Raw genomic sequence first — 57,009 nt, 5'->3', positions numbered from 1 at the left:
TCTGCCATCGCCGCCATACCGGCACAGTACGAACGACCACCGACATTCCCGTCGCCCGTCGATGACCGACTCGCCGACGACCCGTCCTCACCGGCCCGAAGTCACCGAATCGTGGCGGATCTGCCGCGATCCGGGTCGCGAGCCTGACATGGAGTCAGCGGCGTGAGGTGGCGGCCGCCGCACGGCTCTGGCCGCGTGGGCGAGCGCGAGTTCTGTTCGCCGCGGGCGAATGTCAGTGGCCTTATCTAGACTTTTCGGGTGTCGATCTCGAAAGTGGAATCCCACTCAAAACTGAGCGTTCGCGGTGCCCGCGTGCACAATCTTCGCAACGTCGACGTCGAGATCCCTCGCGATTCGCTCGTCGTCTTCACCGGCCTCTCCGGATCCGGCAAATCGTCCCTCGCCTTCGACACGATCTTCGCCGAGGGGCAACGTCGTTACGTGGAATCCCTCTCGGCCTACGCGCGCCAGTTCCTCGGCCAGGTGGACCGTCCCGACGTGGACTTCATCGAGGGTCTCAGCCCGGCGGTCTCCATCGACCAGAAGTCCACGAACCGCAACCCGCGGTCCACGGTCGGCACGATCACCGAGATCTTCGACTACATGCGCCTGCTCTGGGCGCGCATCGGCGTTCCGCACTGTCCGGTCTGCGGCGAGCGAATCCAGCGGCAGACCGTGCAGCAGATCGCCGACCAGCTCATGGAGCTCGAGACCGGCACCAGGTATCTGGTGCTCAGCCCGGTGGTGAAGCAGAAGAAGGGCGAGTTCGTCGACCTCTTCGCCGAGCTGTCCGCATCCGGCTACTCGCGCGCCATGGTCGACGGTGAGCAGATCCAGCTGTCCAGCCCTCCGACCCTGAAGAAGCAGTACAAGCACGACATCTCGGTCGTCGTGGACCGCTTGGTCGCCGGCCCCGACATCCTCACCCGCCTCACCGACTCGCTCGAGACGGCACTGCGGCTGACCGACGGCCTCGTCACCGTCTCGTTCGTCGACGAGTCCGGACCGGATGCCACCCGCAACTTCAGCGAGAAGCTCGCGTGCCCGAACGGGCACCCCATCCAGCTCACCGAGATCGAACCGCGCACGTTCTCCTTCAACGCACCTTTCGGAGCATGTCCTGAGTGCTCGGGGCTCGGCACCCGCATGTCGGTGGACGACGAACTGCTCCTCGGCGACCAGACACTGAGCATCAGCGAGGGCGTCATCCTGCCGTGGAGCACGCAGGGCAAGGGCCTGTACCAGTACTACGACAAGCTGCTCGATGGTCTCGCCCGAGATCTCGACTTCGATCTCCAGACGCCGTGGGACGAGCTGCCGCGTACAGTGCGCGACGCGATCCTGCGCGGCAAAGACTTCAAGGTCAAGGTCAAGTGGCGCAACCGCTACGGCCGCGAGCTCAGCTACACGTCCGGCTTCGAGGGCGTCGTCCCGTACATCGAGCGTCAGTACCTGCAGGCCGACTCCGACACGCAGCGGCAGCGCTGGTCGGAGTACCTGCGCGAGGTGCCGTGCCCGGTGTGCCAGGGCAAGCGGCTCAAGCCCGAGGTGCTGGCAGTGCTCATCCACGGCCACAGCATCGCGGATGTCGCCGACCTGAGCCTCGCCGACGCCAGGGCGTTCATGAACAAGCTCGAGCTCACCGAACGAGAGCAGGTCATCGCGGCGCAGGTGCTGCGCGAGATCAAGGTGCGACTGGACTTTCTCATCCAGGTCGGCCTCAACTACCTCAGCATGGCGCGGGCGGCGGCGACCCTGTCCGGGGGAGAGGCGCAGCGCATCCGTCTCGCCACGCAGATCGGCTCCGGACTCACCGGCGTGCTGTATGTGCTCGACGAGCCGAGCATCGGCCTGCACCAGCGGGACAACCGCCGTCTCATCGAGACGCTCGTCGCGCTGCGCAATCTGGGCAACACGCTCATCGTCGTCGAGCACGACGAAGACACGATCCGCACGGCCGACTGGATCGTCGACATCGGACCGGGAGCCGGCGAGGGCGGCGGCCGCGTCGTCCACTCTGGCACGTACGACGACCTGCTCGACAACACGGAGTCGCTGACCGGCGACTACCTGGCGGGGCGTCGGGTCATCGAGACGCCGCGACACCGTCGCCCGGTCGATCCCGAGCGGATGCTCCGGGTCGTCGGCGCCAACGCCAACAACCTCCGCAACATCACCGTCGACTTCCCGCTCGGCGTGTTCGTCTCCGTCACGGGCGTCAGCGGATCGGGCAAGTCGTCGCTGGTGAACGACATCCTGTACCGCGTGCTCGCCAACCGGCTGAACGGGGCGCGCAAGGTGGCGGGCAAGCACACCCGGGTGCTCGGAACAGACCACCTCGACAAGGTGGTGCACGTCGACCAGGCGCCGATCGGGCGCACCCCGCGCTCGAACCCTGCGACGTACACGGGCGTCTTCGATCGCATCCGCACGCTCTTCGCCGAGACCGCGGAGGCGAAGGCCAGGGGGTACCTGCCTGGGCGCTTCAGCTTCAACGTCAAGGGCGGACGCTGCGAGGCGTGCTCCGGCGACGGCACCATCAAGATCGAGATGAACTTCCTGCCCGACGTGTACGTCGCGTGCGAGGTCTGCGGGGGCGCCCGGTACAACCGCGACACCCTGCAGGTGCACTACAAGGGCAAGAACATCGCCGAAGTGCTCGACATGCCCATCGAGGAGGCCGCCGAGTTCTTCCGACCGATCACCGCGATCCACCGCTACCTGCAGACACTCGTCGACGTCGGGCTCGGCTACGTGCGACTCGGTCAGAGCGCCACCACGCTGTCCGGGGGAGAGGCGCAGCGGGTCAAGCTCGCCACCGAGCTGCAGAAGCGCAGCAACGGTCGCAGCGTCTACGTGCTCGACGAGCCGACGACGGGTCTGCACTTCGAAGACGTGCGCAAGCTGCTCGAGGTGTTGAACAGCCTGGTCGACAAGGGCAACACGGTCATCGTCATCGAGCACAACCTCGACGTCGTGAAGTCCTCCGACTGGATCATCGATCTGGGGCCGGAGGGCGGATCCGGGGGAGGCAAGGTGATCGCGACCGGCACGCCCGAGAAGGTCGCCAGGGCGAAGGGCAGCCACACCGGCGTCTTCCTGCGCGAGATCCTGGATGCCGACACCCGCTCCGAGCAGAAGACCGCCTGAGCCGCGATGGCAGACACCGTCGCCTATCGTCCCAAGACGAACGAGATCCCGACGGGGCCGGGCGTGTACCGGTTCAGGGATGCCACGAAGCGGGTGCTCTACGTCGGCAAGGCGAAGAACCTCCGCGCCCGGCTGAGCAACTACTTCCAGCCGCTGCGCAATCTGCACGAGCGTACCCGTCGCATGGTCACGACCGCGGCGAGCGTCGAGTGGACGGTTGTCGCGAACGAGTTCGAGGCGTTGCAGCTCGAGTACACGTGGATCAAGGAGTTCAACCCTCCGTTCAACGTGCAGTTCCGCGACGACAAGACCTATCCGTATCTTGCCGTCACGCTCGCAGACGACGTTCCGCGAGCCATGGTGACGCGCAACCGCACGATCGCCGGCGCACGGTACTTCGGGCCGTACACGAAGGTCTGGGCCATCCGAGAGACCCTCGATCTCATGCTCAAGGCGTTCCCGATGCGCAGCTGCTCGGACGGCGTGTACCGTCGGGCCGAGATCACCGGACGCCCCTGTCTGCTCGGCGATATCGGCAAATGCGTCGCACCGTGCGTGGGGCGGGTAACGCAGGAGGAGCACCGCGAGGTCGCCGACGACTTCGTGTCGTTCATGGCCGGAAACGACACACGTTACGTCCGTGCTCTCGAGCAGCGGATGCGCGACTCGGCCGAGCAGCAGGAATACGAGGCGGCCGCGCGCTACCGGGACAGCATCCAGGCCATGCGCGCCGTCATGGAGAAGACCGCTGTGGTCTTCTCGGAGGATGTCGACGTCGACGTCTTCGGCATCGCCGACGACGAGCTCGCCGCTGCCGTCCAGCAGTTCATCGTCCGCGGAGGACGCATCCGCGGCACGCGCAGCTGGGTCGTCGACAAGGAGCTCGACGTCGACGTCTCCGAGCTGATCGAGACGGTGCTCGAGAACGCGTACGAAGGCGAGTTCGCGCCGCCGCGCGAGATCCTCGTCCCCGTGCTGCCCGAGGATGCCGCGGAGCTCGAGCAGTGGCTCGGCGCTCGACGGGCGGAAGACGCCGAATCCCGCCACAGCAGGGGGATCGCTCCATCGAAGGTGCGGCTGCACGTGGCGCAGCGCGGAGAGAAGGCGGCGCTTGCGCAGACCGCCGAGACCAACGCCAAGAACGCGCTCATGCTGTACAAGACACGGCGAAGCGCGGACTTCGTTGCCAGGTCGCAGGCTCTTGAAGACATTCGCGACGCTCTGGGCATGCCGGATGCGCCGCTGCGCATGGAGTGCTACGACGTCTCCCACCTGTCTGGCACGAACATCGTGGCCTCCATGGTGGTGTTCGAAGACGGGCTGCCCCGCAAGGACCAGTACCGCAGGTTCAGCATCCCGGCGTCCACCGACGACACCGAGTCCATCTACCAGGTGCTCACCCGACGCCTCGCGTATCTCCGTCCGGACGGCAGGGACGATCCCTTCGACGATTCGCTCGACACCGCTGCCGCGGTCGTTCCCGGACAGGACGCCGGGGAAGACCAGGATGTGACGGTGTCGGAATCGACTGAGCCCGAGCCCGCGGAGCCCGATGTCCCCGAGGTGGGACGCCGTCCGCGCAAGTTCTCCTACCCGCCGCAGCTCCTCCTCGTCGACGGCGGACAGCCGCAGGTCGCTGCCGCACGCCGCGCGCTCGAGGAATCCGGCGTGACGGGCATCCAGCTCGCCGGCATCGCCAAGCGGCTCGAGGAGCTGTGGCTTCCCGACTCGGACTTCCCTGTCATCCTGCCGCGAAACAGCGACGCTCTCTTCCTTGTGCAGCGCATTCGCGACGAGGCGCACCGCTTCGCGATCACCTACCAGCGCGCCAAGCGGCGGCGGGACATCTCGTCGACGCTCGCGGATATCCCCGGACTCGGCCCGGCACGCGTGCGGGAGCTGCTGAAGCATTTCGGCTCGGTCGCGCGCCTGCGGCAGGCGACGCCCGAGCTCATCGCCGAGGTGAAGGGCATCGGCCCGACGCTGGCCACGACGATCCACTCGACACTGCACACGGAGGCTGAGCCCAGCGCACCACAGCCGGTTTCGTCGGACGCAGAGGATGCATCCGACCAGTCCCGGGTCGCCGAGCGCGCGGCATCCGGCCCCGAATCGCCGGACACACCATAGGGTTGAGAGACAGTCGATTCTCGATCCGAGGCGGGGGATGAGCGAGGAGCAGACGGAAACAGAGGGCCAGCACCAGGAATTGCTGGTCGTCACCGGCATGTCCGGGGCGGGACGGTCCACCGTTGCGAACGCACTCGAGGACCTCGACTGGTACGTCGTCGACAACCTGCCGCCCCAGATGCTGCGACCTCTCATCGACCTCGTGGCGCGTGCCGGATCGACGCTTCCACGCATTGCGGCTGTCGTCGATGTGCGGGGGAGAGGCTTCTTCTCCGACCTGCAGGACATGCTCCAGTCGCTGCGCAGCGGCACCCAGGTGCGGCTGCTCTTCCTGGACGCAACGGATGCCGCGCTCGTGCGCCGCTTCGAGTCCGTGCGCCGTCCGCATCCGCTGCAAGCCTCCGGCACGATCCTCGACGGGATCATGGCCGAGCGGGCGCGGGTCCGCGAGCTTCGCGAGTCGGCGGACATCATCATCGACACGTCAGACCTGAACATCCACCAGCTCGCGGTCGAGATCAACCAGATCTTCGCCGCGGAGAACGCGGCCGACATCCAGCTCACGCTGCTCAGCTTCGGTTTCAAGTACGGACTGCCGCCCGACGCCGACATGGTGGCAGACGCCCGGTTCCTGCCGAATCCGTTCTGGCAGCCGGAGCTGCGGCCGCTGACCGGCCTCGACGCGCCGGTGCGCGACTACGTGTTCGACCAGCCAGGGGCCCTGGACTTCGTCGACGACTACTCGCGTGCCCTGCGTCCCGTGCTCGAGGGGTATCGGCGTGAGAACAAGCGGCACGCAACCATCGCGGTAGGCTGCACTGGGGGTAAGCATCGCTCCGTCTGCATTGCTGAAGCATTGGCTGCACGGTTGCGCGATGCTCCCGGCGTGGCGGTCTCGATCAAGCATCGCGACCTCGGCCGGGAATGACGGACACTGAGCGCCGCTCCTCTGCCGCACGCGGCGACCATGCACGAAACACAGAACGGACCCACGCGATTGGCACTGACCGCTGACGTCAAAGAAGAACTCCTCGGCGTTGAGGCGGGCAAGAACACGGTGCGGGCTGCGGAACTCGCGACCATCCTGCGCCTCGCCGGTGGACTTCACCTCATCTCCGGCCGCATCGCCGTCGAAGCCGAACTGGACTCTCCCGGCCTGGCCAGGCACGTGCGCAAGGCTCTCGCCGAACTGTACGGAGTGCGCAGCGAGGTGTCGGTGACGTCGGCGGGCGGCATCCGCAAGAACACGGTCTACACCGTTCGAGTGCTCGACGGCGGCGAGACGCTGGCCAGGCAGACCGGACTCCTCGATCAGCATCGCCGGCCGATCCGCGGCCTGCCGAACAGGCTCACCACCGGGTCGAAGGAGGATCTCGCCGCGGTCTGGCGCGGTGCCTTCCTCGCGCATGGCTCCCTGACGGATCCCGGCCGCTCCGCAGCACTGGAGATCACGTGCCCGGGCAACGAGTCCGCGATGGCGCTCGTCGGTGCCGCAGGCCGGCTCGGTGTTCCCGCGAAGGCTCGTGAGGTGCGCGGGGTGCATCGTGTCGTCATCCGGGACGGCGAAGCCATCGGCGCGATGCTCACGCGGATGGGTGCCGTCGGCACCGTTCGCACCTGGGAGGAGCTTCGACAGCGCCGTGAGGTGCGGGCGACAGCCAACCGCCTGGTCAACTTCGATGACGCGAACCTGCGCCGTTCCGCGCAGGCCGCTGTCGCAGCGTGTGCCCGCGTCGAGCGAGCGATGGAGATCCTCGGGCCTACCATGCCCGACCACCTGCGCTATGCGGGCGAGCTCCGTCTCGCCCACCGAGACGCCAGCCTCGACGAGCTGGGACACCACGCGGATCCGCCGATGACGAAGGATGCCGTCGCCGGACGCATCCGACGCCTGCTCGCCATGGCGGACAAGCGTGCCGTCGAGCTCGGCATCCCCGGCACCGACGCCAACCTCCCCGCCGACCTCGACCTGTAGACGACGGCGTCGATCTCGCCGTCTCCCCGCGTCATCCGTTCCGCCGCGCTCGGTGCCGTCTCACTAGAGTGGAAACGTTGCTCAGACCGCGGTGCGGCCCTCGCACCGCGCTCGAAGAACGAGGAGAGAGTGAATGGCTGACTACACGCTCGCTGATCTTCCCTATGACTACTCGGCGCTCGAGCCGAGCATCAGCGGGACCATCATGGAGCTCCACCACGACAAGCACCACAAGGCCTACGTCGACGGGGCGAACACCGCCATCGCGAAGCTCCAGGAAGCACGTGACGCCGACGACCTGACCTACGTGAACAAGCTGCAGAAGGACCTCGCGTTCAATCTCGCCGGTCACGTGAACCACACGGTGTTCTGGAACAACCTGTCTCCGGACGGCGGCGACAAGCCGACCGGTGAGCTGGCATCCGCGATCGACGAGTTCTTCGGATCCTTCGACAAGTTCCGCGCCCACTTCACGGCGTCGGCGCTCGGCATCCAGGGCTCCGGCTGGTCGATCCTCGCCTGGGACTCCCTCGGACAGAAGCTGATCATCGAGCAGCTGTACGACCACCAGGGCAACCTCGCGACGGCCACGATCCCGCTGCTCTTGCTGGACATGTGGGAGCACGCGTTCTACCTCGACTACCGCAACGTGAAGGCGGACTACGTCAAGGCGTTCTGGAACATCGTGGGCTGGGGTGACGTGCAGGAGCGCTTCACCAAGGCGCGCGAAAAGACGTCGGGCCTGCTGCTACTGTCTTAGCGGGTAGGTGTCCCGGGTGGGATCCGCCCGGGACACCGTCGTCCGTTCGTTCCTTTCTCGCAATCCAGCGCCGAACGGCGCCCCAGTAACAGGAGATCTCCGTGTCCGTGAAGATCGGCATCAACGGGTTCGGCCGCATCGGTCGCAACTACTTCCGCGCAGCACTGGCGAAGGGCAGCGATCTCGACATCGTCGCCGTCAACGACCTCACCGATCCGACGGCACTCGCACAGCTCCTCAAGTACGACTCGGTCGGCGGCCGTCTCGACGCGACCGTCGAGGTCGATGGCGACAGCATCATCGTGAACGGCAAGGCCATCAAGGTCCTCGCCGAGCGCGACCCCGCGAACCTCGGCTGGGGCGACCTCGGTGTCGACGTCGTCATCGAGTCCACCGGACGCTTCACCAAGGCAGAGGATGCCCGCAAGCACCTCACCGCCGGCGCCAAGAAGGTCATCATCTCGGCTCCGGCCAGCGGAGACGACGGAACGTTCGTCGTCGGCGTCAACGAGGACTCCTACGACCCGGCGACCATGGACATCCTGTCCAACGCGTCCTGCACAACCAACTGCCTCGCGCCACTGGCGAAGGTGTTCAACGACGAGTTCGGCATCGAGCGCGGCTTCATGATGACCGCGCACGCGTACACCGCCGACCAGAACCTGCAGGACGGCCCGCACAGCGACCCGCGTCGCGCACGCGCCGCCGCCATCAACATCGTTCCGGCTTCGACCGGCGCCGCCAAGGCCATCGGCCTCGTGCTGCCCGAGCTGAACGGCAAGCTGAACGGCTCCTCCTACCGCGTTCCGGTTCCCACCGGCTCGATCGTCGACCTCACGCTCGTCACGTCGCGCGAGAACCTGACCGTCGATGAGATCAACGCCGCGTTCAAGGCTGCCGCGTCGGAGGGTCGCCTGAAGGGCATCCTCGAGTACAACGAGGACCCGATCGTCTCCACCGACATCCAGCGCAACCCGCACTCGTCGATCTTCGACTCGACCCTGACCCACGTCAGCGGCAACCTGGTCAAGATCTCGAGCTGGTACGACAACGAGTGGGGCTACTCGAACCGCCTCGTCGACTTCACCGAGTACGTGGCCGAGCGCCTCTAATTCCACCACGAAGGAACTCTGTGACGCTCCGCACTCTCGACTCACTGGGTTCGCTCGCCGGCCGCACGGTCGTCGTCCGTTGTGATCTCAACGTCCCCCTGAAGGACGGGGAGATCACGGACGACGGCCGTGTCCGTGCGTCGTTGCCCACCATCAACGCCCTCACCACCCAGGGTGCCCGGGTCGTCGTCGTCTCGCACCTGGGACGTCCCGACGGCACGCCCGATCCCAAGTACAGCCTTGCTCCGGTCGCGAAGCGACTGGGGGAGCTGCTCGGCAAGCCTGTCCGGTTCGCCTCCGACACCGTCGGTGAATCCGCGAAGGATGCGGTGTCATCTCTCGCCGACGGCGACGTCGCCGTGCTCGAGAACCTCCGCTTCAACCCGGAGGAGACGAGCAAGTCGGAGGAGGAGCGCGCAGCGTTCGCGGCGAAGCTCGCCGCATTCGGCGACGCGTTCGTGTCCGACGGATTCGGTGTCGTGCACCGCAAGCAGGCCAGCGTCTACGAGCTCGCGAAGGCGCTGCCCAGTGCCGCCGGTCTGCTCATCGCCACCGAGCTCGAGGTGCTCGACCGCCTCACCGGCGCACCGGAGCGCCCATACACGGTGGTGCTTGGCGGGTCGAAGGTCTCCGACAAGCTCGGCGTCATCGGCCACCTGCTGCCACGCGTGAACACACTGCTCATCGGCGGCGGCATGCTCTTCACCTTCCTCGCCGCGCAGGGGCACAAGGTCGGCTCGAGTCTGCTCGAGTCCGACCAGATCGAGACGGTGCGCGGCTACCTGGCGAAGGCCGAGGAGCTGGGCGTCGAGCTCATCCTGCCGACCGATGTCGTCGTCGCCTCGAAGTTCGGGGCGGATGCCGAGCACGAGGTGCGTCCCGCATCCTCGATCGAGGACTCGCCGTGGGGCGCCGCCGGTCTCGGCCTCGACATCGGACCGGAGACCGCAGCGAGGTTCGCGGAGATCATCCGCGAGTCGGTGACCGTGTTCTGGAACGGCCCGATGGGCGTCTTCGAGCTGGCTCCCTTCGCCGATGGCACCCGTGCGGTCGCTCAGGCGCTCACCGAGACCCGCGGTCTGAGCGTCGTCGGCGGTGGGGACTCCGCAGCAGCCGTCCGTGCCCTCGGATTCGACGACGACCAGTTCGGCCACATCTCGACCGGAGGTGGCGCGAGCCTCGAATTCCTCGAGGGCAAGTCCCTCCCCGGCCTGGAGGTGCTCGGATGGCAGGCGTGACCACGACGGGCGGCCGCGTGCCGCTCATCGCCGGCAACTGGAAGATGAACTTCGACCACCTGCAGGCCATCGCGTTCGTGCAGAAGCTCGCCTGGAGTCTGAAGGACGCACACCACGACTTCGGTGCCGTCGAGGTCGCGGTCTTCCCCCCGTTCACCGATCTGCGCAGCGTGCAGACCCTGGTGTCGGCCGACAAGCTGCAGATCGCCTACGGCGCCCAGGACGTCAGCCAGCACGCGTCCGGCGCGTTCACGGGTGAGATCGCTGCCCCGTTCCTGGCCCAGTTGGACTGCGCCTACGTGATCATCGGGCACTCCGAGCGGCGCACGCTGCACGGTGAGACCGACGAGATCGTCGCGGCGAAGACCGCGGCCGCCATCGGTGCGGGCGTCGTTCCGCTGATCTGCGTGGGCGAGACCGCCGAGGATCTCGAGACGCACGGTGCCAGCGCGGTGCCCGTCGCACAGCTGAAGGTCGCCCTGGTGTCCATCCCGAAGGGATCCGACTTCGTGGTGGCCTACGAGCCGGTCTGGGCGATCGGATCGGGACAGGCCGCGACGCCGGAACAGGCGCAGCAGGTCGCCAAGGCTCTGCGCGACACGATCGCCGAGCACCTCGGCGACGAGGCGGCAGGGGCCACGCGCATCCTGTACGGCGGCTCGGTGAAGGCGGACAACATCGCCGGCTTCATGCGTCAGGCCGACGTCGACGGAGCTCTCGTCGGAGGCGCCAGCCTCGACGTCGAAGGGTTCTCGGCCATCGCGCGTTACCAGAAGCACGTCGGCGTGTAGCCGAGCGGATTCCGCGTCGACCGGGCGTTCGGAACGGATGGGCGCTCTGCGTCACCCCGCTCCGAACGCCCGTTCCCGTTCCGGCGAATGTCGGATCCGACACCGTGCAGGCGTCGCCGTTCGACGCGACGGGACATCGAGTCGATATAATGGATGCCGGTCCGGCGCGCGTTCGCCGGACCGGACCACAACCCGAAAGGCTTCACCTCGTGCAGATTCTCACGGTCGTTCTTCAGGTGCTGCTCGGCATCACGAGCCTCCTGCTGACCCTCCTCATCCTGCTGCACAAGGGGCGCGGCGGCGGCCTGTCCGACATGTTCGGCGGCGGCATGACCTCCAACCTCGGGGCATCCGGTGTGGCTGAGCGCAACCTCAACCGCATCACGGTCATCCTCGCCCTGGTCTGGATCGTCTGCATCGTGGTATTGGGTCTCATCACGAAGTTCAGCGCGTAGCGGCCCTCACAGCCGGTACGACGTTCGAACGATCAAGGAGGATTCATGGCTTCAGGCGGCAGTGCGATCAGGGGATCCCGAGTCGGATCCGGTCCGATGGGGGAGCAGGACCACGGTTACCACGCGGACCGCATCGCGGTTCGATACTGGGATGCGCTCGGCAACGAGACCGTCCGCTACTTCGCGGCGAACCTCCCCGATGAGGAGATCCCCGACACCATCGACTGCCCGACGTCCGGGCTCCCGGCCGGACGCGACAAGGACAACCCGCCGGCACTCGCGAAGCTCGAGCCGTACAAGACGCACCTCGCGTACGTGAAGGAGCGCCGCACCGAGGAGGAGGCGGAGCAGCTTCTCGACGAGGCGCTGCAGCAGCTGCGCCAGCGTCGCGGACGTCTCACGCCCACCAACTGAGTCGCACGGGGGGATTCGTTCAACCGAATCACGCACTCGACGAAAAGGGGCGGTTCCGATCATCAGATCGGAACCGCCCCTTTTGGTCGTCGGTCCTGCCGAACTCAGTACTCCGGCGAGATGAGGCTCTCGGGAACCTCGGCCGCGGCATCCCGGTCCACGAAGAACACCGTGCGCTTGCGGCCCTTCGCTCCTGCCGCCGGCACCTCGGTGTAGCTGGCGCCCGCCAGTGCCAGGCCGAGCGCCGATGCCTTGTCCGAGCCGGACAGCACCAGCCAGATGCGCGCTGACGCGTTGAGAACCGGGCGGGTGAGGCTGAGCCGCTCGGGCGGTGGCTTCGGCGAGTTGCGCACGGCGATCACGGACCGCTCCGTCTCGCGGATTCCGCTGCGATCGGGGAACAGCGAGGCGATGTGCCCGTCGGGCCCGACACCGAGGAAGGTGATGTCGAATCGCGGATACGCGACCTCGTCGTTCCCGAAACGCGCCAGCTCGCTCGCGTACGCGTCGGCGGCCGCGTCGAGCTCCAGGCCCGAGTCCGATGCGGGGAACGGATGCACGTTGCCGTCCGGCACGTCGAGGTGGTCCAGCAGTGCCTCACGAGCCTGCTTGTCGTTGCGATCGTCCGAGTCTGCCGGAACCCAGCGCTCGTCGCCCCACCAGAAGTGCACGGCAGACCAGTCGATCGTGTCGCGCGCGGGCGAACCTGAGGCCGCCGCCAGAACGGCGATGCCTGCTGTGCCCCCGGTGAGGCAGACGTGCGCGGTTCCCCGGTCGCGGATGATGTCCGCGGTCTTGGTGAGGAACCTCGCCGCGACCGACGCGACGAGTGCGTCCTTGTCCGGGTGGACCAGCACCCGCCGTTCGCCGCTCATCGGGAACCTGCCCCCTGCTCCTCGGCCTCCAGAAGCGGGAGGCCCTTGGTGAGCACCTCCCCGTACAGCTCGTCGGGATCGAGTCGGCGCAGCTCTTCCGCGAGGCAGTCCCGCAGGTTGCGACGGGGGAGTGCGATGTCGTGCGTCGGCTGGTTCGGCTGCGTGAGCGTAGCCAGATCGGGCATGTCGCGCACGAGCTCGATCGTGCCCGAGGCACGTACCAGCTGCACGCCGTGGATTCCGCTCAGCCCTCGCTGGCGAGCTGTGAGGTCGTGCTGCACCGGGGCATCCAACTGAAGGCGCAGCCAGGCGGCGAGGAGCACGGTCGACGGGGAGTCGGGGGCACCCGACACCTCCACGGACACGACGGGTTCGTACGGCGGCTGATCGAGGACCGCGGCGAGCTGGGCCCGCCAGAGCGTCAGACGCGTCCAGGCGAAGTCCGTGTCGCCGGGGGCGTACGTCTCGGCGAGGTGCAGCAGCGCCTCGTGCGGGTCGCCGGCGGCAGACGAGTCCGTGATGCGGCACGTGGCGATCCGTCCGAGCGGCGAGGTCGACACCACGTCCGGCGCCGTCCCAGGCCACCACACGACGACGGGCGCATCCGGCAGCAGGAGCGCTGTGACAAGGCCTTCCTCGTCGCTCGCGGTGTCGCCGTAGGCGCGCAGCACGATGACCTCGCTGGCTCCTGCATCGCCGCCGACACGGATCTGCGCGTCCAGCCGGCTGTCGGCATCCGCGTGCGGGTGGTCGCGGTCGGCGGTCGACACGACGATGACGCGCATCGGATGCTCGCGCGACGCCTCGTTGGCGGCCTCGATGACCTCTTCTTCTTGGCCCAGCTGCGTGGCGATGATCAGCGTGAGCACGCGGCCGAGGGCGACGGCGCCGCCCTCTTCGCGGATCTTGATCAACGTCTTCGAGACGTTGCTGGTCGTGGTGTCTGGCAGGTCGACGATCATGGGCGTCTCCAAGTGCGGCCGTCGCGGGCAAGCAGTTCATCGGCGGATGCCGGACCCCACGTTCCGGGCCGGTATTGTTCCGGTGCGCCGTGGGACGCCCAGTACTCCTCGATCGGGTCGAGGATCTTCCACGAGAGCTCGACCTCCTCGTGCCGTGGGAACAGCGGCGGATCACCGAGCAGCACGTCGAGGATGAGGCGCTCGTACGCCTCGGGACTCGCCTCCGTGAAGGCATGGCCGTATCCGAAGTCCATGCTCACGTCGCGCACCTGCATGCCGGCACCCGGCACCTTCGAGCCGAAGCGGATGGTCACGCCTTCGTCCGGCTGAACGCGGATGACGAGCGCGTTCTGCCCGAGCGCCGACGTCTGGCTCTCCGCGAACAGCTGCTGCGGAGCACGCTTGAAGACGACGGCGATCTCGGTCACGCGGCGTCCGAGCCGCTTGCCGGCACGCAGGTAGAAGGGAACGCCGGCCCACCGGCGGGTTCCGATGCCGAGCTTTATCGCCGCGTACGTCTCGGTGGTGGACTGCGGGTTCATGCCGTCTTCGTCGAGGAAGCCGACGACCTTCTCGCCGCCCTGCCATCCGCTGGAGTACTGGCCGCGTGCGGTGGCGGTGGAGAGATCCTTCGGCAGCCGCACCGCCTTCAGCACCTTCTCCTTCTCGGCACGGAGATCCGCGGCGTCGAAGGACACCGGCTCCTCCATGGCCGTGAGAGCGAGCAGCTGGAGCAGGTGGTTCTGGATGACGTCGCGCGCCGCCCCGATGCCGTCGTAGTATCCGGCACGACCGCCGACGCCGATGTCCTCGGCCATGGTGATCTGCACGTGGTCGACGTAGTTCGCGTTCCAGATGGGCTCGTACAACTCGTTGGCGAAGCGCAGAGCGAGGATGTTCTGCACCGTCTCCTTGCCGAGGTAGTGGTCGATGCGGAACACCGAATCCGGCGGGAAGACCGACTCGACGACCTTGTTGAGCTCGCGCGCCGTCTTGAGGTCGGAGCCGAACGGCTTCTCGATGACGACCCGGCGCCATCCCTTCGACTGCTCCGCGAGACCGGAGCGGCGCAGCTGCTCGGTGACGAGCGGGAAGGCCTTCGGCGGGATCGACAGGTAGAACGCGTGATTGCCCATCGTTCCGCGATCACGGTCGAGCTCGTCGACGGTCTTCTTGAGGCGCTCGAACGCCTCGTCGTCGTCGAACTCGCCGGAGACGAAGCGGATGCCCTGTGCGAGCTGCTTCCAGACCTCATCGCGGAACTCGGTGCGCGCGTACTGCTTCACCGCCTCGTAGACGACCTTCTCGAAGTCTTCGTCCTCCCAGTCGCGCCTGGCGAATCCGACGAGCGCGAAGCCTGGGGGAAGCAGGCCTCTGTTGGCCAGGTCGTAGACGGCCGGCATCAGCTTCTTGCGCGACAGGTCACCCGTCACGCCGAAGATGATGAGGCTGCTCGGGCCGGCGATGCGGTTCAGCCGACGGTCCGTCGGCACCCTCAGCGGGTTGGAGTTCGCGGTGATCTCCACCGGTGACATGGATCTCCTCGTATCGGTTCAGGCGTCCACGTCGCCGAACAGCGTTTCGATGTTCGCGGCGGGGTCGGTGAGCGTGAGAGTCAGCACGGGACGGCCGTGCTCGGCGAGCACCGCGGCGTCGCCGTCGGCCTGCGCGGTGATGAGTTGGCCGAACGTGAACGGCCGGTCGGGCACCTGGAGGTCCTCGGTCTCGTGACTCAGGATCTGCAGGAACACGCCGACGGCCGGCCCGCCCTTGTGGAACTGGCCGGTGGAATGCAGGAAACGCGGCCCCCAGCCGAATGTGACGGGGCGCTTGGCTCTGGCCGCCAGCAGATCACGGATGCCAGCCAGTTGCGGCAGGGCGATGCGGTTCACATAGGCCTGCACGGCGACATATCCGTCCGCGGGCAGCTGCTCGAGCAGCTTCCCGATCGCGTCGTCGACCGTCGTCGCGTCACCGAGCAGTGCGGCGTCGCCGCGGACCTCGATGCCGCCGTCGACGAAGGCCGGATCGGTCGGCTCCGGACGGGCGTCCAGCAGGCCGCGCGCTGCGACCTTCGCGGATTCCACGTCGGGCTGGTCGAACGGGTTGATCCCCAGCAGTCGACCGGCGACCGCTGTGGCGTACTCCCAGACCAGGAACATCGCGCCGAGCGTGCCGGAGACCAGGATCTCGCCGTGGTGACGATCCGCGGGGAAGAGGTGGTGCGCCTCCGCATTGTCCACGAGGCGGACGACCTGCAGGTCGGGCAGCTTCTCGTCGAGTTCGGGAGAGACCACGTCGAGCACCACGGGCAGCAGACCCTTGCCCAGCTTGCCGGTCGATTCCGCGATGAGCTGCTCGGCCCAGTCCGCGAGCCCGACGATGTGGGTGCCGTCGGCGATGATGCCGAGCTTGTCGCGGAGCGGCTGAGTGCCGGCGATCGCCGCACCGAGGATGAGACCCGGATTGGTCGCGTCGTCGATGGCGAGCTCGAGCGAGATCGTCTCGGCCTCTTCGAGCAGTTCCTCGATGTCGAATCCGGCAAGCCCGGACGGCACGAGGCCGAACGCGGTGAGCGCCGAATAGCGTCCACCGACGTTCGGGTCTGCGTTGAAGACGGCGTAGCCGGCCTCGCGGGCCGACACGTCGAGCGGTGAGCCGGGGTCGGTGACGACGACGATGCGACCGGCAGGGTCGATGCCGGCGTCCCGGAACGCCTTCTCATACGTGCGACGGTGGCTGTCGGTCTCGACCGTGGAGCCGGACTTCGAGGATACGACCAGCACACTGGTGGCAAGACGGTCGTTCACCGCGTCGAGCACCTGGCCGGGATCGGTGGTGTCCAGGATGGTCAGCTCGAGGTTGCCTGTGCGCGTGATCACCTCGGGGGCGAGCGACGAGCCGCCCATGCCGCTGAGGACGAAGTGGTTGACGCCCTCTGCGAGGAACCGCTCGCGGAGCTCCACGATCTGCGGCACCAGGGGCCGGGCGATGGCCACGGCCTCCGTCCAGCCCAACCGGACGGACGCCTCGGACTCCGCATCCGGTCCCCAGAGTGCTGCGTCCTGGGCCGTGATGCCGGATGCCACCAGATCCGCAACGAGCGACGGCACGTGTCGCTTGACAGCTGCCTCCGCGTCGCCGCTGACGTGGATCTTGAAGCTCACTGCACGGTCTCCTTGGCACCCGCCTGGGCGAGCGCGGCGGACACGGTGTCGAGCAGTTCGTTCCACGACACGATGAACTTCGACACACCCTCGTCTTCGAGCACCTGGGTGACGTCGTCGTAGGAGATGCCGAGTGCGGCGATCTGGTTCAGGACCTTGTTCGACTCGTCGTACGTGCCGGCGATGGTGTTGCCGGTGATCTCGCCGTGGTCGAAGGTGGCCTCGAGCGTCTTCTCCGGCATGGTGTTCACCTCGTCGGGAGCGACGAGCGTGGTCACATACAGCGTGTCGGGGAACGCCGGGTCCTTGACGCCGGTGGACGCCCAGAGCGGACGCTGCTTGTTGGCACCCGCGGCGAGCAGCACCTTGGCGCGCTCGGAGTCGAACGCCTGCTCGAACACCTGGTAGGCGAGACGGGCGTTCGCCACGGCCGACTTGCCCTTCAGCGCCAGCGCCTCGGGGGTGCCGATCGCTGTGAGGCGCTTGTCGATCTCGGTGTCGACGCGGGAGACGAAGAACGACGCGACGGAGCGGATGGTCGACAGGTCGATGCCCGCCTCCTTCGCCCGCTCGAGACCCGTGAGGTACGCGTTGATGACCTCGCGGTGGCGCTCGAGGCTGAAGATCAGCGTCACGTTGACGCTGATGCCCTCGGCGGTCACGGCGGCGATGGCCTCCAGGCCTTCGACCGTCGCCGGGATCTTGATCATCGCGTTCGGCTTGTCGACCTTCGCCCACAGCTGCTTGGCCTGTGCGATGGTGCCGGCCGCGTCGTGCGCGAGCCCCGGCTCGACCTCGATCGAGACACGACCGTCCTTGCCACCGGATGCCTCGTAGACGGGCGCGAACACGTCGGACGCGTTGCGGACGTCCGTGGTGGTGATCTCGAAGACCGCCTCGTGCACGTCCTTGCCGGCCGCAGCCAGTTCACGGACCTGCTCGTCGTACGACTCGCCCTTCGAGAGAGCGGTCGCGAAGATGGTCGGGTTGGTGGTGACGCCGACGACGTTGCGCGTGTCGATCAGCTTCTGCAGCCCGCCGGAGGTGATGCGCTCACGGGACAGGTCGTCGAGCCAGATGCTCACGCCTTCCGCCGCGAGTCGTGCGGTGCTGGTTTCGGTCATTTCTCTCGCCTCTTCTTCTTGACTTCTTCGCCTGTCATCGCGGCCCTACTGGGCGGCGACGGTCTCCTTGGCAGCGGCAACAACGGCTTCCGTGGTGATGCCGAACTTCGTGAACAGCGTCTTGTAGTCGGCCGAGGCACCGAAGTGCTCGATCGAGACGCTGCGGCCCTTGTCACCGACGTAGTCGCGCCACGTGAGCGCGCGGCCGGCCTCGACGGAGACGCGAGCGGTGACGGATGCCGGCAGCACCGACTCCTTGTACTCCGCGCTCTGCTCCTCGAACCACTCCTGGCTGGGCATCGAGACGACGCGGGCGTTGACGCCGGCCGCCTTCAGCTCCTCGCGGGCGTTCACAGCCAGCTGCACCTCGGATCCCGTGGCGATCAGGATGACGTCAGGGGTCCCGTTCGGCGCCTCCGCGAGCACATACCCGCCCTTGGCGACGTTGGCTGCTGACGCGAAGACGTCGCCGGATGCCGCACCGTCGCCGCGCTCGAACACCGGGATGTTCTGGCGGGTGAGGGCTATGCCTGCCGGCCCGCCGCGGCGCTTCAGGATCTCGAGCCAGGCGTACGCCACCTCGTTCGCGTCACCGGGGCGCACCACGGTGAAGTTCGGGATGAGGCGCAACGTCGCCAGCTGCTCGATCGGCTGATGCGTCGGACCGTCCTCGCCGAGCGCGACGGAGTCGTGCGTCCAGACGAACGTGGACGGCACGTTCATCAGCGCGGCAAGACGCAGCGACGGACGCTGGTAGTCGCTGAAGATGAGGAAGGTGCCGCCGAACGGACGGGTCGGTCCGTGCAGCACGATGCCGTTCAGGATGGCGGCCATCGCGTGCTCGCGAATGCCGAAGTGCAGCACGCGGCCGTACGGGTTGCCGGCCCACTCGTGCGTCGAGCGCTCGGTGGGGACGAAGGATGCCGCACCCTCGATGGTCGTGTTGTTCGACTCGGCGAGATCCGCGGATCCGCCCCACAGCTCGGGCACAACGGCTCCGAGCGCGTTCAGCACCTTGCCGCTGGCCGCACGAGTCGAGACGTCCTTGCCTGCCTCGAACACCGGCAGCGCATCCTCGACGCCTTCCGGCAGTTCACCGCTCAGAAGTCGGTCGAGCAGCGCCTTGCGCTCGGGGTTGGCCTCGGCCCAGGCGTCGAATCCGACCTGCCACTGCGCGCGCTGGTCCGCACCCCGCTCGATGGCCTCGCGGGTGTGCTCGATGACCTCGTCTGCGACCTCGAACGTCTGCTCGGGGTCGAAGCCGAGCACCTCCTTGACGGCACGCAGCTCGTCGGCGCCGAGCGCGGATCCGTGGATCTTGCCGGTGTTCTGCTTCTTCGGGCTGGGCCATCCGATGATCGTCTTGAGGATGATGATCGACGGCTTGTCGGTCACGGCCTTCGCCGTCTCGATCGCGTCGAACAGCTCCTGCACGTCCTCGACGTACTGACCGGTCTTCTTCCAGTCGACGACCTGCACGTGCCAGTGGTATGCCTCGTAGCGCGCCGCGACGTCCTCGGTGAAGGCGATGTTCGTGTCGTCTTCGATGGAGATCTGGTTGCTGTCGTAGATGACGACCAGGTTGCCCAGCTCCTGGTGGCCGGCGAGCGAGGATGCCTCGCTCGTGATGCCCTCCTCCAGGTCGCCGTCGCTGGCGATCACATAGACGAAGTGGTCGAACGGGCTCGTGCCGGGCGCGGCATCCGGGTCGAAGAGTCCGCGCTCGTAGCGACTCGCGTACGCGAAGCCGACGGCGGAGGAGAGTCCCTGGCCGAGCGGACCTGTCGTGATCTCGACGCCGTCGGTGTGGCGGTACTCGGGGTGGCCGGGAGTCAGCGAGCCCCACGTGCGGAGCGCCTTCAGGTCGTCCAGCTCGAGGCCGTATCCGCCCAGGTAGAGCTGCACGTACTGAGTCAGCGAGCTGTGGCCCGCCGACAGGATGAAGCGGTCGCGGCCGAGCCAGTGCTGGTCCTTCGGGTCGCGGCGCATCACGCGCTGGAACAGCAGGTATGCGGCCGGGGCGAGGCTCATGGCCGTGCCGGGATGCCCGTTGCCCACCTTCTCCACGGCGTCCGCCGCCAGGATGCGCGCGGTGTCGACTGCCTTGTTGTCAATGGGATCCCATTGCAGTGCTGCCACTTGAGACTGACCCTTCTTGTGTCGTCGATGCGAGAGGGGTCCCGTAGAACGGACCCGCACCGGTGGAGGTAGTGCGCGCGCCCCAGACTTCTTCGGCACCCGTGCACACGACGCCCGCGGAGAAGTTCCGTGGGCAGGGGAATGCATCGAGAGGCGAGCACCACCAAGTATAGGGAGATTGCCAGAAAGCGATGGTCAGCGGCCGGTCGACGCTGTGCCATCCCCACAAACGGCCGCCCGTGCGCCGAAGGGCACGAGCGAGCTTGGACGCCTCTCGCTTCGATCACCCCTGGCGCCGCTTCGTCGCTCACAGGCTCACTCGGATCGGCCGTACGAGCGGGCTCGTGCGACTCTCACCTCAATCGCCTCTAGACTCGATGGCGGGCTTGTGCGTGATTGAGGAGCGATGGGCGTTGCTGTAGAAAGCCGGTTGGCACCGGCGCGGATCGGTTTCCGGCGCAAGTTCGCCGCGTACGTCGCCCTGACGAAGCCTCGGGTGATGGAGCTCCTGCTCGTCACCACCATTCCGGTGATGTTCCTCGCTCAGGGTGGCGTGCCCAACCTGTGGCTCATCGTCGCGACGGTCATCGGCGGCGCCATGAGCGCCGGCTCGGCCGCGGCGTTCAACTGCTACATCGACCGCGACATCGACAAGGTGATGAACCGCACGAAGCAGCGGCCTCTCGTCACCGGCGAGTTGAGCCCGCGCGAGGCATACGTCTTCTCGTGGGCACTGGCAGTCGCCTCCACGGTGTGGCTGTACTTCACGACGAACTGGCTCGCTGCGGTGCTTTCGGTCGCCGCCATCCTCTTCTACGTCTTCATCTACACGCTCTGGCTGAAGCGCCGCACGCAGCAGAACATCATCTGGGGCGGGATCGCGGGATGCTTCCCCGTGCTCATCGGCTGGGCCGCGGTGACAGGCTCGCTCGACTGGGCGCCGTTCATCCTGTTCGGCGTCGTCTTCCTCTGGACTCCGCCGCACTACTGGCCGCTGTCCATGAAATACCGCGACGACTACAAGTCGGTCGGCGTGCCCATGCTCGGCGTGACGCGCGGTCGTGCCGTCGTAGGACTGCAGGTCATCCTGTACGCCTGGGCCACCGTCGCGTGCTCGCTTCTGCTCGTTCCGGTCGCGCACATGGGCCTCGTCTACACGGTGACGGCGCTGGCCTCCGGCGTCTGGTTCGTCTACGAGACCCACCGCCTCTACGCGCTGGCGATCCGCCACGAGAACCCGTCCCCGATGCGTGTCTTCCACGGCTCCATCACGTACCTGTCGGTGCTGTTCGTGGCGATCGCTGTCGACCCGCTGCTCCCGTTCTGACCGTGGCAATGCTGAAAACACCGCTGGGCTGGCTCGCGGACCGGTACACCCTTTCGCCCCGATCTCTGCGCTGGGCGACGACCGCATCCCTCATCGTGAGCATCCTCATCGTGCTGGGGGGCGGCATCGTGCGCGTCACCGGTTCGGGGCTCGGCTGCCCGACCTGGCCCACCTGCGACGCGAGCTCGATTGCGCCGACCCCGGCCATGGGCATCCACGCCGTCATCGAGTTCTCCAACCGAATGCTCACCGTGCTGTTGTGCTTCGCCGTGGCCTGGGTGATCATCGCCGCCAGGTTGCAGAAGCCACGGGTGCGCAGCATCACGCGCCTGGCCTGGTCGCAGTTCTGGCTCGTGGTCGTGAACGCCGTCGCAGGCGGTATCAGCGTGTGGACCGGTCTCAACCCCTACGTCGTCGCGTTCCACTTCGTCATGGCCATGGGTCTGCTCACCACGACGACGCTGACCTGGCACCGCGTGCACGAGAAGCCCGTCACCACGGATGCCCGTGCTCACATCACCGCGCCGGCCCGCGCCCTGAGCTGGACGCTGGCGGCCCTCACCGCCGTGCTCATCGTTGTCGGGACTCTCGTCTCCGGATCCGGACCGCACTCGGGCGACTCCGCCGACGTTCCCCGCATGGGCTTCGACTGGATCGACATCACCATCGTGCACGGCACGCTCGGCGCAGCGACGCTTGCCGTCGCGGTCCTCCTGGCGGTCGTGCTCTGGCGCTCCCACGCCACGACCCCGCTCGTGCGCACCCTGGGATTCCTTGCGATCGTGGCAGTGCAGGGCGTCGTCGGCCTCATCCAGGCGCTGACCGCGTTGCCGGCACTGCTGGTCGCGGTGCATCTGGTGCTCGCGGCGATGGTCTGGGTGGGTGCGCTGCGTGTGCTGCTGGACGTGAATCCGCAGCTCTTCCCGAGCGTGCACACCGCGGAGCCGGAGCGAGATGCCGCCACCGCACCCGGTTCGCCGCTCCAGCGAGCGAGCTGAGTGCAGGCCGTCTCACGTGACGTCCCGGGGGCGATGTCGCGCCGCAAGAGCATGATCCGTCGCCCCGGCGCGGTCGTCGGAGCTGCCGTGCGGCTTGTCGCGATCGCCATCATCACGCTGCTGGTCATCTCGCCGCTCCTGCCGACGCTGACCGCTGCGCTGGGAACGCGCGGCCCGGGCGGACCGCTGGCGGGCATCCTCGCGACGTTCCAGTACACGCCGGCCCTCACCTGGCTGGGCAACAGTCTGCTCGTGTCGGTGACGACCACCGTCGTGACCCTGACCGTGGCGGCACCGGCCGCCTACGCGCTGTCGCGGGCTCGGGGACGAATCGTCTCGGGCTACTCGCTGGTGCTTTTCGTGGTGCAGTCGCTCCCGGTCGTCGTGCTCGTCATCCCGCTCTTCGTCGTGTTCGCCGGCGCAGGACTGGTCGACTCGCTCGGCGGCATCACGCTCATCTACATCGGGCTGTCCGTGGCCGTCGCCGTCTGGATGATGACCGCGTACATCGACACGATCCCCATCAGGCTCGAGGAGTCGGCGTGGCTCGACGGATGCTCCGTCTTCGGCGGGTTCCTCCGCGTCGTGCTCCCCGCGTGCTGGCCGGGGATCGTGTCGACCGCCATCTACTGCTTCCTGCTCACCTGGAACGACTACCTCGTGGCGCTCGTCTTCATCAAGTCGAACGCCCTCTACACCCTCCCGATCGGTCTGCAGTCCGCACGGACGCCTGGCCTCATCCTCGTGATCGTGCTGCCGCCGCTCATCCTGTTCGGCGTGCTGCACCGCTACTTCTCGCTGGGCGGTATCGCCGGCGCACTCGCCGACCGCTGATCCGCCTGCGTCACCGAACCGCTCTGCGGCGTGGGCGCCATCGGCGCCAGCACTCCCGCGATGACGGCGTCGACGCAGCGTTCGGCCAGGAGGTCCACCTCGTCGTCCGCGACCGCCCGAAGCGGACCGTGGATGATGAGCTCGGCGAACCCGTGCACCGCCGACCAGCAGATCCATGGCGCGCTGCCGCGGCGGTCCGCGCTCAGGAGTCCCGCGGCGACGAGTGCGTCGAGGGCGTCGGTCAGCGCACGGTAGGGAGCCGGCGGGGGAGAGGCGAGCGCTTCGCCGGTACGGCCTCCGAAGAACACCACCTGGAACCAGCCGGGCTCGCGGCGGGCGAAGCCGATGTAGCCGAGGCCGACGGCGCGCAGCTGCTCGAGTGCGGCATCCGCTCTCGACGTGGTCCGTGCCGGCAGGGCCGCGGCCATGCGATCGGCGACACGCTCGAAGATCTCGGCTGCGACGGCGTCCAGCAGCGCCTCGCGATCGGCGAAGTGACGATACGCGGCGTTGGCGGACACGCCGACGCGTCGCGTCACGTCGCGAAGCGCGAGTGCGTCGGGTCCGCCCTGCCTGGTGGCGTCGAGGCCTGCGTCGATGAGCGCCCGACGCAGATCGCCGTGATGGTAGGGACGGGAATCAACGCTCACCCTTGATCCTCCTTCCGGCAGTTGTTACGGTCGTTGCAGATGTTCACACTGTACACATTGCCGGTCGCGGATCCGATCGGCGCACCCCCAGAGGAGCAACGATGACCACTGCCATGCCTCCCATCGTCGACAGCGACACCTGGCAGCGCGAACTGGACGAGCTGCGCATCCGCGAGAAGGCGGCGACCCGCGAGCTCGACGCGATCGCGGCGCAGCGCAGACGCCTGCCGATGGTGCGGATGCCGGACTACACCCTTGAGGGCGAGAACGGACCGGTGAGCCTCGTCGACGTGTTCGAGGGCGCACACCAGCTCATCGTCTACAGCCACATGTGGTTCGAAGGCGAGGAGTGGCAGTGCTCTGGATGCACCGGGTACACCTCGCAGTTCACCCGCCTCGATTTCCTGAAGCCCTACGACGCCCGTTTCGTCATCATCACGCAGGGGCCGATCGATGAGGCGCTCGAGTACAAGCACCGAGTGGGCAACCGGATGACGTGGTACTCCACCGCGAACAGTCCGTTCGGCGTCGATGTCGACGCTCCTCCCGGAGGCGGGTTCGCCGTGAACGTGTTCCTCCGCGACGGCGACGTCGTGTACCGCACCTGGCACACGGACGGACGCGGCACCGAACAGCTCAGCCACACATTTCCACTGATCGATCTCCTGCCATACGGCAGGCGCGAAGCGTGGCAGGACTCGCCAGAGGGATGGCCGAAGGGTGAGCCGGCCGGCGCCAGGTGGGGGTCGTCGCAGGACGTCGCGGCGGCGTACGGGCCGGACTCCGCGTGACCTAGATCGCACCCGAGCGTCAGCGCATCGTCGAACGAGGGCGACGCGCACTCGGGTGCAGGCAGGACGCCAACCGGGAGCATGCCGGGCATCCTCCCGCGGCTGCGTCGCGCCCTATAGAATCGAAGGGTTCACGGAGTGCACCGTTCGCACTCGATCGCCATCCGCACAATCCGCGCCTCGGTGCCAGCGACCCGCGCTGGCACGAATCGAGGTCGGAGCCGGTCTGAAGCCGGTCACGGGCGGCAAGAAAACGAGGTAATCACAATGTCAGACGTTCTCATCGACCGTCCAGAACTCGCTGGCCTCGGCCAGTACGAGTTCGGCTGGGCCGATTCAGACGAGGCGGGGGCCACTGCCCGACGCGGTCTTTCCGATCAGGTGGTCCGCGACATCTCCGCTCTCAAGAGCGAGCCGGAATGGATGCTGCAGCGACGCCTCAAGGGCTTGCAGATGTTCCAACGCAAGCCGATGCCCACCTGGGGCGCCGACCTGTCGGAGATCGACTTCGACAACATCAAGTACTTCGTCCGGTCGACGGAGAAGCAGGCCCAGACCTGGGACGACCTGCCAGAAGACATCAAGAACACGTACGAGAAGCTCGGCATCCCGGAAGCGGAGCGTCAGCGCCTCGTCGGCGGCGTCGCAGCGCAGTACGAGTCGGAGGTCGTCTACCACCAGATCCGCGACGACCTCGAGGCGCAAGGTGTCATCTTCATGGACACCGACACGGCGCTGAGGGAGCACCCCGAGTTCTTCGAGGAGTACTTCGGCACCGTCATCCCCGCAGGCGACAACAAGTTCGCGTCGCTCAACACGGCCGTGTGGTCAGGCGGATCCTTCGTCTACGTGCCCAAGGGCGTGCACGTGGAAATTCCCCTGCAGGCCTACTTCCGCATCAACACGGAGAACATGGGCCAGTTCGAGCGAACGCTCATCATCGCCGACGAAGACAGCTACGTGCACTACATCGAGGGCTGCACGGCCCCGATCTACAAGAGCGACTCGCTGCACTCCGCCGTCGTCGAGATCATCGTGAAGAAGAACGCCCGCGTGCGCTACACGACGATCCAGAACTGGTCGAACAACGTCTACAACCTGGTCACCAAGCGCGCGATGGCGTACGAGGGCGCGACCATGGAGTGGATCGACGGCAACATCGGGTCCAAGGTGACCATGAAGTATCCGTCGATCTATCTGGTGGGGGAGCACGCAAAGGGCGAGACCCTCTCCGTGGCGTTCGCCGGCCCCGGTCAGCACCAGGATGCCGGCGCGAAGATGATCCACATGGCGCCGTACACGCAGTCGTCGATCGTGTCCAAGTCGATCGCCCGCGGCGGCGGACGCGCCGGATACCGCGGCGAGGTCCGCGTGGAGAAGGATGCTCACCACGCGGCGAACACCGTGCGCTGCGACGCCCTGCTCGTCGACACGATCTCTCGTAGCGACACGTACCCGTCCATCGACATCCGCGTCGACGACGTGCAGCTCGGTCACGAGGCAACGGTCTCCAAGGTGAGCGAGGAGCAGCTCTTCTATCTGATGAGCCGCGGCATGCCAGAAGACGAGGCCATGGCCATGATCGTGCGCGGCTTCATCGAGCCGATCGCGCGCGAGCTGCCGATGGAGTACGCGCTGGAACTCAACAAGCTCATCGAGATGGGCATGGAAGGATCGGTCGGCTAGAGATGACCATCACCGAGACCGAACCCACGTTCATCCCGGTCCAGACCCGATCCGAGCGCTTCTCTTCCACCGACGTCGCCGACTTCGACACGGTGACCGGCCGCGAGGCCACCTGGCGGTACACGCCTGTCGCTCGCATCGCCGCGCTCTTCGAGCAGGGTCTGGACGGATCCCGTTACGATGTCGAGCTGCGTTCGGCAGGCGGCGTCACCTCCGAGTGGGTCGCACGCGACCACGCACTCGTCGGCGCTGCGGGCATTCCGGAGGAGAAGGCATCCGCCAACGCGTGGACGTCCTTCGGCGAAGCGCTCCTGGTGACCGTCTCCGGCGAGTCAGGCGAAGCCGTCGTCACCCGCAGCGGCCTCGGCACGGCCGACCGCGCAGCGCACACCGTGATCCACGCGACCGCCGGCAGCACGGCGACGCTGGTGCTGCGCAACACGGGCGACGCGAGCCTGACCGAGAACGTCGAGATCGTGCTCGACGACGGCGCCCAACTCACGCTGGTGAGCGTGCAGGAGTGGACGGATGCCTCGCGGCACGTCTCGACGCACTTCGCGCGCGTGGGCCGCGACGCCCGTCTCAAGCACGTCGTCGTCTCGCTCGGCGGGTCTTTCATCCGCCTGAACCCGGCCATCCACCTCGCCGGTCCCGGTGCCGAGATCGAGGCGTACGGCGCGTACTTCGCGGATGCCGGCCAGTACATCGAGCATCAGGTGTACGTGTTCCACGACGAGCAGCACCAGCGCAGCCGCGTGACGTACAAGGGGGCGCTGCAGGGCACATCCGCTCACACGGTCTGGATCGGCGACGTGCTGATCGGCCAGAACGCGGTCGGCACCGACAGCTACGAGCAGAACCGCAACCTCGTGCTCACCGACGGCGCCCGCGCCGATTCCGTGCCCAACCTCGAGATCGAGATCGGGGACATCGTCGGGGCGGGTCACGCCAGCGCGACCGGTCGGTTCGACGACGAGCAGCTCTTCTACCTGCAGTCTCGTGGCATCACCGAGGACGAGGCCCGCCGTCTCGTCGTCCGTGGATTCCTCGTGGAGATCGTGCAGCAGATCGGCTCTCCCGAACTGGAGGAGCACCTTCAGGCAGCCATCGAGGCCGAGCTGACCGGCGGCGCATCCGGTGCCCAGACCTCGGCGGGGGAGCAGGCATGAGCGCAGAACGCGTCTGCGCGGCGTCCGAGATCTCCGTGAACGAGGCGAAACGCGTCGTGCTCGGCGGTGTGCCGATCGCCGTCGTCAAGGACTCGGCCGGCGACATCCACGCGATCGGCGACACCTGCACGCACGGCGACATCTCTCTCAGCGAGGGCTTCGTCGAGGGGGAGGCGATCGAGTGCTGGGCCCACGGCTCGCAGTTCTCTCTCCTCACCGGCAAGCCGCTCAATCTGCCGGCCTATGAGCCGGTCCCTGTTTTCACCGTCGAACTCATCGACGGAGACATTTTCATCGACCCGACCATCACGAAAGCAATCTGACTCATGTCAACCCAGTCTTCTGAGCACCCCCAGGGCGAGCACACCCAGACCGCGCACACGCTGGTCATCAGCGACCTGCACGTCACCGTCGAGACCGATCAGGGCACCAAGGAGATCCTCCGCGGTGTCGACCTGACCATCAACACCGGTGAGATCCACGCGATCATGGGACCGAACGGATCCGGCAAGTCGACCCTCGCCTACACGATCTCCGGCCACCCGAAGTACACCGTCACGAAGGGCAGCATCACGCTCGACGGCGAAGACGTGCTGTCCATGACAGTCGACGAGCGCGCGCGTGTCGGCCTGTTCCTCGCCATGCAGTACCCGGTGGAGATCCCGGGCGTGACCAACACCAACTTCCTGCGCACGGCGAAGACGGCGATCGAAGGCGAGGCGCCCTCGATCCGCTCCTGGACCAAGGACGTCAAGACGGCCATGTCCAACCTGAAGATGGACCCGTCGTTCGCCTCCCGCAACGTCAACGAGGGCTTCTCCGGCGGAGAGAAGAAGCGGAACGAGATCCTCCAGCTCGAGCTGCTGAAGCCGAAGTTCGCCGTGCTCGACGAGACGGACTCCGGGCTCGACATCGACGCGCTCAAGATCGTCTCGGAGGGCGTGAACCGCGCCCATGACAACACGAACCTCGGCGTGCTGCTCATCACGCACTACACGCGCATCCTGCGCTATATCAAGCCGGACTTCGTGCACGTGTTCGTCGCCGGCCGCGTGGCGGAAGAGGGCGGACCCGAGCTGGCGGAGCAGCTGGAGGAAGAGGGCTACGTGCGCTTCGTCTCCGACGGCGAACCGGACACGGATGCCGTGCTGCAGGACGAGCGGGCCGTGGACGCGGCCGCTCGGCCGTAGTGCCGGAAGCGTAGGCTCGAATCATGGCCACCACCCTCGCTCCCGCTCTCTTCGACCAGGTCGAAGAGGCGCTGAAGGACGTGATGGATCCGGAGCTCGGCGTCAACGTCGTCGACCTCGGCCTCATCTACGACCTCGCCTGGGATGACGAGAACGACGCGCTCATCATCTCCATGACGCTCACGAGCGCCGGATGCCCGCTCACCGACGTGCTCGAGGAGCAGACCGGCGAAGCGCTCGACGGCGTCGTCGAACGGTTCCGCATCAACTGGGTGTGGATGCCGCCGTGGGGTCCCGAGCGCATCACCGAAGACGGCCGCGACATGATGCGCGCTCTCGGCTTCGCGATTTGATCCACGACACGATCCTGCGGAGGGGCGAACTCACGCTGCGACCGCTGTCCGTCGATGATGCCCCGCGCTTGCGTGCGATCGTGGACGTCGGCTCGTGGGCCGGCATGAGTTCGCCGCTGCCGGCATCCGACGAGGCGATGACCGCTCAGTTCGAGTCGATCATCGCGAAAGTGCACGACCTCGCGTTCGCCGTGGAAGTGCGCGACCGTTTCGTGGGCAGGACGACACTGTACGACCTGACGCCAGGGCTGAAGGTGGAGATCGGCAACACGATCTACGCACGCGACGTGTGGGGCACATCCGTGAATCCCGCAGCGAAGCTGCTGCTGTTCGGCCACGCCTTCGACGTGCTCGGGCTCGAGCGCGTGGCGCTCAGATGCGACCATCGCAACACCCGGTCGCACGGGGCCATCCTGCGGCTGGGCGCCACGTTCGAGGGAACGCTCCGACGCTTCCGTCCGGCCGCCGATGGGACCATCGCCGACATCGACTACTTCAGCGTGCTGCGCGAGGAGTGGCCCGAGGTGCGAGCCGGCCTCGAAGAGCGGCTCGCCGCCTGACCGAAGCCTGCATCATGCATCGCACCCCTTGGGCGGCGATGCCCTCGCAGCCGACTGCCGGTGAAGTCCGGTAGCCTTAACCGGCGCTTTCGCGCGTTTACCCCCTTCCCCGAAAGAAATGGACGTCCGCTGTGCTCGCCGTGCACGATCTCGAGATCCGCGTCGGCGCACGCACCCTCATGTCGGGCGTGACCTTCCGCGTTCAGCCTGGGGACAAGATCGGCCTTGTCGGCCGCAACGGCGCGGGCAAGACGACCCTGACCAAGGTGCTGGCGGGAGACCTGCTGCCCAGCGAGGGACGCGTCGAGCGGTCGGACGACCTCGGCTACCTGCCGCAGGATCCGCGCACCGGCGACCCCGACATGCTGGCGCGTACCCGGATCCTCGACGCCCGCGGGCTCGGCAGCCTCGCCATCGGCATGCACGAGGCGTCGCAGCAGATGGCATCCGACGACCCGGATGTCGCAGCGAAGGCCATGCGCCGCTACGGCAACCTCACCGAGCGGTTCGAGTCGCTCGGCGGATACGCGGCGGAGGCCGAGGCGGCGTCCATCGCCCACAATCTGTCGCTGCCCGATCGCATCCTGGATCAGCCGCTGCGCACGCTCTCCGGCGGTCAGCGGCGTCGCATCGAGCTGGCGCGCATCCTGTTCTCGGACGCCGACACGATGATCCTCGACGAGCCGACCAACCACCTCGACGCCGACTCCGTCGTGTGGCTCCGCGAGTTCCTCAAGGGGTACAAGGGCGGACTCATCGTGATCAGCCACGACGTCGTGCTCGTGGGGGAGACGGTGAACCGCGTCTTCTATCTGGATGCCAACCGCCAGGTCATCGACATGTACAACATGGGCTGGAAGGCGTACCAGAACCAGCGTGCAGCGGACGAGGAGCGCCGCAAGAAGGAACGCGCCAACGCCGAGAAGAAGGCGTCGGCTCTCCAGGCGCAGGCCGCCAAGTTCGGAGCGAAGGCCACGAAGGCCGCCGCTGCGCACCAGATGGTCGCCCGCGCCGAGCGGCTGCTGAGCGGCCTCGAGGAGGTACGCCAGGAGGATCGTGTCGCGAAGCTGCGCTTCCCGACTCCCGCAGCCTGCGGACGGACGCCGCTCATGGCATCCGATCTGTCGAAGAGCTACGGCTCCCTGGAGATCTTCACGGCCGTCGACCTCGCCATCGATCGCGGTTCCAAGGTCGTGGTGATCGGACTCAACGGTGCAGGGAAGACGACGCTGCTGCGCATCCTCGGCGGTGTCGACGTTCCCGACACCGGAGCCATCGAGCCGGGACACGGCCTCCGGATCGGCTACTACGCCCAGGAGCACGAGACGATCGATGTGGCACGCACGGTGCTGCAGAACATGGTGTCCAGCTCGCCGAACCTCACCGAGACCGAGGCGCGCAAGGTACTCGGTTCGTTCCTGTTCACGGGTGACGATGTGCACAAGCCGGCCGGCGTGCTCTCCGGCGGGGAGAAGACCCGTCTGGCGCTGGCCATGATCGTCGTGTCAGGCGCGAATGTGCTGCTGCTCGATGAGCCGACCAACAACCTCGATCCGGCCAGCCGCGAGCAGATTCTCGACGCGTTGGCGCACTACGAAGGCGCTGTCGTGCTGGTCTCCCACGATCCCGGGGCGGTCGAGGCGCTGAATCCCGAGCGCGTGCTCATCCTGCCCGACGGCATCGAGGATCACTGGAACGCCGACTACGCGGACCTGATCGCACTGGCGTAGTCCGATGAAGCGGGATGCGCGTTCTCTCTTGTGTCCGCATTCGAACGATGTTAGAACTGTTCTAACAGGGTTAGAACAGACGTGAGAGACGGGGTGATCGGATGTCTCCGGCACAGCGGATCGACAAGGCGCAGATCGTCTCGGCTGCCTTCGACGTGCTCGGCAGCGAGGGCGTCGACAAACTGACGATGCGCCATCTGGCAGCACGCCTCGGGGTGCAGGCCGCCACGCTGTACTACCACGTGGACGGCAGGGGAGAGCTGCTGCGCCTCGTGTCCGAGCAGGTGGTCGCCGAGGCGACCGCCGGTCTGACCGACGCAGGCGACTGGCGCACCCTCTGCGTGGATGTCGTGACGCGGCTGCGCGAGACGCTGCGCAGGCATCCGGGTGCCGCACAGGTCGTGGCCGTTCAGGAGGTCTCAGCCGAGGCGTTCGAGAAGCTCGTACCCCTCGTGCTGACGTCGTTCCATGCAGGACTCAACATCGACGACGCTGACGCCCTCTACCTCGTGCAGTCGCTCTACGTTCTCGTCACGGGTCTGGCTCTTGCCGAGTTCGGGGATGCCCCGTCACCGGCCCCGGCGCCGCGCTCGTATTACGACGCCTGGTTCACGCTCTCCGTCGAGACCTTCCTCGACGGCATCCAGCACCGCTATCACCGCTGAAGCACCACCCCATCCCGCGCCGCGCCGCGCACATCCGCCCTGACTCGAAAGGCGATATCGCCATGCCCATCGCAGCCCTGATCCTGCTCGCCGTCAGCCTGGTCTACTTCGTCGTCACCACGACTGCCGACCTCTACCCGTTCAACAACACGCGTGACGCGACGCCGGCCGAAAAGCGCGCCGAGCTGAGCGTCAACGCGCCCATCCTCGCCGCACCGATCGTGCTGCTGCTGTGCGCGCAGTGGTTCACCCTGCCGTGGCTCGCCTACGTCGGCGGCGCCATCGAGCTGGCCGTCGCGGTCGGCGGACTGCTGCTGTGGTGGATGCCGTACCTGGCGGGCGTCACGATGCCGTGGGCGACAGCGGGCACCGGGCTCACCTGGAGTGAGCTGCACGGGCGCACCTACGCGCACACCGTGATCGTGCTGCCCCGCATCGGCGACCGTCCCCGCCCGAACCTGGAGCACATGATCCTGCACACCCTGTTCGTGGTGGCTGGCATCCTCACCATCATGGCCGGAACCACGATCTGACGGATGCCTACCCTGCGACGCTCAGTTCGCTCACCTCGAGCGGAAAGTCGCGTGAGGCCAGGAACCCGCGCAGAAACTCCACGTGCTCGTCGCAGGCCAGCCAGGTCTTGCGCCGATCCTCGGAGTGGATGCGCGGGTTTCGCCAGTCGATCCGCCACCTCGCGGGTTCCCGACATCCGGCACGGGAGCACAGGGGCTCAACGGGATCGCCGCCGAGCGCGTCGAGGAGCGTCATGGAGTTCCGTTCCCGTCGCCCTCGCTGTCAGAAGCTCCGGCGTCCGAATCCGTCGTGCTCGAGCCGGCGCCATTCTGCGATGCACCGTCTGCCTCGGCGCCGGCGCTGTCGGACGTAGAGGGATCCGTCGTCTCCTGGTCGCCTGTCGGCGTGGCGGGCTGTGGATTCAGCGTCGCGACGGTGCCAGGACGCTCCGGCGTGCTGCCGCGCGGCCGCGCGGCATTCGCCACGACGACGGCGAAATACGGCAGGAAGATCGCACCGGCGGCGGGAATGACCAGCCACCAGCCACGCACCCAAATCAACGAGATCAGGCAGAGCACCCGGATGGACATCATCACGGTGTACTCCAGCATGCGATTGCGACGCTCGACCGCCGGCGACGGCGGCAGCGACGTGATCGACTCGTGCTTCATGGTCTGTGCTCCCGGGCGGATCGTCGGGGGCGATCCACCTCTTCAGCCTACGGCCACTGCCCTGGCACGAAGGCGATGCGACGACATCCGTGCCGTCGCCGATCCTCGCCAACGGCACGACCTAGACTGATAGCCGTTTCCATGCCGCCCACCACCCACGAGGACCACTACATGACGACGCCCCGCACCGTGCTGATCACCGGAGGCAACCGCGGCATCGGCCGTGCCATCGCCGAGGAATTCATCGCCGAGGGGCACCGAGTCGCGGTGACAGCACGCAGCGGCGAGGGGCCGGTCGGATCGCTCACGGTTCGCGCAGACGTGACGGACTCCGACCAGGTGGATGCCGCGTTCACCGCCGTCGAAGCGGAGCTCGGCCCCGTCGAGGTTGTCGTGGCCAACGCCGGCATCACCCGCGACATGCTCCTCATGCGCATGACGGACGACGACTTCGACGCCGTCGTGGACACCAACCTGGGCGGCGCGTTCCGTGTCATCAAGCGAGCGTCGAAGGGGATGCTGAAGGCCCGCTTCGGCCGCGTCATCCTCATCTCCAGCGTCGTTGGGCACATGGGCTCGCCCGGACAGGTCAACTACGCCGCATCGAAGGCCGGCCTGCTCGGCATCGCACGATCGCTCACCCGCGAGCTCGGTGCCCGCGGGATCACCGCGAACGTCGTCGCGCCGGGATTCATCGAGACGGACATGACGGCCGAGCTTCCCGAAGACCAGCAGGCCGAGTACAAGAAGTCGATCCCCGTCGGCCGCTACGGCAAGCCTTCCGAGGTCGCGAAGGCCGTGGCGTGGCTCGCGTCCGACGACGCCGGCTACATCTCCGGCGCCGTCCTTCCCGTCGACGGCGGCATGGGCATGGGGCACTGACCGAAGGCATCCCGAGTGTTCTCCAGCCAGCGGAGATACCCTCCTTCAGCAAGCCTTCATCACCATCGTCAGGAGCGACCACGGCCGGCGACACCGCGAACGAGCTTGCCCGCACGAGCGCGGGCGAGCTGAGTCGTCGCACCACAGGCGGTGCCGTCGCACGGCCCGCCGCGGTGTACGACACAGTCACCGAAGGCCTCACCGGATGGCAGTTCCTGCGCACCTGGCGCTGGGCCGGCTACCTCGCCATCGCCGTCATCTTCGCGCTCGTCTGCGGCGGACTCGCGTTGTGGCAGTACGACAGGGGCAGAGGAGCGTCGGCGGACAACCAGCTCTACGCGAGCAACTTCGCCATGGCCGCCACGCCGTTGACCGAAGCGTTGCCGACTCTGTCGTCCTATTCACCCGACCAGGTCTGGCGGGCCGTGAGCCTGCACGGCAGATGGGATGCCACGCACCAGTACTACCGGCGCAACAGCGTTCGCAGCGGGGAGACCGGGTACGAGGTGATCACGGCATTCCGTCTCGACTCCGGAGACGTCTTCCTCGTGAACCGCGGATGGGTGGCAGCCACCGACAACGGATCCGCACCGGCGTCCCGGCCCGCACCTCCGAGCGGATCCGTCGACGTCGTCGCCCGGCTGCAGCCCAGCCAGGCCAAGCGCGGGGAGGGCGGCGTCAGCGCGCACCAGATCGAATCCGTCGATCTCTCCGAGCTCGCGCCCGTGGTGGGCGGATCCGTCTACTCGGCAGCCTGGGGCGTCATCGTGTCGCCGCGCTCGTCGGCGGACGGCCTCGCCAGGGTCCAGGCGACACCACCGGCCGAAGGTGTCGGATACCACTACTCGTACATGATCCAGTGGATCGCGTTCGCCTTGATCGGGTTCTTCCTGCTGTGGCGCGGCGCCGTGCGCGAGTTCCGGCGGATCAACGCGGACGACCCCGACGAGCAGCGTCGCGAGGCCGAGCGCGTGCGCAAACGGGCGAGCAAGTCGTTCACCGACGAGGAGATCGAGGACGAGTCGCTGGACGGCTTCATTCCGCTGAGCAGGTGGACGGGACGGCCAGGCCTTCCGGTGGGGGAGGCGTCCGGTCCGCCGAAGCCGGCCCTGACCGGAACACCGATCCCGTTCGAAGCGGCGGACGACGAAGACGAGCTTGCGGACTCGGAGAACGAGCCGGCTCAGGACGGCCAGGTGTTCGTCCTGGAGGCCGGCGGAGGGGCCTCGGCGACGCGCGAGCATCCGAGGCGGGAATCGCGCACACCGAAGGTCGACGACGCCCACCACACAGGCGACGCCCAAGGCGTCGACAGCAGCGACCGTTAGACGTCAGGCGACAGTTCTGACGCGACCGGTGTCAACCGCGCAAGCCGAGGAGCGGAAGCACCTGGGCGAGATCCCTGGTGTCGATGGCCACGTTCGCGGCGGCACGCACGGCGGGCTTGGCGCAGAAGGCGACCGAAAGCGCCGCCTGTTCCATCATCCGCAGGTCGTTCGCGCCGTCGCCGATCGCGACGGTCCTCGTGGCAGGCACGCCGGCATCCGCCGCCCATTCGCGCAGCGCTCTGCGCTTCGCCCCGGCGTCGACCACGGGCCCGTCGACGGCGCCGGTGAGGACGCCGTCCACCACCTCGAGCCGGTTCGCCCGCCACAGGTCGAGCCCGAGTCGCGTCGCCAGACCGTCGACCAGCTCATGGAATCCACCAGAGACGACGCCGACGAGCCCGCCCGCCGCGTGGACTGCCGCGACGAGTTCCGGCACGCCATCGGTCACCCGGATGCGCCGCGCCACCTCGCCGAAGACGTCGTCGCTCAGTCCGCGCAACGTGGAGACACGCTCCCGCAGGCTCTGCTCGAAGTCGAGCTCCCCGCGCATGGCACGCGACGTGATGTCCGCCACCAGCTCACCCGTCCCGGCGTGCTCGGCGAGCAGCTCGATGACCTCGTCATGGATGAGCGTGGAGTCCACATCCAGAACCACGAGGAAGCGAGCGGACGTGGACGCGGAGGTGCTCATGGAACGACGTGGACTCCCTTGCCGACGACCGTGAGGCCCGACGACGTGATCGTGAAACCACGGGCGCGGTCGCGCTCCGGGTCGACGCCGATCTTGGCACCCTCTGCCACCACGACGTCCTTGTCGAGGATAGCCCGGCCCACGAACGCGTTCGGCTCGATCACTGCGCGGTCGAAGATGACCGCATCGACCACGTGCGCGCCCGACTCGACCTTCGCCCATGGTCCTAGGACGCTGCGCTCCAGGTGGGCGCCGCTGATCACGGATCCGAGTGAGACGATGGAATCGATCGTCGTGCCGATGGCGCCGCGCACGTCGCGCACCAGTTTCGCGGGCGGCGAGTTGAGCTGCTGGCTGAAGATCGGCCACTCGTCGTTGTAGAGGTTGAAGATCGGCAGCGCAGACACGAGATCCTGGTGCGCCTCGAAGAACGAGTCGATCGTTCCGACGTCGCGCCAGTAGTAACGGTCGCGGTCCGTCGATCCGGGAACATCGTTGCGCTGGAAGTCGTAGACGCCGGCCTGACCGCGCGACACGAAGTCCGGGATGATGTCGCCGCCCATGTCGTGGTTGGAATCCGGCCGTTCGCCGTCTCGCTGCACGGCGTCGATGAGCGCCTGCGCGTCGAAGACGTAGTTGCCCATGGATGCCAGCACCTCGTCCGGCGAGTCGGGCAGCCCCACCGGGTCGCTCGGCTTCTCGCGGAAGGCCGCGATCCGCTCCGAGTTGCCGGGGGAGACCTCGATGACGCCGAACTGGTCGGCGAGCGAGATCGGCTGACGGATGGCCGCGACGGTCGCGGGCGCGCCGGAGCTGATGTGCGCGTCGATCATCTGCCCGAAGTCCATGCGGTACACGTGGTCGGCACCGACCACCGCCACGATGTCCGGCTTCTCGTCGCGAATCAGGTTGAGGCTCTGCAGGATGGCGTCCGCCGAGCCGGAGAACCACCGCTTGCCGAGGCGCTGCTGCGCAGGCACGGACGCGATGTAGGAACCGAGCAGACCGTCGAGGCGCCAGGTCTGCGACACGTGGCGGTCGAGACTGTGCGATTTGTACTGCGTGAGCACGACGAGCTGGCGCAGCCCCGAGTTCACGAGGTTGGAGAGGGCGAAATCGATCAGCCGGTACTGCCCGCCGAACGGCACGGCGGGCTTGGCCCGATCCGCCGTCAACGGCATCAGGCGCTTTCCCTCGCCGCCCGCCAGCACAATGCCGAAGATCTTCTTGCCCGCCATGACTCAACAGTAGAGGCGCCGACAGTCGCGTACCAGCGTGTGTCTCCCGCTTGCCGCAACAGCACCGGATGCGCCGGTGGGGCGCAACGCGCTACCGTCGCTGACATGCGTGTGGACCTCCTCACCCGGGAATATCCGCCGGACATCTACGGAGGCGCCGGCGTTCACGTCACGGAGCTCGTCCGTGCGCTGCGCCGATCGATCGAGGTGCAGGTGCGCTGCTTCGGCGCTCCCCGCGACGAACCCGACACGACGGGCTATCCGGTGCCTGCGGAACTGGCCGGCGCCAACGCGGCGCTGGGCACCCTCGGCGTTGATCTGCAGTTCGCGCAGGACGCCGCCGGTGCGAGCCTCGTGCACTCGCACACCTGGTATGCGAATCACGGCGGGCGGCTCGCGGGCATGCTGCACGGCATCCCGCACGTCGTCACGGCGCACAGCCTCGAACCCCTCCGGCCATGGAAGGCCGAACAGCTGGGCGGGGGCTACCGCCTCTCGAGCTGGGTGGAGCGTGAGGCGTACGAGAGCGCGGATGCCGTCATCGCCGTGAGCGAAGGCATGCGTCGCGACATCCTGCGGGTCTACCCGAACGTCGACCCGGCACGCACCCACGTCATCTACAACGGCATCGACCTCGAGCGCTGGCGCATCGTCGACGAGCCGGATCTCGTGCGTTTCCTCGGTGTGGATCCGGATCGGCCGACGGTCATCTTCGTGGGTCGGATCACACGGCAGAAGGGTCTGCCGTACTTCTTGCGCGCTGCCGCTGCCCTGCCGCCGGACGTGCAGCTCGTGCTGTGTGCAGGGGCGCCGGACACGGCCGAGATCATGGCCGAGGTCGAGGGCCTCGTCCGGGACCTCCAGTCCACCCGCGATGGAGTGGTCTGGATCGACAGGATGCTGCCGCAGAACGAGCTCGCAGCCCTGCTCAGCGCCGCGACGGTGTTCGTGTGCCCGTCGATCTACGAACCGCTGGGGATCGTGAACCTGGAGGCGATGGCGTGCGGGCTGCCCGTCGTCGCGACGGCAACCGGCGGCATCCCGGAGGTCGTCGAGGACGGCGTCACCGGACGCCTCGTGCCACTCGACCAGGCGACCGACGGCACGGGAACGCCTCTGGATCCGGACCGTTTCGTCTCCGATATGGCGCGCGCCCTCACCGACGTCGTCTCGGATCCCGATCGTGCGCGAGAGCAGGGGAGTGCCGGCCGACTCAGGGCGCAGACGCAGTTCTCCTGGCCCGCCATCGCGGAGCAGACCCTGTCGCTCTACCGCCGACTCGTCGTGCAATAGCGCTCTGTCGTGCGCCCTAAGCTAGAGCACATGTCGAACACCGTCCTGAAGTTCAACTCCGTCTCGGTCGTGCGCGGTGGCAACGCGATCTTGGACGGGCTGGACTGGACGGTCACCGCCGATCAGAGGTGGGTCATCCTCGGTCCGAACGGAGCGGGAAAGACGACGCTCGTGCAGATGGCCGCCGCGGCCTCCCATCCGACGTCCGGAACCGTCACCGTGCTCGACGAGGAGCTGGGCAAGGCGGATCTCGCCGAGCTGACGCCGCGCATCGGCTACGCGTCGAGCGCGCTCGCGAAGCGCATCCCGAAGCGGGAGACCGTGCTCGACGTAGTACTCACGGCCGCCTATGCGGTCACCGGACGCTGGCACGAGGAGTACGAGGAGATCGACCTCCGCCGCGCACGTCGCGTGCTCGCGGAGTGGAAGCTCGACGGCATCGCCGACCGCGCCTTCGGCACCCTCAGTGACGGTGAGCAGAAGCGCGTTCAGATCGCGCGATCCGTCATGACGGATCCGGAGATCCTCGTGCTCGACGAGCCTGCGGCCAGCCTGGACCTCGGGTCCCGCGAGGAGCTCGTGACGCTTCTCGGCGGATACGCGAGCGATCCGCGATCGCCGGCGATGATCATGGTCACGCATCATGCCGAGGAGATCCCGACCGGCTTCACGCACGTACTGCTGCTCGCCGACGGGAAGATCGTTGCTGCAGGCCCCCTGGAGGAGACGCTGACGTCGGAACGCCTCACCGAGACGTTCGGACTGCCCATCACGGTGACGTCCGAGGCCGGTCGGTACGTCGCCCGCGCCCGGCAAGGCGGAGCAGCAGATGCGGCGACGAGCACGGTGAGCGGCGAGAGCGACGCCGCCGATGCGTCTGCCGAGGCCTGAGCGTCTGCTAAACTTGATCTTTGGCCGCGGATCCACACAGCGGCACTTCACGCTTTCGCGCCCCACGGTCGGGCGCGTCGAGTTTACGAATCCGATCCCTTTCAAGGAAGCCTCATGAAGTCTGACATTCACCCCGATTACGCGCCGGTGGTCTTCCGTGACCTCGCTTCGGGCGCGACGTTCCTGACGCGCTCCACCGTCTCCAGCGACAAGACGATCGAGTGGGAGGACGGCAACAGCTATCCCGTGATCGACGTCGAGATCTCGAGCGAGTCGCACCCGTTCTACACGGGCAAGCAGCGCATCCTTGACAGCGCGGGCCGCGTCGAGAAGTTCAACCAGCGCTTCAAGAACTTCGGCAAGTAGCAGCCGCGCCTCGGCGCATTCTACGACCGGCGAAGGCGGTCGACGGAAAGATCCGTCGGCCGCCTTTCGCATGCTGTCAGACACACCCCGATTTACCTAGATCGGGTCGATGCCTCACGCAGGCGAGGATCCCCGGCGCCGGTCATCGCAGCGGCCACTCCCCGCGGACGGTGAAGGAGGGGTCCTTCACGCGTCGCATGTAGTCCTGGAAGTCGAGCGCCTGCTGCTGCGACCATTGCACCTGCAGCGTGTGCAGCTGGTGGGCGTCCATGTCGAGTTCGACCGGAAAAGCGCGCGCAATCGCCTGCGCGACGCGGCCGGCGGCGATGGCATCCGCGCCGGCGTCGTGCGCACCGATGAGGTCGACGCCGTAGTGTTCGGCCGTGACGCTCAGGGTTCGTTTGCCCCGCCGGTACTTGTCCACGGCCTTGTCGATGACGAGCGGATCGATCACCGGCGTCGGGTCGGAGAGCGGCTCGACGCCGTGACGCAGCGCCTCGTGATGCAGCAGGGAGAGGTCGTACGGCGCGTTGTACGCCACGATCGGGATGCCGCGTCGCAGCAGTCCGCGCAGCGCCGCGACGATCTCCACGATGGCGTCGGCAGCGGCGCGGCCCTCCGCGCGGGCACGCTCCGTGGTGATGCCGTGCACGGCGCTGGCTCCCGGCGGGATCGCGACACCGGGATCCACGAGCCAGTCGAGCCGTTCGACGATCGCGCCGGTGGAGTCGAGCACGCCGACGTGGGCGGAGACGATGCGCGCCGTTGCGACATCCACTCCCGTGGTCTCAAGGTCGAAAACACCCAGCTCGTCGTGCCATTGCTTCATGACTGCAACGTTATGGCGCACCTCCGACGCTGCCGTTGCTGGCACGCCGCGCGGGCGCGCTGAAGGTTGACGTGGATGCCATTTCTGGCCCCCACGTCAACCTCCCACGTACCGCGACCGAGCGGCGGAACTACACCGCACGAACCGGCCCGTGAGATCCGGCGCCGGCAAGCGTCTCGACTGCCAGGTCACGGACAGTACAGCTCAGCGCGGCGGCTCGATGTGCAGCCAGTAGAAGGCCTGGGTGCCGAGCGTGAGGGTGAAGCGTCCATCGTCGGCGATGTTCGGGAACCGGGAGCCTCCGAAGAGGTCGTAGAGCTCGCTTCCCGCGAACTCCGGAGCGTCCAGGGTGACGGACACCGGGTTGTGCGAGAACGAGAAGACGCAGAGCACGTTCTCCGCCTGGTCTCCGAGCACGGTGCCGCTGCCTGCATAGGTGCGCACGAACGCGAGCACCGACGAGTGGTCGGTCGGCAGCACCTTCAGCGCGCCGAGGCCGAAGGCCGGATGTGCCTTGCGCACGTAGATCACGTTGCGCACCCAGTGCAGGAGCGACCTCGACTGTGCGAGCTGCGCCTCGACGTTGACCTGGTTGAAGTGGTACACGAGCGACTGCACGACGGGGAGGTACAGCTTGCCTGGATCGGCGGTGGAGAACCCGGCGTTGCGATCGGGCGTCCACTGCATCGGGGTGCGGGACGAGTCGCGGTCCGGGAGCCAGATGTTGTCGCCCATCCCGATCTCGTCCCCGTAGTAGAGGAACGGGCTGCCCGGCAGGGCGAAGAGCAGCGCGTGCGCGAGTTCCAGTTCCGCACGTGAGTTGTCGAGCAGTGGGGCGAGGCGGCGGCGGATGCCGACGTTGGCGCGCATCCGCGGGTCGTACGCGTACCAGCCGTACATGGCCTGCCGGTACTCCTCGCTGACCATTTCGAGCGTGAGCTCGTCGTGGTTGCGGAGGAATACGCCCCATCCGGCGCCCTCTGGGATGTCGGTGGTCTCGGAGAGCACCCGCACGAGCTCGTCGGCGCGCTGCGATCGCAGCGAGTAGAAGATGCGCGGCATGACCGGGAAGTCGAACGCCATGTGGCACTCCGGCTCCTCCTCTGTGCCGAAGAATGCCGCCACCTCGCGCGGCCACTGGTTGGCCTCGGCGATCATCACGCGTCCCGGATAGTCGCGGTCGAGCATGGCGCGCAGCATCTTGATGAACTCGTGCGTGGGCGGCTCGCCCTCGCCGTTGCCCTCGTCGGACTCGTAGAGGTAGGGGATGGCATCCAGCCGGAAGCCGTCGACGCCCATGTCGAGCCAGAACCGCACGATCTCGAAGACGGCCTCGTGCACGGCCGGATTGTTGTAGTTGAGGTCGGGCTGGTGCGAGAAGAACCGATGGAAGAAGAACTGCCGACGCTCGGAGTCGAAAGCCCAGTTCGACTCCTCCGTGTCGGTGAAGATGATGCGGATGTCGGGCCACTTGTCGTCGGTGTCGTTCCAGACGTAGAAGTCGCCGTAGGGGCCGGTCGGATCGCTCCGCGACTGCTGGAACCACTCGTGCTGGTCGCTGGTGTGGTTCAGCGGCAGGTCGATGATGACCCGCATGTTGCGCTCGTGCGCCTTCGTGACGAGCTCCTGGAACTCGTCGAGTGTTCCGAACTCGGGCATGATCGCGCGGTAATCCGCCACGTCGTATCCGCCGTCCCGCAACGGCGAGACGAAGAACGGCGGCAGCCACAACGCGTCGACGCCCAGCCACTGCAGATAGTCGAGCTTGGAGATGAGGCCCTGGATGTCGCCCGTCCCGTCACCGTTGCTGTCGACGAACGAGCGCACCATCACCTCGTAGAACACCGCGCGTCTGTACCACAGGAGATCGAGGGCGAGACCGGGCAACTGGATGGGCGCGGTGAAGGTCACGAACGAGTCCTCCTGCGGCTTCGATGGCTGACTACGGAACGACGTCGGCGGCGAGATGGCGCTCTGACGAGTCTAAGACGCATGGTGCAGGACTTCGGAGTCGTGGGCCGCGTGCCTGCCCGCGCCGACCCGGCTGGGTCGCAGAATCGGCCACCTACACTGGAGCGTGATGTCAGCCCGTCCCACGCCAACAGCGTCGTCAGCGCGCCAGCCGGCACACCGCGAGGCGAGTCCGCACACCGTCGAGGTGGACGGCTCCACCACGGCCTACTGGGAGTACGGAGCCGCGGATGCCGCCACGACGCTCGTGCTGGTTCACGGCTTCCGCGGCGATCACCACGGTCTTGAGCCGATTGCCGAGCGCCTCACCGAGTTCCGCGTGATCGTGCCCGATCTGCCGGGGTTCGGAGCGTCGGATCCGCTGTCGGGACGAGTCCACGACATCGACGGCTACGCCGCGTGGCTCGGCGCCTTCATCGCGGCCGTGCGGCCGACCGGCCGATTCGTGCTCCTCGGGCACTCGTTCGGCTCCATCGTGGTCTCGGCGATGCTGGGACGAGCGGATGCCGCGACATCCGTCCCCGACACGGCATCCGTTCCCGAATCGGCGCGTCCCGACCTCGTCGTGCTGGTCAACCCGATCGGTGCGCCGGCGTTGAGGGGCCCGCGAGCGATCTTCACGCGCTTGGCGATCTTCTATTACTGGCTGGCCGCCGCGCTGCCGGAGTCCCTCGGATTCGGGCTGCTGCGAAACCCGGCCATCGTGCGGGTCATGAGCGAGGCGATGGCGAAGACGAAGGACCGACGGCTGCGAGCATGGATCCACGGGCAGCACGCGCAATACTTCAGCGCGTTCGCCGGCCGAGCTGTCGTGCTGGAGGCGTTCAGGGCATCCGTCAGCCACGACGTCTCCGAGTACGCGTCGGCGATCACGGAGCCCGTCCTGCTGATCGCGGCGGACCGCGACGACATCACGCCGATCGCCGCGCAGCGCCGACTGCAGACCCTCTTCCCGGATGCGCGCCTGCACGTCGTCGACGGCGTCGGCCACCTCGTGCACTACGAGGCTCCCGACGAGGCCGCCGACCAGGTGCGTGCCTTCGTCGCCGAGCACGGCGCCGCCGCATGAAGATCGTCTTCGACTGCCGGTACACGCGCATCGGCCGGCACGACGGGATCAGCCGGTTCACGGCATCCCTCGTCGGCGAGCTCGCGAAGCTGCACGACGTCACCATGCTGATCAACGACCGTGCGCAGCTGGAGATGCTGCCCGACCTGCCGTGGGCGATGGCGTCGTCCCCCACCAGCGTGCGGGAACCACTCGTCGCGCTCCAGGTGAACAGGCTGCGGCCCGACGTCGTGTTCACGCCGATGCAGACGATGGGGTCGATCGGACGCCGCTACCGTCTCGTGCTCACGGTGCACGACCTCATCTACTACCGGAACCGGACACCACCACGTGACCTTCCCGCGTTCGTGCGGGGTCTCTGGCGGCTCTACCACCTGTCGTGGTGGCCGCAGCGGATGCTGCTGGGCCGCTCGGACACGGTGGTGGCCGTCTCCGAGACCACACGCACGCTCATCGCCGAACATCGGCTCACGCGCAAGCCAGTTCGAGTCGTCACGAACGCACCGGATGTTCCGGTCGGCGTTCCGACGACCCCGCGAGCTGCTCCGTTCCGCAAGGCGCTCGTCTACATGGGATCGTTCATGCCCTACAAGAACGTGGAGACGCTGGCGAAGGCTGCCGCGGAACTGCCGGAGTACGAACTGCACCTGATGAGCCGGGTGAGCGACGCGGATCGCGCCCGACTGGCGTCCGCAGCGCCGACGGCCAGACTCGTGTTCCACAACGGGGCGAGCGATGAGGAGTACTTCGGTCTGCTCCGCGAGGCGACAGCACTCGTCACGGCCTCGCTCGACGAGGGGTTCGGCATCCCGCTCGTCGAGGCGATGCGCGTGGGAACGCCGGTGGTCGTGAGCGACATCCCCATCTTCCGGGAGATCGGAGCGGATGCCGCGGTGTACGCGGACCCACGCGATCCGTCGTCGTTCGCCGACGCGGTGCGCGGGTTGGAGGCACCGGGGGAGTGGGCGCGAGCGTCCGCTCTCAGCGTGGACGCGGCATCCCGCTACACCTGGGCGCGTTCGGCCGCCGCACTGCTGGAGGTGCTGAACGAGGTCGTCGGTCAGGCACGCACCGAGGAAACCACAGCATCCTGATGCGCGGACGTCGTCGACCCTGCGTCGGCAACCCGTCGAAGCAGTTCGGCGTCGTGCGATGGCACGTTGAAGTCCCCCAGGCCGAGGGCGCCGTCCTCGTGCGTGAAGTGGCTGAGCGACAGGTTGCGGATCGTCTCGCCCTGCCGGGGGAGCGCACCGCCTGTGAGGTGTCGCACCAGCGAGCTGATGACCGCGCCGTGCGTCACGACGAGCACGGATTCGCCGGGATGCCGTGCAGCGATGCGCTCCAGCACGGGGAGAGCACGCTCCACCACTGATCGGCGCGACTCCAGGCCGGGAACGTCGTCGTCGGGGAACCGCTCCGTGATCTCCGGATCCGTGAGCCCCTCGGCCTCGCCGAAGGATCGCTCCCGAAGGTCGGCGTCGGTCCGTGGATCTGCGGCTCCCATCGCACGGGCGATGATACGGGCCGTCGCCAGTGCTCGGGACTGCGGACTGGAGTACACGGCCGAGTATCCGGCGTCGGCCAGGCCCGCTGCCGCCGCTCCGGCCTGTGCGATCCCGGTGTCGTTCAGCGGGATGTCGGCCGAGCCCTGGATGCGCCGCTCACGATTCCAGTCGGTCTCTCCGTGCCTCACCAACGTCAACAAGGTGCGGCGGCGGCCCGGATCGGCAGCACCGATGCTCTCCCGGCTGCCGAGCGTGTGGTCCCGCGTCACGGGATCAGTGCGTCGGCGAGCGCGACGAGGGTCTCGGACGTTCCGGCGTTCAGTTTCAGCGCCGCACGTGCGTCGCCCTTCGTGTCTCCGCGATTCACCACCACGATCGGAAGTTTACGGCGACGCGCCTGCTCGACCAGGCGGATGCCGGAGTTGACCGCCAGCGACGATCCGGCTACGAGGAGCGCCTCCGCTGAATCGACGAGCTCCCTGGCGGCCTCGAAGCGCAGCGGAGGCACGAACTCGCCGAAGAACACCACGTCGGGCTTCAGCGGGCCGCCGCAGATGCTGCAAACGGGGATGACGAACGAGTCGACATCGCTGACCTCGGCGTCGCCGTCCGGGGCGATCGTCACCGACTCCGGCAGCGAGATCCACGGGTTCAGGGCGTCGATCTGCGCGGCGATGTCCTCGCGGGCGTACATCTGCCCGCACGTCAGACAGACGACCCGGTCCATGGTGCCGTGGAGCGGGACGACGACCCGGGACCCCGCCTGGTTGTGCAGGCCGTCCACGTTCTGTGTGATGACACCGGGGATGACACCCGCTGCCTCCATCGCGGCGAGCGCCCGGTGCCCGGCGTTGGGCGAGGCCGCGCGGAAACGGGCGTATCCGAGGTGGCTTCCGGCCCAGTAGCGCTTGCGGGACCGCGGATCGCCCAGGAACTGGGCGAACGACATCGGCGTGCGGCGCGGGGCGCCCTCGCCCCTGTAGTCCGGTATGCCGGAGTCCGTGGAGATCCCGGCGCCGGTGAGCACCGCTACCGACCGGTCTGCGAGGATGTCGATAGCGGATTGCAGAGCCGGATCCGCCGTCATCACTGTGCTCACGCGCGCCCCCTCATTAGACGCCAGTGTAAACAGCGCAGTTTTCGGAATTGTTTCCCGCACCTGGAAGACCTGAGGCGAAACCGCAGCATGCGTATCATCCCCATCGATACGGTCGACGCCCCCGAGCTGGCCGACTTCGCCCGTCTCACGGACGTGGCGCTGCGGCGAGCGCTGGAACCCGCGGGCGGTCTGTACATCGCGGAGTCGACGAAGGTGATCTCGCGCGCGCTGGCGGCGGGGCACATCCCGCGTTCGGTGCTCGTGCACGAGCGGTGGCTGCCGGATCTGGAGCCGCTGATGGCGGCGCATCCGGATGTCCCGGTGTACGTGGGAACGGAGAGCGCGCTCGAGGCGCTCACCGGGTTCCATCTGCATCGCGGCGCCATGGCGGCGATGCACCGTCCGCCGCTTCCCTCCGTTGAAGAGGTGCTGGACGGCGCACGACGAGTCGTGGTGCTGGAAGACATCGTGGACCACACGAATGTGGGCGCGGCATTCAGAGCCGTCGCCGGTCTCGGTGCCGACGCCGTGCTCGTGTCACCGCGCTGCGCGGATCCGCTGTACCGACGCAGCGTGCGCGTGAGCATGGGGACGGTGCTCCAGGTGCCGTGGACGCGTCTCGGAGAGTGGCAGGATGCCGCGCCCCGCCTGCACGATGCCGGCTTTCACATCGCTGCCCTGGCCCTCGCCGACGACGCGGTGAGCCTCGACGAGTTCGCCGCGCATCCGCCGGAGAAGGTCGCGATGGTGATGGGTGCGGAGGGCGATGGCCTGAGCCGTCGCGCCCTGAGCGCTGCGGACACCGTCGTCACGATCCCGATGGCGCACGGCGTCGACTCGTTGAACGTGGCGTCCGCGGCGGCCGTCGCACTGTATGCGCTGCGGATTCCGGCCGGATCGACACCTCGTCCCGTTCCTGAACCGGGAGCATAGGGATGGTCCGTACCATGACTGCCGTGCCCGAGGATGACGAGACCATCGACAGGACCGCACGCGCCCGGAAACGACGGCGCGTACTGCGTCGTCGGCGTGCCGTGGTCCTCACCGGCCTGGGCGTCGCCGCCGCCGTCGCCGCGTACACCGTGCTCGCGGCGATTGCGCCACTTCCGGCCGCTGCGGAGGCGGCATCCGCGTCGTCCACGTCGACCATCACTCCTGCCGCTGTGCAGCCGGCTTTCCCGTCCTGGGGGAGTGCCGCCGTCGGCATGGTGGGGCAGGACGACCTGCTGGTGAAGAACGGCAGCATGGACAGCGAGCCGATCGCGAGCATGACGAAGACGATCACGGCGCTGGTGCTGCTGGACAAGCATCCGATCGCGAAGGGCAGCGACGGACCGACGATCACGTTCACCGAGGCGGACGTGCAGATTCTGCAGCAGGTCTGGGATGAGGACGGCTCGTGGGCGCCCGTCTCGGCGGGGGAGCAGTTGACCGAGAAGCAGGCTCTGACGGCCATGCTGCTGCCGAGCGCGAACAACTACGCCATCTCGCTGGCGAACTGGGGATTCGGCTCGGTGGACGCGTTCCTCACGTACGCGAACTCCTGGCTCGCCGCACACCACTTCACCGGCACGCACCTCACGGATCCGTCCGGCCTGGATCCTGGCAGCGTGAGCACACCCGTCGACCTGGTGGGGATCGGAAAGCTCGTGCTGGCGGATCCCGTGCTGTCCGTCATCGTGGACACGCCGACCGCCACCCTGCCCGGCGCCGGCACCGTGAACAACGGCAATCAGCTGCTGGGACAGGACGGCATCGTCGGCATCAAGACCGGTTGGACGGACCAGGCGGGCCACTGCCTGCTGTTCGCGGCGTCGGTGACGGTGCACGGGCATCCGATCAAGCTGGTCGGCGTCGTCACAGGCGCCCCCGACTACTCGAACCTCTGGTCGGATGTGCCGACGCTTCTGAAGAGCGTCGAGGACGGGTTCCACGAGGTGAACGTGGGAACTGCTGCGACCGACTACGGCTCGTATCGCAGCGTGTGGGGCGAGTCGTCGGCGCTGACGAGCGAGAAGGCCGGGAGCATTTTCGTGTTCTCGAACACGCCGATCACCGTGACGGTGCGTTCGGCATCCGTCACCCTCGTGAAGCCGGGGGATGCCGTCGGCACCGTCACGTACTCGGGTGGCGGCCAGAGCTTCACCAGCACGCTCACGGTGACGAAGGCCGTCACCGATCCCGGGCTCGGCTGGCGGCTGACCCATCCGTTGCTGCTGTTCCCGTGACGACAGCCCGAAGGAGTGCCACCCGGCACGATCAGCCGAGAGCGTCGATGAACATTCGGCGGTTGTCGGCGATCACGGACCTGTCGCCGCGTGCCCACGCGACGGCTGCACGGGCGTGCGCGCGACGCGCGTCGGACATCCGCTGATCTTCGGCGTTACGGGACTCTGCCTCGATGATGGCGCACTGCCTCTCGTCGACGGCCCCGAGGAGCGCCTCGCTCGTCATGGTGTCGTCATAGCCGTCGCGGAATTCGCGCAGCCGACGCGCCTGATCCGGGACCGGTACGTTGCCGGACGCCTGGATGCACCAGGACCAGCCCGCGTAGCCGATGTCCTCCATGGGGTCGCCGGGGTGAACAGTGTCCCAGTCGATCAGGGCGACCGGCATCCCTTCCACCATCACGACGTTGAACGGTCCAGGGTCGCCGTGGACCAGGCAACGACCGCCTCGTGCGATCTCTGTGCCCGCTGTGAGCTCGTGCAGCTGCCGAAGCATCCGGCCCATTCCCGCGTACGAACGCTCGTCGCGCTGCAAGGGGTGCTCGGTGGTGACGCCCTCGACGTACGAGAAGACATCGCGACCGACGTCGTCGATGCCGAGGTGACGAGGCGCCCACGGGTAGCCGACCGCATTCAGGAATTGCAGCGCGCGTGCCGCGAATTCGGAGCGGTGACCGCGCGGGCGATGCACCGTGTCTCCGATCCGCACGACGCCCGGAGTGGTTCTTCCGCCTTGGAGAAGCTCTTCGGTCATGTTCGATCCTTGCTGCGCCGCAGCGCCTTTCCTCGACAAGGGCACGCGACAGAGCACTCTCAGGGGTCGCCCGGTCGCCCGGTCGCCGCGTCGCCTAGAGCGCCGCGTCGCGATCGCCGGGCAGCGTCACCGGCTCCGGCTCCGGCCGTTTCGGCCGCACATTGTCGCCGCTCGACACGCCTTTGATGCGACGCACGATCCACGGCACGAAGTACTCCTTCGCCCACGAGAGGTCCTCGGCGCGCGCCTGGCGCCACGAGCGCTCGGGAAGCGGCTCCGGCTCTGCCTGGTGCAGGTCGTTCGGCACGCCGAGAGTCTGCAGCACCATGCGGGCGACGGTGTGGTGCCCGAGCGGGTTCATGTGCAGCCGGTCGGTCGACCACAGGCGCTGGTCCTGCACCTCGCTGAGGGCCCACTGGTCGGCGACGAGGCATCCGTGCTGCTCGGCGACCACGCGCACGTTCTCGTTGTAGATCGCGACCTTGCCCCTGATGGCCTTGAAGACGGGGGAGAAGCCCACGTCGACGCCCGTGAAGACCACGATGGTGGCGTCGGTGACCGAGAGGCGGGTGATGATGTCGTCGAAGAGGCGACCGATCTCATCCGGATCCGTGCCAGGACGGATGACGTCGTTGCCGCCCGCGGAGATGGTGACGAGGTCGGGCTTCAGCGCGATGGCCGCGTCCACCTGGTCGTCGGCGATCTGACGGATCAGCTTGCCGCGCACGGCGAGGTTCGCGTACGCGAAGTCGTCGGTGCCGCGGGCGAGCACCTCGGCCACGCGGTCCGCCCAGCCGCGGAATCCGCCGGGCGCATTCGGGTCGGGATCGCCGATCCCTTCAGTGAACGAGTCGCCGAGAGCGACGTACCGATGGAAGGGATGCAGCGGTTCCGTCATGCTTCCATTCTGCTCTCGCACGCCGTTGCCCCTGCCCTGCCCCGCCTTGTCCGACCGGTACGGCCTCCGAGGGCGGCGGAACAGGGACCGGAGAGATCGCGCTCTCGCGACGGATACCGGAGGAATGCTCCGGTATCGGTTGCATCCTCCGGTATTCGGAACGCTCAGGGCGCCGAGGGACCCGGTGGGGAAGCCCGGCCGAGAAACCGTCGGTCGCGGCCGATGCGCCGCGACTGTCAGTCGTGTTCGGTACCGTGGATCCAAGTGAGCACCTCGACCCCCGCCTCCGCCCCGGCCGACGACTGGCAGCCCGATGACGCGCACGAGGATGCTGTGCTCACGAGCATCGGCGGAACTCCGCTCGACAGGACCCCGCTCGACAGGACCCCGCTCGCCGGAACTCCGCTTGACGGAACTGCGGGGGAGATCACTCCATCGGAGCGCACCGCGCCCGACCGCACCGCGGGGAGTTCCGCCGCGGACACCGCGCCGAGCGACACGGCTCGCACGGTCGGCACCTGGGCGATCGAGCACCTCTCGCCCTCGTTCCCGGCACGCGCGCCGTGGGGCACGGCGAGCAAGCTCCGTGCGTGGCAGGCGGAGGCGCTGGAGGCCTACTTCCGATACGAACCACGCGACTTCCTCGCCGCGGCGACCCCCGGCGCCGGCAAGACCACGTTCGCACTCCGGCTCGCTGTCGAACTGTTGAAGCGGCGCACGGTGGAGCGGATCACGATCGTGGCGCCCACCGAGCACCTCAAGCGGCAGTGGGCGGAAGCGGCGGCGCGGGTCGGGATCCCGATCGACCCGAACTTCAAGAACGCTCACGGTCGCTACGGGTCGCACTATCGCGGCATCGCCGTCACCTACGCGCAGGTGGCGGTGAACGCGTCGCTGCACAGGGACATCACCCTGGACCGTCGCACGCTCGTGATCCTCGACGAGGTGCACCACGGAGGCGACGCGCTCAGCTGGGGCGACGCCATCCGCGAGTCGTTCGAACGCGCGGAACGCAGGCTCTCGCTCACCGGAACGCCGTTCCGCAGCGACACCTCGCCGATCCCGTTCGTGACGTACCTGCAGAACAGGGACGGCATCCGCACCTCGCGCACCGACTACAACTACGGCTACGGTCGCGCGCTGGCCGACGGCGTCGTGCGTCCCGTGCTGTTCATGGTCTACGCGGGACACATGCGCTGGCGCACGAAGACCGGCGACCAGATGGAGGCCCGGCTCGGCGAGGGCAACACGAAGGACATCACCGCACAGGCGTGGCGCACGGCGCTCGACCCCAAGGGCGAATGGATCCCGCAAGTGCTGCACGCAGCCGACCGGCGACTCTCCGAGGTGCGGCAGCAGGTTCCGGATGCCGGTGGCCTGGTCATCGCGACGGACCAGGTCGCGGCCCGGGCGTACGCCGCCATCCTGGAGTCGGTCTGCGGCGAGAAGGTCACCGTCGTGCTCTCGGACGAGAAGGAGTCCAGCGAGCGCATCGCCGAGTTCGCTGAGAGCGACTCGCGCTGGATGGTCGCCGTGCGCATGGTGTCGGAAGGCGTGGACGTGCCGCGGCTCGCGGTCGGCGTCTACGCCACCAGCGCGTCCACCCCGCTGTTCTTCGCGCAGGCCATCGGACGCTTCGTGCGTGCCAGGCGGCGCGGCGAGACGGCCTCCGTGTTCCTGCCCGATGTCCCTGTACTGATGGCGCTGGCGCGAGCCCTCGAACTGGAGCGCGACCACGCGCTCGACCGCGTCTCGACGGACGGCGACGGCGACCTGTGGAACGCCGAGGACGCCATGATGGCGGCGGCGGAACGGAACGACAAGGCATCCGATTCGCTGCAGCAGGAGTTCGCGTTCGAGGCGCTTGACTCGCACGCCGCCTTCGACCGCGTGATGTACGACGGCGCCGAGTTCGGCGGATTCGCCGAGCCGGGCAGCGACGAGGAGTGGGATTTCATCGGCATCCCGGGACTGCTCGAACCGGACCAGGTGCACGAACTCCTGCGCACCCGGCAGGCGAGGCAGGCCAAGCGGGCGGCGAACCGCAAGCCGTCGGCGCCCGGCGAGCCGCAGAAGTCCGCGCCCGCGCCGGTGTACCGCACGCTGAAGGAGCAGCGCAGCCTGCTGAACAGCCTCGTCGGGCTGTACGCGAAGAACTCGGGCGAGCCGCACGGGCTGGTGCACGCCGAACTGCGCCGGCTGTGCGGCGGACCCGCCGTGGCGCAGGCGAGCGTGACGCAACTGCAGGCGCGCATCGACCTGCTCCGCAAGCGCCTCGGGCACCACTGAGGCGGTTTCGACAAGCGCAACCGGCGTGCCCGACAGGCTCAATCGGGTTTCGACAAGCTCAACTCGCGGTTCGACATGCTCAGCCAGCGAGTTTCGACAAGCTCAACCCACGGTTGGTGACGCCCGTCGCCGCGTTGAGTGCGGCCATCAGGTCGTCGGTGAGGTCGTCGACGTGCTCGAGCCCGATCGAGAGACGCACGACACCGGCGTTCGGCTTCGCGTCGGCCTCGACCGGGCGATGCGTGAGGGACGCCGGATGCTGCACCAGCGAATCCACGCCGCCCAGCGACACTGCATGCGACACCAGCCGGCACGATTCGGCGAACCGCACGGCGCTGTCGTAGTCGCCGAGATCGAGCGAGATGAGGGATCCGGGACCCTCGAGCTGTCGACCGAGCAGACCGAGCGGATCCTGTCCGGGCAGACCCGGGTAGAGCACTCGGTGCACCGCGGGATGATCCTGCAGTCGCCTGGCCAGCTCGGCCGCTGTCTCCTGTTGTGCCCGCACCCTGACGGGCAGCGTGCGCAGTCCGCGGTGCAGCAGGTAGGCGGCGAACGGATGCAGCAGCCCGCCGGTGAGTGCACGGAGCCCGCGGAGGCGACGCGCCCACGCATCATCCGTCGCGACGACTCCGCCCATCACGTCACCGTGACCGCCGAGGTACTTGGTGGCGCTGTGCAGCACGAGCCGCGCGCCGTGCTCCGTCGGTCGCTGGAGAACTGGTGAGGCGAACGTGTTGTCGACGAGGACAGGAACGCGGGCCGCCCGGGCGACGGCATCCGCGATGTCGATGAGCTCGAGCGTGGGATTCGCCGGTGTCTCGAGGACGACCAGACCCGTGTCGTCTCGGATGGCGTCTGCGATCGAATCCGCGGTCGCCCACGTCACGGTTGTGCCGAGCAGACCGGTCGCGAGCACGTGGTCCGTGCCCCCGTAGAGCGGGCGTACGGCGACGATGTGCGGCGTGCCGTTCGCCACTGCAGCCATCAGGCAGGCGGAGAGCGCCGCCATCCCCGTGGCGAACGCGACGGACTCCTCTGTGCCCTCCAGGTCGGCGAGCGCTCGCTCGAATCGGGCGACACCGGGCTGCCACAGACGCTGGTAGACGGCGGAATCGCCGGGATTCAGCACCCCTCCGGTCGCGAGATTCTCGTATGAGTCGCCGCCGGCCTCGACGCCGGGCAGCGGATTCGTGGTGGAGAGATCGATCGGCGGCACGTGCGATCCGGATTCGACCACACCCTCCATGCCTGCGTGAACGGCACGGGTTTCGACGTGGATCCAGGAGGGCGTACTGGGAGAGGTCGACGACACTGTCATGCATCCATGACAGCAGAATCCTTCGTATCTGTGACATATGATCGCAGCTGCTGCGAAAGGTTTGTCATCCTTCGCAGATTCTCCTGAAGGGAAGGTCGTGTCGATGCCCGAATCGAAGATTCCCGAACTCGATGCGATCGACCGTGCGCTCGTGCTCGCACTCTCCCGCAACGCGCGCATCTCCGGGGCTGCTCTGGCAGCGGCGTCCGGCGTCGCCGAGTCGACGGTCTCGCTGAGGCTGAGGAGCCTGCAGCGCAGGGGTGTGATTGCCGGATACCGGCTCGATGTGGATCTGGCGGCGGCGGGCATCCCGCTCCAGGCGATGATCGCGGTGCGGCTCGCGAAGCACTCCAGGGCCCAGATCGACGCGTTCCGCGCCGCCGCACCGCACCTCCCGGGCGTGATCGCCCTCTTCCACACGGCGGGTGCGGACGACTACCTGCTGCATGTCGCGGCTCGCGACGCTGGAGAACTGCGCGACTTCGTGCTGGACCACCTCACGGGCGATCCCGCCGTCGCGCACACCGAGACGAGCCTCATCTTCGAGAACGCCGCAGGTGACGGATGGCAGCAGCTTCTCGACGCGCCCTGATCAACCCCCTGCACGACCATCGGGACTCGGCCTAGCATTCCACCGTGGACCAGAGCGAGCCTGCGACCGACGACATCCCCGACGACGGCCGCACGGAGACCGTGGTGCAGCGATCGGACCGCAATTGGGCGGACATCCTGCAGGAATTGCGGGTGACCCAGACCGGAACCCAGATCATCACCGGCTTCCTGCTCGCGCTGGCCTTCCAGCCGCGTTTCACGACCCTGGACACCTTCTCGTCGACTATCTATCTCGTACTGGTCTGTCTCGCCGCGACGACCACGGCGCTCAACCTCACCCCGGTGAGCCTGCACCGCTGGCTTTTCCGCCGACACGTGAAGCGTGAGCTCGTGGTGATCGGCAACGTGCTGTTGCGCATCACGCTCGCCGCCGTCGGGCTGCTCGTGATCGGCGTCGTGCTGTTCATCTTCGACGTGGTGCTGTCCCGAACGGCTGGATTCGTGGCGGGCGGCATCACCGCGGCGGTCGTCGTGGCGCTCTGGGTCTTACTTCCCCTGGTGGCCCGGCGCGTCCGCGGCTGACCGACGGATACCGCTCCTGACCGAGCCTCGAAGCATTCAGACACGACATCGGGCCGCCCGGAAGCGGCCCGATGCGCGGTGGCGATTCTTCGATACGCGTCAGTCGTTGTCGGTGAAGGCGTCCTTCACCTTTTCGCCTGCCTGCTTGAGATTCGCCTTGGTCTGATCGAACTTGCCCTGAGCCTTCAGCTCGTCGTCGCCTGTCGCGTCTCCGACGGCCTCCTTGCCCTTGCCCCAGAGCTCGTCCTTCTTGTTCTCGAACTTCTCTTCGTTCCCCATACGTCCTCCTTCGACATCGATTCCACGGCCGACGTTCGCAGCTCGGAGGGCGGGCGGCAAGGGCTTGACATCGCGAACGCGGACCCGAGGGGAGAGAAATGCCTGATCAATTGGCATATCTATGACAATGCGGTCGTGTTCCGCTACTGGAAGTTGCGCGATGTGGTGCGCGCCTTCAACGCCAGAGGCTCGAACCGGTCGGCGACGATGTTCACGATCCCTTCCTCTGTGCGCTCCAGGATGCCCCGCACCACCAGTGCGGGCGCCTCGCGCGCGATCCTGCGGTAGCGCCCCCACACCCCGACGCTGCAGATCACGTTGAGCATGCCGTGCTCGTCCTCGATGTTCATGAACGTGATGCCGCTGGCCGTGGCCGGCCGCTGCCGGTGGGTGACGACTCCGGCGACCTCGACGCGCGTTCCCGCCTCCACCTCGAGCAGATCCGCGGTGGAGCGGATGCCGCGCCCCGCCATCGCCCGCCGCACGTGCCGCATCGGGTGGTCGCCCGGTGAGATCCCGGTCGCCCACAGGTCGTAGACCGTCTGCTCGGATGCCGACAGCACCGGCAGCAGCGGCGGCTGCACGAACACGGCGGTGGAGGGCAGGTAGTCACGTCGTTCCCTGGACGCCGGCCCCGCCGCCCACAGCGACTGCCTGCGGGTGAGGCCGAGGGATTCGAACGCACCGGCTGCCGACAGCGCCTCCAGCTGCGGAGCCGTGAGGCCGACACGGCGGGCGAGGTCGTCCATGCTCGTGTATGGACCGTAGGCATCCCGTTCCTCGATGATGCGCTTGGCGTGCTTGTCGCCGATCGTGTTCACGCCGGCGAGGCCGAGGCGCACGGCGAGCGCGCCGTCTCTGCGGTGGGAGGGGGAGACATCCGGATCGTCGCGGTCGAACTTCTTCGGGATGAGCGGTTGCTTCTGCGCGAGGCAGGAGTCCATGCCGCCCGGTCGTGCCGTTGCGTCCGACGACGCCGCACCTCCGGACAGCGCAGTGCCACTGGACGACGCAGTGCCACTGGTCGCGCCGGTGGCCATCCGCTCTGCACGCTCCTCGACCGGTTCGAGATCGGGATGCACCCCCGAGCGGTTGATGTCGACGTGCCGCACGATCACGCCGTGCCGCACGGCATCCTGGGTGAGCGTCTGCGCCGAGTAGAAGCCCATCGGCTGCGCCTTGATCAGCGCGGCCAGGAACGCGGCGGGATAGTGCAGCTTGAGCCAGGAGCTCGCGTAGACGATGAGCGCGAAGCTCAGCGCGTGACTCTCGGCGAATCCGAAGTCCGCGAACGCCTCGATCTGCGCCCAGATGCCCTGCGCGGCGGCATCGTCGATTCCCCGCCTGGCCATGCCTTCGAACACCTTGTCGTGCAGTGTGCCGATCTTCTCGATGCCGCGCTTGGATCCCATCGCCCGCCGCAGCTGGTCGGCGTCCTCACCCGTGCAGTCGCCGACGGCCATCGCCATCTGCATCACCTGTTCCTGGAACAGCGGGATGCCCAGTGTGCGCTTC

Annotated in this window: 55 protein-coding genes (1 of these 55 cut by a window edge); 35 read left to right on the top strand and 20 right to left on the bottom strand. The window is 67.6% G+C overall.

Annotated elements, in window-relative coordinates:
- Positions 1-258 precede the first annotated feature (258 nt).
- The 10 genes from uvrA (at position 259) to ACX9R5_RS11705 (ending at position 12,025) form a co-directional block, all read left to right on the top strand.
- Positions 259-3,150 (top strand): excinuclease ABC subunit UvrA, encoded by a 2,892-nt coding sequence (gene uvrA, locus ACX9R5_RS11750; RefSeq protein WP_459409229.1) that lies wholly within the window; start codon positions 259-261, stop codon positions 3,148-3,150.
- Positions 3,151-3,156: 6 nt separating this feature from the next.
- Positions 3,157-5,280, top strand: a complete 2,124-nt coding sequence (gene uvrC, locus ACX9R5_RS11745) for an excinuclease ABC subunit UvrC (protein WP_459409228.1) — start codon at positions 3,157-3,159, stop codon at positions 5,278-5,280.
- 37 nt (positions 5,281-5,317) lie between these two features.
- On the top strand, positions 5,318-6,208 hold the full coding sequence (gene rapZ, locus ACX9R5_RS11740; protein ID WP_459409227.1) for an RNase adapter RapZ: 891 nt from the start codon (positions 5,318-5,320) through the stop codon (positions 6,206-6,208).
- Positions 6,209-6,277: 69 nt separating this feature from the next.
- A complete protein-coding gene (gene whiA, locus ACX9R5_RS11735; protein ID WP_459409671.1) occupies positions 6,278-7,255 on the top strand; it encodes a DNA-binding protein WhiA in 978 nt (325 codons plus the stop codon).
- A 133-nt stretch (positions 7,256-7,388) separates the two neighbouring features.
- The gene (locus tag ACX9R5_RS11730) at positions 7,389-8,015 is read left to right on the top strand and encodes a superoxide dismutase (protein WP_459409226.1); all 627 of its coding nucleotides are present in this window, start codon (positions 7,389-7,391) and stop codon (positions 8,013-8,015) included.
- A 101-nt stretch (positions 8,016-8,116) separates the two neighbouring features.
- Positions 8,117-9,127 carry a type I glyceraldehyde-3-phosphate dehydrogenase gene (gene gap / locus ACX9R5_RS11725; RefSeq protein ID WP_459409225.1) on the top strand — a complete coding sequence of 337 codons (1,011 nt, stop codon included), beginning with the start codon at positions 8,117-8,119 and terminating at the stop codon, positions 9,125-9,127.
- A 20-nt stretch (positions 9,128-9,147) separates the two neighbouring features.
- Positions 9,148-10,365, top strand: a complete 1,218-nt coding sequence (locus tag ACX9R5_RS11720; protein WP_459409224.1) for a phosphoglycerate kinase — start codon at positions 9,148-9,150, stop codon at positions 10,363-10,365.
- Positions 10,353-11,156 carry a triose-phosphate isomerase gene (tpiA, locus tag ACX9R5_RS11715; protein WP_459409223.1) on the top strand — a complete coding sequence of 268 codons (804 nt, stop codon included), beginning with the start codon at positions 10,353-10,355 and terminating at the stop codon, positions 11,154-11,156. Before ACX9R5_RS11720 ends, tpiA begins: the two co-directional genes overlap by 13 nt.
- Before the next feature lie 209 nt (positions 11,157-11,365).
- Complete coding sequence (gene secG / locus ACX9R5_RS11710) at positions 11,366-11,611, top strand: preprotein translocase subunit SecG (protein ID WP_459409222.1); 246 nt, start codon at positions 11,366-11,368, stop codon at positions 11,609-11,611.
- A 45-nt stretch (positions 11,612-11,656) separates the two neighbouring features.
- Positions 11,657-12,025, top strand: a complete 369-nt coding sequence (locus tag ACX9R5_RS11705) for an RNA polymerase-binding protein RbpA (RefSeq protein WP_459409221.1) — start codon at positions 11,657-11,659, stop codon at positions 12,023-12,025.
- Between the two features lie 104 nt (positions 12,026-12,129).
- Here the strand turns inward: ACX9R5_RS11705 and pgl are convergent, their stop codons facing one another.
- From pgl to tkt, 6 genes are read right to left on the bottom strand one after another with little or no spacing between them, the layout of a single operon-like run.
- On the bottom strand, positions 12,130-12,900 hold the full coding sequence (pgl, locus tag ACX9R5_RS11700) for a 6-phosphogluconolactonase (RefSeq protein WP_459409220.1): 771 nt from the start codon (positions 12,898-12,900) through the stop codon (positions 12,130-12,132).
- Positions 12,897-13,862, bottom strand: coding sequence for a glucose-6-phosphate dehydrogenase assembly protein OpcA (locus ACX9R5_RS11695; RefSeq protein WP_459409219.1), 966 nt, complete (start codon positions 13,860-13,862; stop codon positions 12,897-12,899). The genes pgl and ACX9R5_RS11695 overlap by 4 nt, the downstream gene beginning before the upstream one ends.
- On the bottom strand, positions 13,859-15,397 hold the full coding sequence (gene zwf, locus ACX9R5_RS11690) for a glucose-6-phosphate dehydrogenase (RefSeq protein WP_459409218.1): 1,539 nt from the start codon (positions 15,395-15,397) through the stop codon (positions 13,859-13,861). Before zwf ends, ACX9R5_RS11695 begins: the two co-directional genes overlap by 4 nt.
- Before the next feature lie 18 nt (positions 15,398-15,415).
- Positions 15,416-17,029 carry a glucose-6-phosphate isomerase gene (locus ACX9R5_RS11685; RefSeq protein WP_459409217.1) on the bottom strand — a complete coding sequence of 538 codons (1,614 nt, stop codon included), beginning with the start codon at positions 17,027-17,029 and terminating at the stop codon, positions 15,416-15,418.
- On the bottom strand, positions 17,026-18,153 hold the full coding sequence (gene tal, locus ACX9R5_RS11680; RefSeq protein ID WP_459409216.1) for a transaldolase: 1,128 nt from the start codon (positions 18,151-18,153) through the stop codon (positions 17,026-17,028). Before tal ends, ACX9R5_RS11685 begins: the two co-directional genes overlap by 4 nt.
- A gap of 45 nt (positions 18,154-18,198) precedes the next feature.
- Entirely contained in the window at positions 18,199-20,292 is a 2,094-nt protein-coding gene (tkt, locus tag ACX9R5_RS11675) for a transketolase (protein WP_459409215.1), read from the bottom strand.
- Between the two features lie 406 nt (positions 20,293-20,698).
- Between tkt and ACX9R5_RS11670 the strand changes: the two genes are divergently transcribed.
- Genes ACX9R5_RS11670 through ACX9R5_RS11660 form a run of 3 tightly spaced genes read left to right on the top strand, consistent with a single transcriptional unit; the run spans position 20,699 to position 23,451 of the window.
- On the top strand, positions 20,699-21,619 hold the full coding sequence (locus ACX9R5_RS11670; protein WP_459409214.1) for a heme o synthase: 921 nt from the start codon (positions 20,699-20,701) through the stop codon (positions 21,617-21,619).
- A gap of 8 nt (positions 21,620-21,627) precedes the next feature.
- Positions 21,628-22,617, top strand: a complete 990-nt coding sequence (locus ACX9R5_RS11665) for a COX15/CtaA family protein (RefSeq protein WP_459409670.1) — start codon at positions 21,628-21,630, stop codon at positions 22,615-22,617.
- The gene (locus ACX9R5_RS11660) at positions 22,618-23,451 is read left to right on the top strand and encodes a carbohydrate ABC transporter permease (protein WP_459409213.1); all 834 of its coding nucleotides are present in this window, start codon (positions 22,618-22,620) and stop codon (positions 23,449-23,451) included.
- On the opposite strand, the gene ACX9R5_RS11655 is transcribed toward ACX9R5_RS11660, so the two are convergent.
- Entirely contained in the window at positions 23,406-24,101 is a 696-nt protein-coding gene (locus ACX9R5_RS11655) for a TetR/AcrR family transcriptional regulator (RefSeq protein WP_459409212.1), read from the bottom strand. The two genes, ACX9R5_RS11660 and ACX9R5_RS11655, sit on opposite strands and share 46 nt — an antisense overlap.
- Before the next feature lie 101 nt (positions 24,102-24,202).
- On the opposite strand from ACX9R5_RS11655, the gene ACX9R5_RS11650 reads away from it, so the two are divergent.
- From ACX9R5_RS11650 to ACX9R5_RS11605, 10 genes are all read left to right on the top strand, one after another.
- A complete protein-coding gene (locus tag ACX9R5_RS11650) occupies positions 24,203-24,892 on the top strand; it encodes a DUF899 family protein (RefSeq protein ID WP_459409211.1) in 690 nt (229 codons plus the stop codon).
- A 267-nt stretch (positions 24,893-25,159) separates the two neighbouring features.
- Positions 25,160-26,578: a Fe-S cluster assembly protein SufB gene (gene sufB, locus ACX9R5_RS11645; protein WP_459409210.1), complete on the top strand. Its 1,419-nt coding sequence runs from the start codon at positions 25,160-25,162 to the stop codon at positions 26,576-26,578.
- 2 nt (positions 26,579-26,580) lie between these two features.
- On the top strand, positions 26,581-27,747 hold the full coding sequence (gene sufD / locus ACX9R5_RS11640; RefSeq protein WP_459409209.1) for a Fe-S cluster assembly protein SufD: 1,167 nt from the start codon (positions 26,581-26,583) through the stop codon (positions 27,745-27,747).
- Positions 27,744-28,070: a non-heme iron oxygenase ferredoxin subunit gene (locus ACX9R5_RS11635; RefSeq protein ID WP_459409208.1), complete on the top strand. Its 327-nt coding sequence runs from the start codon at positions 27,744-27,746 to the stop codon at positions 28,068-28,070. Before sufD ends, ACX9R5_RS11635 begins: the two co-directional genes overlap by 4 nt.
- Before the next feature lie 3 nt (positions 28,071-28,073).
- Positions 28,074-28,937 (top strand): Fe-S cluster assembly ATPase SufC, encoded by an 864-nt coding sequence (gene sufC, locus ACX9R5_RS11630; protein ID WP_459409207.1) that lies wholly within the window; start codon positions 28,074-28,076, stop codon positions 28,935-28,937.
- Positions 28,938-28,960: 23 nt separating this feature from the next.
- Positions 28,961-29,290 carry a metal-sulfur cluster assembly factor gene (locus ACX9R5_RS11625; protein ID WP_459409206.1) on the top strand — a complete coding sequence of 110 codons (330 nt, stop codon included), beginning with the start codon at positions 28,961-28,963 and terminating at the stop codon, positions 29,288-29,290.
- The gene (locus ACX9R5_RS11620; protein WP_459409205.1) at positions 29,287-29,850 is read left to right on the top strand and encodes a GNAT family N-acetyltransferase; all 564 of its coding nucleotides are present in this window, start codon (positions 29,287-29,289) and stop codon (positions 29,848-29,850) included. The genes ACX9R5_RS11625 and ACX9R5_RS11620 overlap by 4 nt, the downstream gene beginning before the upstream one ends.
- Positions 29,851-29,981: 131 nt before the next feature.
- The gene (locus ACX9R5_RS11615) at positions 29,982-31,580 is read left to right on the top strand and encodes an ABC-F family ATP-binding cassette domain-containing protein (protein WP_459409204.1); all 1,599 of its coding nucleotides are present in this window, start codon (positions 29,982-29,984) and stop codon (positions 31,578-31,580) included.
- A 101-nt stretch (positions 31,581-31,681) separates the two neighbouring features.
- Complete coding sequence (locus ACX9R5_RS11610) at positions 31,682-32,245, top strand: TetR/AcrR family transcriptional regulator (protein WP_459409203.1); 564 nt, start codon at positions 31,682-31,684, stop codon at positions 32,243-32,245.
- A gap of 62 nt (positions 32,246-32,307) precedes the next feature.
- Positions 32,308-32,778 carry a hypothetical protein gene (locus ACX9R5_RS11605; RefSeq protein ID WP_459409202.1) on the top strand — a complete coding sequence of 157 codons (471 nt, stop codon included), beginning with the start codon at positions 32,308-32,310 and terminating at the stop codon, positions 32,776-32,778.
- 7 nt (positions 32,779-32,785) lie between these two features.
- Here the strand turns inward: ACX9R5_RS11605 and ACX9R5_RS11600 are convergent, their stop codons facing one another.
- Together ACX9R5_RS11600 and ACX9R5_RS11595 are read right to left on the bottom strand one after the other, a co-directional pair.
- Positions 32,786-33,013, bottom strand: coding sequence for a hypothetical protein (locus ACX9R5_RS11600; protein WP_459409201.1), 228 nt, complete (start codon positions 33,011-33,013; stop codon positions 32,786-32,788).
- Positions 33,010-33,429, bottom strand: a complete 420-nt coding sequence (locus ACX9R5_RS11595; protein WP_459409200.1) for a DUF3099 domain-containing protein — start codon at positions 33,427-33,429, stop codon at positions 33,010-33,012. The genes ACX9R5_RS11600 and ACX9R5_RS11595 overlap by 4 nt, the downstream gene beginning before the upstream one ends.
- Positions 33,430-33,600: 171 nt before the next feature.
- On the opposite strand from ACX9R5_RS11595, the gene fabG reads away from it, so the two are divergent.
- Complete coding sequence (fabG, locus tag ACX9R5_RS11590; RefSeq protein ID WP_459409669.1) at positions 33,601-34,311, top strand: 3-oxoacyl-[acyl-carrier-protein] reductase; 711 nt, start codon at positions 33,601-33,603, stop codon at positions 34,309-34,311.
- A gap of 173 nt (positions 34,312-34,484) precedes the next feature.
- Positions 34,485-35,639 (top strand): SURF1 family protein, encoded by a 1,155-nt coding sequence (locus tag ACX9R5_RS11585; RefSeq protein ID WP_459409199.1) that lies wholly within the window; start codon positions 34,485-34,487, stop codon positions 35,637-35,639.
- A gap of 31 nt (positions 35,640-35,670) precedes the next feature.
- Here ACX9R5_RS11585 and serB read toward each other — a convergent pair whose 3' ends face one another.
- Both serB and ACX9R5_RS11575 read right to left on the bottom strand, forming a co-directional pair.
- Complete coding sequence (gene serB, locus ACX9R5_RS11580) at positions 35,671-36,330, bottom strand: phosphoserine phosphatase SerB (protein ID WP_459409198.1); 660 nt, start codon at positions 36,328-36,330, stop codon at positions 35,671-35,673.
- Complete coding sequence (locus ACX9R5_RS11575; protein WP_459409197.1) at positions 36,327-37,568, bottom strand: glucose-1-phosphate adenylyltransferase; 1,242 nt, start codon at positions 37,566-37,568, stop codon at positions 36,327-36,329. The genes serB and ACX9R5_RS11575 overlap by 4 nt, the downstream gene beginning before the upstream one ends.
- A gap of 105 nt (positions 37,569-37,673) precedes the next feature.
- Here ACX9R5_RS11575 and glgA point away from each other — a divergent pair, with 105 nt between their 5' ends.
- From glgA to ACX9R5_RS11560, 3 genes are all read left to right on the top strand, one after another.
- Complete coding sequence (gene glgA / locus ACX9R5_RS11570; RefSeq protein ID WP_459409196.1) at positions 37,674-38,861, top strand: glycogen synthase; 1,188 nt, start codon at positions 37,674-37,676, stop codon at positions 38,859-38,861.
- Positions 38,862-38,891: 30 nt separating this feature from the next.
- Entirely contained in the window at positions 38,892-39,752 is an 861-nt protein-coding gene (locus ACX9R5_RS11565) for an ABC transporter ATP-binding protein (protein WP_459409195.1), read from the top strand.
- Between the two features lie 114 nt (positions 39,753-39,866).
- Complete coding sequence (locus tag ACX9R5_RS11560; RefSeq protein ID WP_459409194.1) at positions 39,867-40,118, top strand: type B 50S ribosomal protein L31; 252 nt, start codon at positions 39,867-39,869, stop codon at positions 40,116-40,118.
- A 142-nt stretch (positions 40,119-40,260) separates the two neighbouring features.
- Here the strand turns inward: ACX9R5_RS11560 and ACX9R5_RS11555 are convergent, their stop codons facing one another.
- Positions 40,261-40,947, bottom strand: coding sequence for an exonuclease domain-containing protein (locus ACX9R5_RS11555; protein WP_459409193.1), 687 nt, complete (start codon positions 40,945-40,947; stop codon positions 40,261-40,263).
- Between the two features lie 204 nt (positions 40,948-41,151).
- Positions 41,152-42,858 (bottom strand): maltose alpha-D-glucosyltransferase, encoded by a 1,707-nt coding sequence (gene treS / locus ACX9R5_RS11550; RefSeq protein ID WP_459409192.1) that lies wholly within the window; start codon positions 42,856-42,858, stop codon positions 41,152-41,154.
- A gap of 169 nt (positions 42,859-43,027) precedes the next feature.
- Between treS and ACX9R5_RS11545 the strand changes: the two genes are divergently transcribed.
- Together ACX9R5_RS11545 and ACX9R5_RS11540 are read left to right on the top strand one after the other, a co-directional pair.
- Positions 43,028-43,987 carry an alpha/beta fold hydrolase gene (locus ACX9R5_RS11545; protein WP_459409191.1) on the top strand — a complete coding sequence of 320 codons (960 nt, stop codon included), beginning with the start codon at positions 43,028-43,030 and terminating at the stop codon, positions 43,985-43,987.
- Complete coding sequence (locus ACX9R5_RS11540) at positions 43,984-45,081, top strand: glycosyltransferase family 4 protein (protein ID WP_459409190.1); 1,098 nt, start codon at positions 43,984-43,986, stop codon at positions 45,079-45,081. Before ACX9R5_RS11545 ends, ACX9R5_RS11540 begins: the two co-directional genes overlap by 4 nt.
- Here the strand turns inward: ACX9R5_RS11540 and ACX9R5_RS11535 are convergent.
- Positions 45,048-45,761, bottom strand: coding sequence for a histidine phosphatase family protein (locus ACX9R5_RS11535; RefSeq protein WP_459409189.1), 714 nt, complete (start codon positions 45,759-45,761; stop codon positions 45,048-45,050). The genes ACX9R5_RS11540 and ACX9R5_RS11535 overlap by 34 nt on opposite strands.
- Positions 45,758-46,579 (bottom strand): Sir2 family NAD-dependent protein deacetylase, encoded by an 822-nt coding sequence (locus ACX9R5_RS11530; protein ID WP_459409668.1) that lies wholly within the window; start codon positions 46,577-46,579, stop codon positions 45,758-45,760. The genes ACX9R5_RS11535 and ACX9R5_RS11530 overlap by 4 nt, the downstream gene beginning before the upstream one ends.
- A 99-nt stretch (positions 46,580-46,678) precedes the next feature.
- Between ACX9R5_RS11530 and ACX9R5_RS11525 the strand changes: the two genes are divergently transcribed.
- The gene (locus tag ACX9R5_RS11525) at positions 46,679-47,524 is read left to right on the top strand and encodes a TrmH family RNA methyltransferase (RefSeq protein ID WP_459409188.1); all 846 of its coding nucleotides are present in this window, start codon (positions 46,679-46,681) and stop codon (positions 47,522-47,524) included.
- A gap of 23 nt (positions 47,525-47,547) precedes the next feature.
- Positions 47,548-48,819 (top strand): D-alanyl-D-alanine carboxypeptidase family protein, encoded by a 1,272-nt coding sequence (locus ACX9R5_RS11520; protein WP_459409187.1) that lies wholly within the window; start codon positions 47,548-47,550, stop codon positions 48,817-48,819.
- A 31-nt stretch (positions 48,820-48,850) separates the two neighbouring features.
- Here the strand turns inward: ACX9R5_RS11520 and ACX9R5_RS11515 are convergent, their stop codons facing one another.
- The gene (locus ACX9R5_RS11515; protein ID WP_459409186.1) at positions 48,851-49,573 is read right to left on the bottom strand and encodes an aminoglycoside phosphotransferase family protein; all 723 of its coding nucleotides are present in this window, start codon (positions 49,571-49,573) and stop codon (positions 48,851-48,853) included.
- Positions 49,574-49,667: 94 nt separating this feature from the next.
- Positions 49,668-50,471 carry an SGNH/GDSL hydrolase family protein gene (locus tag ACX9R5_RS11510; protein WP_459409185.1) on the bottom strand — a complete coding sequence of 268 codons (804 nt, stop codon included), beginning with the start codon at positions 50,469-50,471 and terminating at the stop codon, positions 49,668-49,670.
- A gap of 525 nt (positions 50,472-50,996) precedes the next feature.
- Here ACX9R5_RS11510 and ACX9R5_RS11505 point away from each other — a divergent pair.
- On the top strand, positions 50,997-52,760 hold the full coding sequence (locus ACX9R5_RS11505) for a DEAD/DEAH box helicase (RefSeq protein WP_459409667.1): 1,764 nt from the start codon (positions 50,997-50,999) through the stop codon (positions 52,758-52,760).
- A gap of 79 nt (positions 52,761-52,839) precedes the next feature.
- On the opposite strand, the gene ACX9R5_RS11500 is transcribed toward ACX9R5_RS11505, so the two are convergent.
- Positions 52,840-54,081 carry a trans-sulfuration enzyme family protein gene (locus tag ACX9R5_RS11500; protein WP_459409184.1) on the bottom strand — a complete coding sequence of 414 codons (1,242 nt, stop codon included), beginning with the start codon at positions 54,079-54,081 and terminating at the stop codon, positions 52,840-52,842.
- 103 nt (positions 54,082-54,184) lie between these two features.
- Here ACX9R5_RS11500 and ACX9R5_RS11495 point away from each other — a divergent pair, with 103 nt between their 5' ends.
- Both ACX9R5_RS11495 and ACX9R5_RS11490 read left to right on the top strand, forming a co-directional pair.
- Entirely contained in the window at positions 54,185-54,673 is a 489-nt protein-coding gene (locus tag ACX9R5_RS11495) for an Lrp/AsnC family transcriptional regulator (protein WP_459409183.1), read from the top strand.
- Between the two features lie 44 nt (positions 54,674-54,717).
- Complete coding sequence (locus ACX9R5_RS11490) at positions 54,718-55,215, top strand: DUF6328 family protein (protein ID WP_459409182.1); 498 nt, start codon at positions 54,718-54,720, stop codon at positions 55,213-55,215.
- A 99-nt stretch (positions 55,216-55,314) separates the two neighbouring features.
- On the opposite strand, the gene ACX9R5_RS11485 is transcribed toward ACX9R5_RS11490, so the two are convergent.
- On the bottom strand, positions 55,315-55,494 hold the full coding sequence (locus tag ACX9R5_RS11485) for a CsbD family protein (RefSeq protein WP_459409181.1): 180 nt from the start codon (positions 55,492-55,494) through the stop codon (positions 55,315-55,317).
- 143 nt (positions 55,495-55,637) lie between these two features.
- Positions 55,638-57,009, bottom strand: partial view of an error-prone DNA polymerase gene (locus ACX9R5_RS11480; RefSeq protein ID WP_459409180.1) — the 3' portion only. 2,288 nt of this gene lie beyond the right edge of the window; 1,372 of the gene's 3,660 nt are visible here — the last part of the coding sequence; its start codon lies off the right edge, out of view — the gene reads right to left on this strand; it ends in the stop codon at positions 55,638-55,640.

Source organism: Rathayibacter sp. CAU 1779, from assembly GCF_054551755.1.
The sequence above is the reverse complement of the archived record's forward strand: the minus strand, read 5'-3'. Positions and strand labels throughout refer to the sequence as shown.

Coding starts and splice junctions, on each gene's coding strand:
- uvrC (WP_459409228.1), top strand. CDS start 3,157: ATGGCAGACACCGTCGCCTATCGTCCCAAGACGAACGAGATCCCGACG.
- rapZ (WP_459409227.1), top strand. CDS start 5,318: ATGAGCGAGGAGCAGACGGAAACAGAGGGCCAGCACCAGGAATTGCTG.
- ACX9R5_RS11730 (WP_459409226.1), top strand. CDS start 7,389: ATGGCTGACTACACGCTCGCTGATCTTCCCTATGACTACTCGGCGCTC.
- tpiA (WP_459409223.1), top strand. CDS start 10,353: ATGGCAGGCGTGACCACGACGGGCGGCCGCGTGCCGCTCATCGCCGGC.
- ACX9R5_RS11705 (WP_459409221.1), top strand. CDS start 11,657: ATGGCTTCAGGCGGCAGTGCGATCAGGGGATCCCGAGTCGGATCCGGT.
- pgl (WP_459409220.1), bottom strand. CDS start 12,900: ATGAGCGGCGAACGGCGGGTGCTGGTCCACCCGGACAAGGACGCACTC.
- ACX9R5_RS11695 (WP_459409219.1), bottom strand. CDS start 13,862: ATGATCGTCGACCTGCCAGACACCACGACCAGCAACGTCTCGAAGACG.
- zwf (WP_459409218.1), bottom strand. CDS start 15,397: ATGTCACCGGTGGAGATCACCGCGAACTCCAACCCGCTGAGGGTGCCG.
- tal (WP_459409216.1), bottom strand. CDS start 18,153: ATGACCGAAACCAGCACCGCACGACTCGCGGCGGAAGGCGTGAGCATC.
- ACX9R5_RS11670 (WP_459409214.1), top strand. CDS start 20,699: ATGGGCGTTGCTGTAGAAAGCCGGTTGGCACCGGCGCGGATCGGTTTC.
- ACX9R5_RS11665 (WP_459409670.1), top strand. CDS start 21,628: ATGCTGAAAACACCGCTGGGCTGGCTCGCGGACCGGTACACCCTTTCG.
- ACX9R5_RS11650 (WP_459409211.1), top strand. CDS start 24,203: ATGACCACTGCCATGCCTCCCATCGTCGACAGCGACACCTGGCAGCGC.
- sufB (WP_459409210.1), top strand. CDS start 25,160: ATGTCAGACGTTCTCATCGACCGTCCAGAACTCGCTGGCCTCGGCCAG.
- sufD (WP_459409209.1), top strand. CDS start 26,581: ATGACCATCACCGAGACCGAACCCACGTTCATCCCGGTCCAGACCCGA.
- ACX9R5_RS11635 (WP_459409208.1), top strand. CDS start 27,744: ATGAGCGCAGAACGCGTCTGCGCGGCGTCCGAGATCTCCGTGAACGAG.
- sufC (WP_459409207.1), top strand. CDS start 28,074: ATGTCAACCCAGTCTTCTGAGCACCCCCAGGGCGAGCACACCCAGACC.
- ACX9R5_RS11625 (WP_459409206.1), top strand. CDS start 28,961: ATGGCCACCACCCTCGCTCCCGCTCTCTTCGACCAGGTCGAAGAGGCG.
- ACX9R5_RS11610 (WP_459409203.1), top strand. CDS start 31,682: ATGTCTCCGGCACAGCGGATCGACAAGGCGCAGATCGTCTCGGCTGCC.
- ACX9R5_RS11605 (WP_459409202.1), top strand. CDS start 32,308: ATGCCCATCGCAGCCCTGATCCTGCTCGCCGTCAGCCTGGTCTACTTC.
- ACX9R5_RS11600 (WP_459409201.1), bottom strand. CDS start 33,013: ATGACGCTCCTCGACGCGCTCGGCGGCGATCCCGTTGAGCCCCTGTGC.
- ACX9R5_RS11595 (WP_459409200.1), bottom strand. CDS start 33,429: ATGAAGCACGAGTCGATCACGTCGCTGCCGCCGTCGCCGGCGGTCGAG.
- fabG (WP_459409669.1), top strand. CDS start 33,601: ATGACGACGCCCCGCACCGTGCTGATCACCGGAGGCAACCGCGGCATC.
- serB (WP_459409198.1), bottom strand. CDS start 36,330: ATGAGCACCTCCGCGTCCACGTCCGCTCGCTTCCTCGTGGTTCTGGAT.
- ACX9R5_RS11575 (WP_459409197.1), bottom strand. CDS start 37,568: ATGGCGGGCAAGAAGATCTTCGGCATTGTGCTGGCGGGCGGCGAGGGA.
- glgA (WP_459409196.1), top strand. CDS start 37,674: ATGCGTGTGGACCTCCTCACCCGGGAATATCCGCCGGACATCTACGGA.
- ACX9R5_RS11565 (WP_459409195.1), top strand. CDS start 38,892: ATGTCGAACACCGTCCTGAAGTTCAACTCCGTCTCGGTCGTGCGCGGT.
- ACX9R5_RS11560 (WP_459409194.1), top strand. CDS start 39,867: ATGAAGTCTGACATTCACCCCGATTACGCGCCGGTGGTCTTCCGTGAC.
- ACX9R5_RS11555 (WP_459409193.1), bottom strand. CDS start 40,947: ATGAAGCAATGGCACGACGAGCTGGGTGTTTTCGACCTTGAGACCACG.
- ACX9R5_RS11545 (WP_459409191.1), top strand. CDS start 43,028: ATGTCAGCCCGTCCCACGCCAACAGCGTCGTCAGCGCGCCAGCCGGCA.
- ACX9R5_RS11540 (WP_459409190.1), top strand. CDS start 43,984: ATGAAGATCGTCTTCGACTGCCGGTACACGCGCATCGGCCGGCACGAC.
- ACX9R5_RS11530 (WP_459409668.1), bottom strand. CDS start 46,579: ATGACGGCGGATCCGGCTCTGCAATCCGCTATCGACATCCTCGCAGAC.
- ACX9R5_RS11525 (WP_459409188.1), top strand. CDS start 46,679: ATGCGTATCATCCCCATCGATACGGTCGACGCCCCCGAGCTGGCCGAC.
- ACX9R5_RS11515 (WP_459409186.1), bottom strand. CDS start 49,573: ATGACCGAAGAGCTTCTCCAAGGCGGAAGAACCACTCCGGGCGTCGTG.
- ACX9R5_RS11510 (WP_459409185.1), bottom strand. CDS start 50,471: ATGACGGAACCGCTGCATCCCTTCCATCGGTACGTCGCTCTCGGCGAC.
- ACX9R5_RS11500 (WP_459409184.1), bottom strand. CDS start 54,081: ATGACAGTGTCGTCGACCTCTCCCAGTACGCCCTCCTGGATCCACGTC.
- ACX9R5_RS11495 (WP_459409183.1), top strand. CDS start 54,185: ATGCCCGAATCGAAGATTCCCGAACTCGATGCGATCGACCGTGCGCTC.
- ACX9R5_RS11485 (WP_459409181.1), bottom strand. CDS start 55,494: ATGGGGAACGAAGAGAAGTTCGAGAACAAGAAGGACGAGCTCTGGGGC.